At 69.4% G+C, this 56,290-nt stretch carries 56 protein-coding genes and 1 tRNA gene (2 of these 57 running past the window's edge); 23 read left to right on the plus strand and 34 right to left on the minus strand.

Annotated elements, in window-relative coordinates; all coding sequences use genetic code 11:
- Positions 1-174: the final stretch of a dienelactone hydrolase family protein gene (locus G406_RS0124540; RefSeq protein ID WP_245607209.1), read on the plus strand. Its footprint begins 645 nt before the window's first position; the window shows 174 of its 819 coding nt (coding positions 646-819); its start codon lies off the left edge, out of view; the stop codon is at positions 172-174.
- Between the two features lie 26 nt (positions 175-200).
- On the opposite strand, the gene G406_RS0124545 is transcribed toward G406_RS0124540, so the two are convergent.
- The gene (locus G406_RS0124545; protein ID WP_028935804.1) at positions 201-908 is read right to left on the minus strand and encodes a LysR family substrate-binding domain-containing protein; all 708 of its coding nucleotides are present in this window, start codon (positions 906-908) and stop codon (positions 201-203) included.
- A 44-nt stretch (positions 909-952) separates the two neighbouring features.
- Between G406_RS0124545 and G406_RS0124550 the strand changes: the two genes are divergently transcribed.
- The 3 genes from G406_RS0124550 (at position 953) to G406_RS0124560 (ending at position 4,284) form a co-directional block, all read left to right on the plus strand.
- Positions 953-1,351: a DUF5997 family protein gene (locus tag G406_RS0124550; protein ID WP_028935805.1), complete on the plus strand. Its 399-nt coding sequence runs from the start codon at positions 953-955 to the stop codon at positions 1,349-1,351.
- Positions 1,352-1,750: 399 nt separating this feature from the next.
- Positions 1,751-3,061, plus strand: a complete 1,311-nt coding sequence (locus G406_RS0124555) for a DUF1800 domain-containing protein (protein ID WP_245607249.1) — start codon at positions 1,751-1,753, stop codon at positions 3,059-3,061.
- Positions 3,061-4,284 carry a DUF1501 domain-containing protein gene (locus G406_RS0124560; RefSeq protein WP_028935807.1) on the plus strand — a complete coding sequence of 408 codons (1,224 nt, stop codon included), beginning with the start codon at positions 3,061-3,063 and terminating at the stop codon, positions 4,282-4,284. Before G406_RS0124555 ends, G406_RS0124560 begins: the two co-directional genes overlap by 1 nt.
- A 26-nt stretch (positions 4,285-4,310) precedes the next feature.
- Here the strand turns inward: G406_RS0124560 and G406_RS54520 are convergent, their stop codons facing one another.
- Positions 4,311-5,219 carry a helix-turn-helix domain-containing protein gene (locus tag G406_RS54520; protein WP_028935808.1) on the minus strand — a complete coding sequence of 303 codons (909 nt, stop codon included), beginning with the start codon at positions 5,217-5,219 and terminating at the stop codon, positions 4,311-4,313.
- 202 nt (positions 5,220-5,421) lie between these two features.
- Here G406_RS54520 and G406_RS0124570 point away from each other — a divergent pair, with 202 nt between their 5' ends.
- On the plus strand, positions 5,422-7,053 hold the full coding sequence (locus tag G406_RS0124570) for an amidohydrolase (protein ID WP_028935809.1): 1,632 nt from the start codon (positions 5,422-5,424) through the stop codon (positions 7,051-7,053).
- A gap of 257 nt (positions 7,054-7,310) precedes the next feature.
- Here the strand turns inward: G406_RS0124570 and G406_RS57305 are convergent, their stop codons facing one another.
- From G406_RS57305 to G406_RS0124585, 3 genes are all read right to left on the minus strand, one after another.
- Entirely contained in the window at positions 7,311-8,393 is a 1,083-nt protein-coding gene (locus tag G406_RS57305; RefSeq protein ID WP_156935138.1) for a hypothetical protein, read from the minus strand.
- Positions 8,394-8,900: 507 nt separating this feature from the next.
- Positions 8,901-9,431, minus strand: a complete 531-nt coding sequence (locus G406_RS0124580) for a DUF2165 domain-containing protein (RefSeq protein ID WP_028935811.1) — start codon at positions 9,429-9,431, stop codon at positions 8,901-8,903.
- 13 nt (positions 9,432-9,444) lie between these two features.
- Entirely contained in the window at positions 9,445-9,978 is a 534-nt protein-coding gene (locus tag G406_RS0124585) for a hypothetical protein (RefSeq protein WP_156935139.1), read from the minus strand.
- A gap of 255 nt (positions 9,979-10,233) precedes the next feature.
- Between G406_RS0124585 and G406_RS49600 the strand changes: the two genes are divergently transcribed.
- Together G406_RS49600 and G406_RS0124595 are read left to right on the plus strand one after the other, a co-directional pair.
- Positions 10,234-11,070: an enoyl-CoA hydratase/isomerase family protein gene (locus G406_RS49600; protein WP_084216365.1), complete on the plus strand. Its 837-nt coding sequence runs from the start codon at positions 10,234-10,236 to the stop codon at positions 11,068-11,070.
- A 46-nt stretch (positions 11,071-11,116) separates the two neighbouring features.
- Positions 11,117-12,298 carry an acetyl-CoA C-acyltransferase gene (locus G406_RS0124595; protein WP_028935813.1) on the plus strand — a complete coding sequence of 394 codons (1,182 nt, stop codon included), beginning with the start codon at positions 11,117-11,119 and terminating at the stop codon, positions 12,296-12,298.
- 55 nt (positions 12,299-12,353) lie between these two features.
- Here the strand turns inward: G406_RS0124595 and G406_RS49605 are convergent, their stop codons facing one another.
- From G406_RS49605 to G406_RS0124650, 11 genes are read right to left on the minus strand one after another with little or no spacing between them, the layout of a single operon-like run.
- A complete protein-coding gene (locus G406_RS49605; protein ID WP_051342621.1) occupies positions 12,354-13,358 on the minus strand; it encodes an ABC transporter ATP-binding protein in 1,005 nt (334 codons plus the stop codon).
- 34 nt (positions 13,359-13,392) lie between these two features.
- Positions 13,393-13,932 carry a hypothetical protein gene (locus G406_RS0124605; protein ID WP_028935814.1) on the minus strand — a complete coding sequence of 180 codons (540 nt, stop codon included), beginning with the start codon at positions 13,930-13,932 and terminating at the stop codon, positions 13,393-13,395.
- Between the two features lie 41 nt (positions 13,933-13,973).
- A complete protein-coding gene (locus tag G406_RS54525; RefSeq protein ID WP_156935140.1) occupies positions 13,974-14,519 on the minus strand; it encodes a hypothetical protein in 546 nt (181 codons plus the stop codon).
- A complete protein-coding gene (locus tag G406_RS0124615; RefSeq protein WP_028935816.1) occupies positions 14,483-15,838 on the minus strand; it encodes an MCE family protein in 1,356 nt (451 codons plus the stop codon). Before G406_RS0124615 ends, G406_RS54525 begins: the two co-directional genes overlap by 37 nt.
- 2 nt (positions 15,839-15,840) lie before the next feature.
- Complete coding sequence (locus tag G406_RS49615) at positions 15,841-17,079, minus strand: MCE family protein (RefSeq protein ID WP_051342622.1); 1,239 nt, start codon at positions 17,077-17,079, stop codon at positions 15,841-15,843.
- Complete coding sequence (locus G406_RS49620) at positions 17,079-18,371, minus strand: MCE family protein (RefSeq protein WP_051342623.1); 1,293 nt, start codon at positions 18,369-18,371, stop codon at positions 17,079-17,081. Before G406_RS49620 ends, G406_RS49615 begins: the two co-directional genes overlap by 1 nt.
- Positions 18,371-19,546, minus strand: coding sequence for an MCE family protein (locus tag G406_RS49625; RefSeq protein ID WP_051342624.1), 1,176 nt, complete (start codon positions 19,544-19,546; stop codon positions 18,371-18,373). Before G406_RS49625 ends, G406_RS49620 begins: the two co-directional genes overlap by 1 nt.
- A gap of 2 nt (positions 19,547-19,548) precedes the next feature.
- Positions 19,549-20,751, minus strand: coding sequence for an MCE family protein (locus G406_RS49630; protein ID WP_051342625.1), 1,203 nt, complete (start codon positions 20,749-20,751; stop codon positions 19,549-19,551).
- Positions 20,751-21,989 (minus strand): MCE family protein, encoded by a 1,239-nt coding sequence (locus tag G406_RS49635; protein ID WP_051342628.1) that lies wholly within the window; start codon positions 21,987-21,989, stop codon positions 20,751-20,753. Before G406_RS49635 ends, G406_RS49630 begins: the two co-directional genes overlap by 1 nt.
- Entirely contained in the window at positions 21,986-22,837 is an 852-nt protein-coding gene (locus G406_RS0124645) for an ABC transporter permease (RefSeq protein WP_037078338.1), read from the minus strand. The genes G406_RS49635 and G406_RS0124645 overlap by 4 nt, the downstream gene beginning before the upstream one ends.
- A gap of 47 nt (positions 22,838-22,884) precedes the next feature.
- Positions 22,885-23,712: an MlaE family ABC transporter permease gene (locus G406_RS0124650; RefSeq protein WP_084216443.1), complete on the minus strand. Its 828-nt coding sequence runs from the start codon at positions 23,710-23,712 to the stop codon at positions 22,885-22,887.
- A gap of 556 nt (positions 23,713-24,268) precedes the next feature.
- Between G406_RS0124650 and G406_RS58510 the strand changes: the two genes are divergently transcribed.
- Both G406_RS58510 and G406_RS0124665 read left to right on the plus strand, forming a co-directional pair.
- Positions 24,269-25,063, plus strand: coding sequence for a GNAT family N-acetyltransferase (locus tag G406_RS58510; RefSeq protein WP_156935142.1), 795 nt, complete (start codon positions 24,269-24,271; stop codon positions 25,061-25,063).
- A gap of 92 nt (positions 25,064-25,155) precedes the next feature.
- Complete coding sequence (locus G406_RS0124665; protein WP_028935819.1) at positions 25,156-25,602, plus strand: pyridoxamine 5'-phosphate oxidase family protein; 447 nt, start codon at positions 25,156-25,158, stop codon at positions 25,600-25,602.
- Between the two features lie 70 nt (positions 25,603-25,672).
- Here G406_RS0124665 and G406_RS49650 read toward each other — a convergent pair whose 3' ends face one another.
- From G406_RS49650 to G406_RS0124735, 14 genes are all read right to left on the minus strand, one after another.
- Complete coding sequence (locus G406_RS49650; RefSeq protein ID WP_051342632.1) at positions 25,673-26,269, minus strand: TetR/AcrR family transcriptional regulator; 597 nt, start codon at positions 26,267-26,269, stop codon at positions 25,673-25,675.
- 124 nt (positions 26,270-26,393) lie between these two features.
- Complete coding sequence (locus tag G406_RS0124675; protein ID WP_028935820.1) at positions 26,394-27,179, minus strand: crotonase/enoyl-CoA hydratase family protein; 786 nt, start codon at positions 27,177-27,179, stop codon at positions 26,394-26,396.
- Positions 27,176-27,943: an SDR family NAD(P)-dependent oxidoreductase gene (locus G406_RS0124680; protein ID WP_028935821.1), complete on the minus strand. Its 768-nt coding sequence runs from the start codon at positions 27,941-27,943 to the stop codon at positions 27,176-27,178. The genes G406_RS0124675 and G406_RS0124680 overlap by 4 nt, the downstream gene beginning before the upstream one ends.
- A gap of 37 nt (positions 27,944-27,980) precedes the next feature.
- On the minus strand, positions 27,981-29,600 hold the full coding sequence (locus G406_RS49655) for an AMP-binding protein (RefSeq protein WP_037078341.1): 1,620 nt from the start codon (positions 29,598-29,600) through the stop codon (positions 27,981-27,983).
- The gene (locus tag G406_RS49660) at positions 29,597-30,556 is read right to left on the minus strand and encodes an acyl-CoA dehydrogenase family protein (RefSeq protein WP_051342634.1); all 960 of its coding nucleotides are present in this window, start codon (positions 30,554-30,556) and stop codon (positions 29,597-29,599) included. The genes G406_RS49655 and G406_RS49660 overlap by 4 nt, the downstream gene beginning before the upstream one ends.
- On the minus strand, positions 30,553-31,716 hold the full coding sequence (locus G406_RS0124695; RefSeq protein ID WP_028935822.1) for an acyl-CoA dehydrogenase family protein: 1,164 nt from the start codon (positions 31,714-31,716) through the stop codon (positions 30,553-30,555). The genes G406_RS49660 and G406_RS0124695 overlap by 4 nt, the downstream gene beginning before the upstream one ends.
- Positions 31,716-32,939, minus strand: coding sequence for a cytochrome P450 (locus tag G406_RS49665; RefSeq protein WP_051342637.1), 1,224 nt, complete (start codon positions 32,937-32,939; stop codon positions 31,716-31,718). The genes G406_RS0124695 and G406_RS49665 overlap by 1 nt, the downstream gene beginning before the upstream one ends.
- 8 nt (positions 32,940-32,947) lie before the next feature.
- Positions 32,948-33,148 (minus strand): ferredoxin, encoded by a 201-nt coding sequence (locus G406_RS0124705; protein ID WP_028935823.1) that lies wholly within the window; start codon positions 33,146-33,148, stop codon positions 32,948-32,950.
- Positions 33,149-33,198: 50 nt separating this feature from the next.
- The gene (locus tag G406_RS0124710) at positions 33,199-33,975 is read right to left on the minus strand and encodes an enoyl-CoA hydratase-related protein (RefSeq protein WP_028935824.1); all 777 of its coding nucleotides are present in this window, start codon (positions 33,973-33,975) and stop codon (positions 33,199-33,201) included.
- Between the two features lie 23 nt (positions 33,976-33,998).
- Positions 33,999-35,201 (minus strand): acyl-CoA dehydrogenase family protein, encoded by a 1,203-nt coding sequence (locus tag G406_RS0124715; protein WP_028935825.1) that lies wholly within the window; start codon positions 35,199-35,201, stop codon positions 33,999-34,001.
- A gap of 18 nt (positions 35,202-35,219) precedes the next feature.
- Positions 35,220-36,911, minus strand: coding sequence for an AMP-binding protein (locus G406_RS49670; protein ID WP_064743018.1), 1,692 nt, complete (start codon positions 36,909-36,911; stop codon positions 35,220-35,222).
- Between the two features lie 10 nt (positions 36,912-36,921).
- A complete protein-coding gene (locus G406_RS0124725) occupies positions 36,922-38,040 on the minus strand; it encodes an NDMA-dependent alcohol dehydrogenase (RefSeq protein ID WP_028935826.1) in 1,119 nt (372 codons plus the stop codon).
- Positions 38,041-38,092: 52 nt separating this feature from the next.
- Entirely contained in the window at positions 38,093-39,187 is a 1,095-nt protein-coding gene (locus tag G406_RS49675; RefSeq protein WP_051342639.1) for a Rieske 2Fe-2S domain-containing protein, read from the minus strand.
- 157 nt (positions 39,188-39,344) lie between these two features.
- A complete protein-coding gene (locus G406_RS0124735) occupies positions 39,345-40,901 on the minus strand; it encodes an aldehyde dehydrogenase family protein (RefSeq protein WP_037078344.1) in 1,557 nt (518 codons plus the stop codon).
- A 200-nt stretch (positions 40,902-41,101) separates the two neighbouring features.
- Between G406_RS0124735 and G406_RS0124740 the strand changes: the two genes are divergently transcribed.
- Positions 41,102-41,752, plus strand: coding sequence for a hypothetical protein (locus G406_RS0124740; protein WP_156935143.1), 651 nt, complete (start codon positions 41,102-41,104; stop codon positions 41,750-41,752).
- Between the two features lie 111 nt (positions 41,753-41,863).
- Positions 41,864-42,895, plus strand: coding sequence for a TIGR03617 family F420-dependent LLM class oxidoreductase (locus G406_RS49680; protein WP_037078347.1), 1,032 nt, complete (start codon positions 41,864-41,866; stop codon positions 42,893-42,895).
- 189 nt (positions 42,896-43,084) lie between these two features.
- On the opposite strand, the gene G406_RS49685 is transcribed toward G406_RS49680, so the two are convergent.
- Complete coding sequence (locus G406_RS49685) at positions 43,085-43,834, minus strand: alpha/beta fold hydrolase (protein WP_051342641.1); 750 nt, start codon at positions 43,832-43,834, stop codon at positions 43,085-43,087.
- A gap of 147 nt (positions 43,835-43,981) precedes the next feature.
- Here G406_RS49685 and G406_RS49690 point away from each other — a divergent pair, with 147 nt between their 5' ends.
- Both G406_RS49690 and G406_RS0124760 read left to right on the plus strand, forming a co-directional pair.
- A complete protein-coding gene (locus G406_RS49690; protein WP_051342643.1) occupies positions 43,982-44,668 on the plus strand; it encodes a winged helix-turn-helix transcriptional regulator in 687 nt (228 codons plus the stop codon).
- A gap of 118 nt (positions 44,669-44,786) precedes the next feature.
- Positions 44,787-45,413 carry an MBL fold metallo-hydrolase gene (locus G406_RS0124760; RefSeq protein ID WP_169736778.1) on the plus strand — a complete coding sequence of 209 codons (627 nt, stop codon included), beginning with the start codon at positions 44,787-44,789 and terminating at the stop codon, positions 45,411-45,413.
- 75 nt (positions 45,414-45,488) lie between these two features.
- On the opposite strand, the gene G406_RS0124765 is transcribed toward G406_RS0124760, so the two are convergent.
- Complete coding sequence (locus G406_RS0124765; protein ID WP_028935830.1) at positions 45,489-46,079, minus strand: TetR/AcrR family transcriptional regulator; 591 nt, start codon at positions 46,077-46,079, stop codon at positions 45,489-45,491.
- A 104-nt stretch (positions 46,080-46,183) separates the two neighbouring features.
- Between G406_RS0124765 and G406_RS0124770 the strand changes: the two genes are divergently transcribed.
- From G406_RS0124770 to G406_RS0124780, 3 genes are all read left to right on the plus strand, one after another.
- A complete protein-coding gene (locus G406_RS0124770) occupies positions 46,184-47,107 on the plus strand; it encodes a ketopantoate reductase family protein (protein ID WP_028935831.1) in 924 nt (307 codons plus the stop codon).
- Positions 47,104-48,198, plus strand: a complete 1,095-nt coding sequence (locus tag G406_RS0124775; protein ID WP_028935832.1) for an enolase C-terminal domain-like protein — start codon at positions 47,104-47,106, stop codon at positions 48,196-48,198. Before G406_RS0124770 ends, G406_RS0124775 begins: the two co-directional genes overlap by 4 nt.
- Positions 48,199-48,570: 372 nt before the next feature.
- Complete coding sequence (locus G406_RS0124780; RefSeq protein WP_028935833.1) at positions 48,571-49,629, plus strand: MerR family transcriptional regulator; 1,059 nt, start codon at positions 48,571-48,573, stop codon at positions 49,627-49,629.
- 254 nt (positions 49,630-49,883) lie between these two features.
- Here the strand turns inward: G406_RS0124780 and G406_RS0124785 are convergent.
- Positions 49,884-49,969: transfer RNA gene (locus G406_RS0124785), tRNA-Leu, on the minus strand.
- Positions 49,970-50,038: 69 nt separating this feature from the next.
- On the opposite strand from G406_RS0124785, the gene G406_RS0124790 reads away from it, so the two are divergent.
- From G406_RS0124790 to G406_RS0124800, 3 genes are read left to right on the plus strand one after another with little or no spacing between them, the layout of a single operon-like run.
- The gene (locus G406_RS0124790; RefSeq protein ID WP_028935834.1) at positions 50,039-51,370 is read left to right on the plus strand and encodes a M20/M25/M40 family metallo-hydrolase; all 1,332 of its coding nucleotides are present in this window, start codon (positions 50,039-50,041) and stop codon (positions 51,368-51,370) included.
- A 44-nt stretch (positions 51,371-51,414) separates the two neighbouring features.
- Positions 51,415-52,182, plus strand: coding sequence for an SDR family oxidoreductase (locus G406_RS0124795; protein WP_028935835.1), 768 nt, complete (start codon positions 51,415-51,417; stop codon positions 52,180-52,182).
- Positions 52,183-53,163 carry an NADPH:quinone oxidoreductase family protein gene (locus G406_RS0124800; RefSeq protein WP_028935836.1) on the plus strand — a complete coding sequence of 327 codons (981 nt, stop codon included), beginning with the start codon at positions 52,183-52,185 and terminating at the stop codon, positions 53,161-53,163.
- 7 nt (positions 53,164-53,170) lie between these two features.
- On the opposite strand, the gene G406_RS0124805 is transcribed toward G406_RS0124800, so the two are convergent.
- Positions 53,171-53,407 (minus strand): DUF5703 family protein, encoded by a 237-nt coding sequence (locus G406_RS0124805; RefSeq protein WP_156935145.1) that lies wholly within the window; start codon positions 53,405-53,407, stop codon positions 53,171-53,173.
- A 250-nt stretch (positions 53,408-53,657) separates the two neighbouring features.
- On the opposite strand from G406_RS0124805, the gene G406_RS0124810 reads away from it, so the two are divergent.
- From G406_RS0124810 to G406_RS0124825, 4 genes are all read left to right on the plus strand, one after another.
- Positions 53,658-54,485: an undecaprenyl-diphosphate phosphatase gene (locus G406_RS0124810; protein WP_028935838.1), complete on the plus strand. Its 828-nt coding sequence runs from the start codon at positions 53,658-53,660 to the stop codon at positions 54,483-54,485.
- 28 nt (positions 54,486-54,513) lie between these two features.
- The gene (locus tag G406_RS0124815; RefSeq protein ID WP_028935839.1) at positions 54,514-55,224 is read left to right on the plus strand and encodes a histidine phosphatase family protein; all 711 of its coding nucleotides are present in this window, start codon (positions 54,514-54,516) and stop codon (positions 55,222-55,224) included.
- 109 nt (positions 55,225-55,333) lie between these two features.
- A complete protein-coding gene (locus G406_RS0124820; RefSeq protein WP_028935840.1) occupies positions 55,334-55,909 on the plus strand; it encodes a DUF3090 domain-containing protein in 576 nt (191 codons plus the stop codon).
- 12 nt (positions 55,910-55,921) lie between these two features.
- A protein-coding gene (locus G406_RS0124825; protein ID WP_028935841.1) for an SCO1664 family protein crosses the window boundary here: on the plus strand, positions 55,922-56,290 show its 5' end (the start). The gene runs 438 nt beyond the window's last position; the window shows 369 of its 807 coding nt (coding positions 1-369); it begins with the start codon at positions 55,922-55,924; the stop codon falls past the right edge of the window.

Here is a 56,290-nt window from a genome sequence, read left to right on the forward strand (position 1 = left end):
GTCCTGCCCGACAGCGCCGCCAATCCGGATGTGCCGGAGTTCTTCCGGGAAGTGGTGCGAACACCCCACAATGTCGTCACCGTGCACCTGATCGACGAGGAGGGGCAGCCGACGCTCCACGCGCGCGACGAGATCCTCGAGTTCTTCAGCCGCCGGCTCGCGTGCGATGGCTGACATCGAGGCTGGTCAGGTCGGTCGACTCAGCGGCGGTGCGCACCGCGCCGGGCCGGAGGGCGCCGGGCGACGCGCTTCTTCGTGGGGGCGGGTGTGCTCGATGCCGGGGCCTGGTCCCGACGAGGGGTGCGTGAGCTGTTGACCGTGCGCCCACGCACGATCCCGATGAACTCCTCCATCAGCTCGCTGTTCTCCGCGTCCGGCCAGGCCAGACCGACGCCCGACCTCGGCGCATCGGCGATCGGCCGGTAGGTGAGGTCCCGGCGGTGGTGGAGACGGGCCAGCGACTGCGGGACGACCAGCAGGCCGACGCCCGCCGCGACGAGCTCGATCCCCTCGGCCGTCGTCACTGGGACGTACGCCGCTGCCCGCCCCGGTCGATCACCGGGCCACGCGAGCGTGTCGTCGTGCGGGCGGAGCACGATCTCGTCGGCCAGATCCGCGACCGTGACCTCCTCGGTCGCGGTGACGATGTGTCCTTTCGGGACGACGGCCACGGTGGTCTCGGTGTAGAGCGGAATCGTGTGGAGCCCGGTCCGGTCGATCGGCAGCCGGACCACGGCGGCATCCACGGCGCCGCTCCGGATCAGCTCCACCGCCTCGTCCGTGGTCGCCGTGACCAGCTCCAGAGGGACGCGGGGACGGCGCTCGGCCCAGATCCGCGCCCACTTGCCCGGGGTGACGCCCGGGACGTAGCCGAGCCGGAAGGCTGCGGCGTCGTTCGGCTCGGTCACCGGCCTAGGCTATCGGCTGGTCCGGGGCCGGATACGCTGGGCGTATGACGCGGCAGAGGTCGATCCAGACGATGAAGCCCGCGACGGCGGCGAAGAAGCTCGGCGTGCACCTCGACGCGACGCCCGAGGAGTTCAGGGCGGGGGTGGTCTCGCGCGACGAACTCAACGCACTGCAGGCCGAACCACCCGAGTGGCTGCGTGATCTGCGGCGCAACGGCCCGCATCCCCGCCAGGTCGTCGCGGATCGTCTGGGCGTGTCGATCTCCGGGCTGGCCCGCGCCGAGATCACTGAGCCGCTGACCACGGCCCAGATCGCGGCGCTGAAGGAGGAACAGCCGGAGTGGCTGCGCCGCGAACGCCAGACCCGGGAGGAAACCCAGCGCGAGGAGGCCCGACTGCGGGCCCAGCGGTCCGAGAAGCGCGACGACCCGGTCGGGGAATGAGCGGGTGCCGCGGCGGTCGCTGAGTGGGCGCCCGCCGAACCAGGCCCCGACTTCTGCCTCGGCACGGCGCTCGTGGCGGTGAACAGCACGCGCGGGTCCGCCTCTGCTCTCTGCCGGCGCGCTGCGGGCCGGTGGCCGGACTGCCGATCGACAACCGCGTGTCCGTTCCCACCGACGTGACGGCGACGGTGACCAACTAGGCGACGCTCGGCGAGCGGTACATCGAGCTGGTTCCGCGTCGGGTGGGGGACCGTTGCCCGTCGAGGGCAGCGTCATCCCGGTGGATCTGGTCGAGCTGTCCACAGCTGGGGCGGGTCAGGGCTGGCCCTGTGGGTTTGCTGAAGAACGTGGCCGGAGTCTGGTTCGCTGGCCGGGTCGGGTCGCACCATCGGTGCCGTGATGATGTGTGACGAGCGCGCGGCGATCCGGCGGCTGCATGATCGGCTCGGGTTCGGCGCCCCCGCACCGGCGGACGGTCGCGGGTTCGAGCAGGTACTGGACGACATGCTCGACCCGGCCGCCGATCCCGGCGCCTCGACCACCCCGCTGCCCGCGTTGGAGCCGCTGCCGCCGAAGCCGAAGAATAACGGCCCGGCCGACCCCGCGGCGAAGAAGCAGGCCGGCCGGCAGCTGCGTGCCCAGCAGAACCGGCTGGTGCTGTGGTGGCTGGACCGGATGTCCTCGGTGCGCGTCCCGACCACCGAGCGGATGACCTGGTTCTGGCACGGTCACTTCGCCACGGGTGCGCAGAAGGTGCGCAGCCCGAAGGAGATGCTCGACCAGAACGAGACCCAGCGTCGGCTCGGCCTCGGCGGCTTCCACGACCTCGCCGAGGCGATGATCGTCGATCAGGCCATGCTGCGCTGGCTCGACGGTGGCAAGAACCGGGTGGGTGCGGCCAACGAGAACCTGGCGCGGGAGTTCATGGAGCTGTTCACCCTGGGCGTCGGGCACTACACCGAGGATGACGTGCGCGAGTCGGCGCGGGCACTCACCGGGTGGACCGTCCGGCCCGCGCTGGCCGACGCCCGGTTCGTCGTGCGCCGCCACGACACCGGCGAGAAGCGCATCCTGGGCAGCAGCGGCGACTTCGACGCACCAGATTTCGTCCAGCTGGTGCTGTCCCGGCCGGAGTCGGCGCCGTTCGTGGCCGGGCGTCTGTGGTTCCGGCTGGTGTCGCCCACCCCACCGAGCCAGGACGTGCTGGACCGGATGATCGCCGGGTACGGACCCGGGCGTGACGTTCGCGGTCTGCTGCGTGCGATGTTCGGTGATCCGGCGTTCCGCGACCCGGCGAACGGGTTGGTCAAGCAGCCGGTGGAGTGGCTGGTGGGGCTGTCGCGCGCGGTCGGCGTGCGTCCGGGACAGCTGCCGGCCGCGCAGGCGGAACAGGTGCTCAGCGGGCTGCGTGCGATGGGTCAGGTCCCGTTCGCGCCGCCGAGCGTCGGGGGTTGGTCGGCCGGCGGGGGATGGCTGACGACCTCCGCCGGGCTGGCCCGGCTGCACCTGGCCCAGACCGTCACCCGGAACGGCTCGTTCGGCGCGGTCACCTCGGCCAGCACTCGTGCCCGACCCGATGCCGTGCGCGAGCTGCTCGGCGTCGATGCCTGGTCGCCCCGGACCCAAGCCGCGCTGGCCGGCGTCGCGGACGACCCCGCGACCCTGACCGCGGTCGCGTCCTGTGCCCCCGAATACGTGGTGAGTGCCTGATGGAAGCCGTGACCCGCCGCCGGTTCCTCGCCTGGTCCGGGGTGACCGCGGCCGCCGCGTTGGCGTCCGGCGTCACCCAGGTCGACTGGTCCGACCTGCTGTACCGCGCCCAGCACGACCCGCTCGACCCGAAGGCCGGAGTGCTCGTCGTGGTCACCCTGTACGGCGGCAACGACGGGCTGAACACCCTGGTCCCGACCGCGGACCCGGCCTACCTGGCCGGTCGCCCGGAGCTCGCCTACCAGCCCTCCGAGGTGCTCGACCTGGGGGAGGGGCTCGGGCTCAACCCAGGGCTGACCGGCCTGAAGTCGCTGTGGGACGACCGGTCGCTTGCCGTGGTGCGAGGTGTCAGCTACCCGAAACCGGACCACAGCCACTTCCGGTCCATGGCGATCTGGCAGACCGCGTCCCCGTCCACCTCGGTCTCGACCGGCTGGCTCGGCCGCTGGCTGGACACCAGTGGCTCGGGCGGTAGCCCTGACCCGCTGCGTGCACTGTCGGTCGAGCCGGTGCTGCCGCCGCTGCTCGCCGGCGAACGCACGGCGGCCGCGTCATTGCCGGTCGGCGGGCTGGCGCTACCCGGCGGCCGGCTCGGCGCCGCGTTCCAGGCGCTCGGTGCGGCGCAGCCCGGCGAGCCGGAGTGGCAGGCCCGCGCGGCACGGTCGCTGAGCGACCTGCACACCGCGTCCCGGGTGCTGGGCGGGAACAACGTGGGGAAGGCCGGAGCGCACGACAAGGGCAGACCAGAGCTGGACGCCCAGCTGGACACCGTGGCCGGGCTGATCGAGAGCGGCGTCCCGACCAGGGTGTACTCGGTGTCGCTCGGCGGTTTCGACACCCATGCCGACGAACGCGCGACCCAGCAGCGGCTGCTCACCGAGCTGGACGCCGCACTCACCCCGTTCGTGCGCCGGCTCAACGGGACGGCGCGGGGACGGCAGGCGGTGGTGCTGGTCTACTCGGAGTTCGGCCGCCGGGTGCGCGCGAACGCCAGCCAGGGCACCGACCACGGCACCGCGGCGCCGGTATTCCTGGTCGGCTCCGGTGTGGTGCCCGGGTTCCACGGCGAGCAACCCAGCCTGACCGACCTCGACGACGGCGACCTGAAACCCACGGTCGACTTCCGGGACATCTACGCGGCGCTGCTGACTAAGGTCCTGGGCAGCGACCCGACTCCGGTCCTCGGCCCCACCCCCGACCGCCTGTCCGGCCTGCTCACCTGACCAGGCATGATCCGTGCCCCGGTACCTCACCGCCGCCACGCGCCGGGCGTGGTGCCGTGGGCGCGCCGGAATGCTCGGCCGAAGGTCGTCACATCACTGAAGCCCGACCGCAGGGCGACCTCGACCAGAGGTAGCCGACCGTCAGCCTCGAGCAGGGCCCTTGCGCGCTCGAGGCGCGCCGCGCGAAGGTAGGCGGAGGGAGAACCGCCGTGCCGGGCGAAGAGGTTTTCCAGATAGCGGCGAGACACCCGGTGCCGCCGGGCGATCTGCTCGACGGTGAGCCCGGAGTCGGTGCAGTGCCGATCGACGAAGTCGCGGATCAACAGGAAATGGGCGGAGGGGGCGAGCGGCTCTCCCGGCGGATGGAGCTGCCGATCGGCGTCGGTCATGACGAGCGAGAGCAGGCCGACCGTGGTCGAGGCGAGCTCGTCGACGTCGCCGATGCCGGTCGCACCGGCTTCCAGCACTCCGTGCAGGAAGTGACGCAGGACCGTGGCGGAACTCGTGGTCGAGGCCACGGTGCTGGCGAGGGCCCCGATCCGTCGAGGAGAGCGGCGGGGCAGCACCGACCGAGGGACCTGAAGCGTCATCACCGTGCCAGGCGCGGCGAAACCGAGGGTGTAGGGCCGATCGGCGTCGCAGAGGGCTGCCACGCCCGCTGGCAGCACGGCCTGCCCATCACCGGTCGACATCGTGCAGGTCCCCGCCTCCACGATGTTGACCAGAACGTCGTCGCTCGGCGCGCCGCGTATGGCACGGTCGCTGCGGGCGACCCGGCACGGGTCACAGACGACCCGGGACACGCCGAGCGAGGACAGTTTCACGTGCTCGATCCGCCCCTCGAAGGACGCGCCGGTCGCGGCCTCCAGCGGGACGAAGGTGTCGCTGCAGATACGACCCCAGTCGACGGAGTTCGTCGCTCGCAGCGTCTCCATCCCGGAAACTCTAGGCCCGGGTGGGAGCGGGTCGGTACCGCCTCCCGGCGGGGTGAGCCGTGCGAACCGATGCGCACATCGCCGGTCGGGCCGTGCGCATTTCGCCTCAGCGGTCGTTCGGCCGTGCCTTAGCTTCGAGATCAACACAGGGGCGGGTGCTCGGACCGAGTTCTGTCCGGGCCGGGCGAAGTCGGAGGACACCGTGGTGCAAGGTCGGGACGTCGCGATCGTGAACGGCAACGTGCGAACGATGGACCCGGGCGGCACGGTCGCGCGGGCGGTGCTGCTCAGCGGGGGCCGCATCGCCGCTGTGGGCAGCGAACAGCAGGTACGCGCGGTGGCGACCGGCGACGCGGCAGTGCTCGACGTCGGCGGTCGAACCGTGGTGCCCGGCTTCATCGACAACCACAACCACCTGAGCGTCACGGCGTTCGATCCACTCGGTGTCGACTGCTCCACTCCGCCTCTGCAGTCGATCGACGAGGTACTCGGTGCCATCGACATGCACTGCCGGAGCCTGCCGAGGGGACAGTGGGTGATGGGTAGCGGCTTCTTCCACACCCAGGTGCGCGAGCAGCGCAACCCGACGCGGCAGGAACTCGACGAGGTCGCCCCGCACAACCCGTTCTTCCTCCGGGACAGCAGCTGCCACGCCGGTTACGCCAATACCGAGGCGCTGACACTGGCTGGGATCACCGCCCATGCCCCGCAGCCGTGGGGTGGTGAGTTCGAGAAGGACAGAGGTGGTGAGCCGACGGGGATTCTCTGGGAAGCGGCCATCAACCGCGTGCACGAGGCGGCGTGGGGTGCGTGCATCGAGCGGGACTGGGACCAGTCGGTCGTCCTGCTCGACGCGAAGATGCGTGAGTACCTGTCCATGGGGATCACCGGGGTCGGCGACACCCTGGTGACGACGAGGGCAGCGGAGCTCTACCGTCGCGCGGCGGCGTCGGGCTCACTGCCGCTCACCGTTCAGCAGTATCACGGCGGTGACTACTTCTACAGTCCGCCCGACCTACGTCGTCCCGACATCCTCGACCGGGTGCTCGCGCAGGAGGGCACGATGCTTCGCGGCGGCGCGATCAAGCTCTTCGTCGACCGCTTCTTTCCCGACGGCCCGGCGATCGACGAGATCCACGACGGCTGTGTCAGACACGTCGGGACTCCGTTCCATTCGCACGAGGAGATACTCGACCTGGCGACGGACGCGGGGGAGCACGGGATCTCGACCGCGATCCACGCCATGGGCGGGTGCGCGGTCAGCGCCTGTCTGGACGCCTACGAGGAGGTGCGGCGACGCTCGCGGGCGGGCGCTGTCCTGAGGATGGAACACGCCTTCGTCGCGGAACCCCACCACGCGGCCCGCGTCGCGCGCCTCGACGTCGACTTCGTCGGCAACCCAGGCCTCGGCTGGCTGTGGGGAGAGGTGTTCAGCGGACTGCGGCAGGAGAAACAGGACCACCTTCGGGTGCTCCCGATGCGAAGCATGATCGACGCCGGAGCGCGTGTCTCACTCGCGTCCGATACCCCCTGCGGCCCGGTCCAGCCGGCTCTGATCATGCACGCCGCGGTGAACCGGACAACGGCCCTCGGCGCGGAGTTCGACCCCGAAGAGGCGATCACACCCTCGGAGGCTCTGCTCGGTTACACCCGCAACGCCGCGCACGCCGCGGGACGGGCGAGCGAGGAGGGCAGCATCACGGTGGGCACCCGGGCCAACGTGCTGGTGCTGGACCGCGACATCCTGAGCTGCCCGGCCCAGGAGATCAAGGACACCCGGGTCGACCGGACCTACGTCGACGGTCAGCTGGTGTACGAGCGCGCTGTGGAGTAGTCCGTCCCCTCGTGGCAGCGCAGCTCCTACTTACGCGCAACCCCGTGCCTGACTTGCCCCGTGCCCGACTTCAAGGCATCTCGGCTTCGCCGTCGAGTCGTGAGTGGCGAGTGGTCCTATAGCAACCCTCAGCACTCACGACGGAAAAGCTGTCGTGAGTGCTGAGGGTTGCTACGCCTTCGGCGCCCCTTCGGGGTAGAACCACTCGCCACTCACGGGGGTCACGGGGGTCAGGAAGGGAGGGACCTGGCTGCGGCTCATTCCGGCGACGCGGGTTCCTCCCGAGGCTGCGGTTCGACGGCCACGGTTGTCGAGGCGGGTTGCGCTGCTCGGACGGGGCGTGTGCGCGGGCTCGCCCGGCCCGGTACGTCCGTCGTCGCGCTGGCCGGGGGGCTTGTCGGGCGTGGGGTCGTTGTTCGTTTACCTCGCGCGGGGGGCTTCGCGGCTGCGCGTGCCGGTCGGGCTGGGCTCGGTGAAGGCGGCGGTGGCACGACAGTCCGTTGGTCGACCGGCCCAGGCGTGCCGACCGCGGCCGCGGTCTGGTCAGGTGGCTGAGCAACGTCGGGGTGGGCCGTACCGGCTACCGACTCGACCGGGTCTGCCTCGGCGGCGGGAGCCTTGTCCGGGGCAGTGCTGGGCTCCGCCGTCCTGCTCGATCGTGCCTCGTCTTGGCTCGCGGCGTCGTCCGTACCAGCTACTTTCGGGCCATCCTCGCCAGGAGCTGGTGACAGCTGCTGGGGTGGGTCCCGCCGCTGGGAGCCGACCGGCGGGAGTACCGCGTCTCGATCGGTACCCGGCTCAGGGCCGGAGTGGTCGTCCGCCGAACCGACCTGCTCCGGGGTGTGGTCGGGCGCGACTGGATGTCGGTCTCGGGGCTTGTCCTCGACGGTGTCGGGTCCGCGCTCGACAACGTCCGTCGTGGGCGGACCGGCCTGGCCGTGGCTGTGGTGCCGTACGCGGCGCAGGGCGACGGCCGCCGCCAACTCCAACGTGATCGCCAGCGCGATCGGCGGGAACAGGGCGACCGCGTAGGCCGATAACGATCCTCGATCCACGGCGGCCAGGTTGGCACCCACGATCATCAGCATCGCCAGTCCGCATGCGGCCCACGGACCGGCGCCCACAGGCTGATCACCTCGGCGGCGCAGCCACACCACCCCGAGCGAGGCAACCAGCAGGCCCACCATCGAAGCCGGCAGCCACGGCGCCATCGTCGGGTCGCCGACCCCGCGCACGACGTCGCTGGCGTGCCGGTACGAAGCCACGAGAGTGGGTACCGCGACGACGAGCAGCACCAGGAGCGCCAGCAGCGAGTAAGCGCGAGGAGTCGATAACCGCATCCGTCTACTCTGGCACCACCAGCTCCAAGCACCACAGGCCCCCGGTGTTACGGAACCGGAGCGCGGGCCGCAGCCGGGGCGGGCGGCGCTGCATTGCTCCTGGGGCCGTGTGACCGGTGAGCGCTGGGGGCTGCGCCGTGGGGCAGTCGCCCATGATTCGGTGCGTCGACCGGGAACGGAGTTACCCCGAGCCGCGGGAACGAGCTGAGGCACCTGCTGGCCGACAGTGGCAGCACCCCGTACAACGTATGTGTAGGTGGCTACCAGGACACGGAGAAGTACCTACCCAGCGGGCTGCCCGCCGACGGCCGTGGCCCGGCGGAGCGCCCGACCAGCCACCGAGCAACAACGCACGATGCGCCGCGCGCCGACCTATGCCGGAACGCCGAACGTCCGAGGCGCTCGGAAACGCCCAGCGCCCCGCTAGTTCCCGACATCGTGGGTGTCGGGCCATCCCGGCCCAACTGATCCTGAAGCGGCCCTTCAGCCGCGGATGACCGCGGTATGTCATGTGCTGGAGCCGGCCCTCGGTGGGCTGCTCTGTGGGGGTAGGTGAGTCAGGACGAGGCAGACGGAGGCGATGACGAAGTTCTGCAGGGCCGGGTTCAGTCCGTTCCAGTGGGTTGACTGCCACATGGCGAACCATTCGCCGCCGATGGCGATGAAGCCGCCGCCGAAAAGGATCAGCCACATCAGCCATCCCGTGCTCGAGAGCTGGCGTGCTGTGGCATGGCTGTGGTTTCCGGCTCGTCGCAGCCACATGACCGTCGCCGTGGCCAGCAGGATGGTGCTGACCAGCTCCCACCCGATGATCGCCAGGTAGGTGGCCGTGACCAGTGCGGGACTGGTGACGGCGCGCCACATCGTGGCTGGTGACCGGAACGTGGTGTCCATGGCGAGGACGTGGAGGACGAACTGGTGGTTGGTGTCGTAGTCGGTGATGTTGCCGAGAACGATCAGCCCGATGTGGACCGTGGTCGTCGCGGTGAGGACCGCGAGTACCGCGTCGACGCTTCCACACCGGCGGAGAATCAGCACGAGTTGCCCGCTTTCAGCGCCCGGTCGGTGTTGACGGACCCGGGACTGCCAGCGGTTCGATGTCGCCGAGGGTCTCGATGCTCGCGTGGTCGCCGGGCTCGTAATGCGGGCCGGGGGTGTCGTTTCCGTGGACTTGCAGCTCGCAGGTGATGGCCTCGACCGGGAAGTCGTGCTTGAGCTGTCGGCACATCTGGCTGTTGAGCGTCTCCCAGTAGGGGTTGTTCGAGACGTCGACGGTGGCCAGGTAGTCGAGGGCGGACTTGCGCATGCTCAGATAGTCCGGGATGGCGACCTCGGTGATGCCGCTGTTGTAGCGGTAGTGGAAGAACAGGTTGATCGTCTGCCCACCCTGGTTGCGTGTCTGCAGGTCGATCACCTGGAACATGAACTCACGGCTTCCGTGCTCCGGCGCCTCGGGTCGAGTGGCGCCCGCGCCGCGCGCGGCCACCGCCAGACCGGCGACGAATGCCGCTCCGGCGAGAACGACGACCGCTGCGACTACTGCGATGAGGCCGCGACGTGCCACCACCAACTGTCCTCCAGACATGCGGAACGGATGTCCTGGACGATCATGGTCCATGGTGTCGCCGTGGCGCATGTGATTTTGCTCGTACCGGGTCGCCGGGCGACGCGGCCACGCCGGTACGACTTCGTGGGATGACGCCGCTGCCGGCGGGCTCACGTGGCGAAGTGTCGACTTGCTCTCAACCGACCGGTTGGACAGCGTGGCAATATTCAGGTAGAAACTACCTTTGCAGTGCGAGAATAGATTCGGTCGATCGGTTGAGAATTAGGGAAAACGATGGCTGATGTGCTCACCGAGCGCCATGGGGCGACACTGCTGGTGACGTTGAACCGGCCCGAGAGCAAGAACTCGGTCGCGGGCAGGATGCTGGCGGAGATCCTGGAAGCATTCACCGAGGCGGCAGAGGACGACTCGATCCGCGTCGTCGTGACGACGGGGGCCGGTTCCACCTACTGCGTCGGCATGGATCTGCAGGAGGCGGACGGGCAGCTGGAACGGGCGCCGGTGGACGTGCTGAACGACGACCTCATCGGTGGAGACAAGGGCATCGGGTCGTTGAGTCGCAATCAGCGGCTTCTCGAACCGGCGGGGGGCATCGGTCGCTGGACGCGGCGGATCGCCGGCATGCCGAAGCCGACGGTCGCGGCGCTCAACGGGGTGACCGCCGGCGGTGGCCTCGCCTTCGCGGTGCTGCAGGACTTCCGTGTTGCGGCGGCGAACGCGCGGTTGACCCCCGGGTTCCTCGGCGTCGGAGTGGCTCCCGAGATGGGGATGACGTACTTCCTACCCCGGTTGCTGGGCTGGCGAGCCGCGAACCAGTTGTTGCTGCGCAACCCCGTGCTCGGCGCGGAGGAAGCCGCCGGGCTCGGGCTGGTCGACCAGGTCGCACCGGAAGGTCGTGCGCTGCCGGAGGCGATGGAGCTGGCCGAGCAGCTGGCCCGACTGCCGACGGTGGCGATGCAGGCCACCAAACAGCTGCTGTCCCGCTCGGCCGCCAGCGACCTCGACGGCCAGCTGGCGGCCGAGTACCAGGCCCAGCTCACCCTGTTCGGACTTCCGGAGACACGCACCGCGATCGCAGAGCTGCGCGCCCGACTGGGCAGGCGCGGCTGACCGGTCCCTCGAATCCCTCCCCGCAACATCAACGTCAGGAGAGCCTGTGCGAGAAGTCGTCGTCGTGGAAGCGGTCCGGACTCCCTTCGGGCGCCGCAACGGCACGTTGTCCACCCTGCACTCGGTCGATCTGCTGGGACTGGTCCAGCGAGCCGTGCTCGAACGGGCCGGTCTGCCCGCGACCGAGGTCGACCAGGTCATCGCGGGATGCGTCGGTCAGGTCGGGATGCAGGCGTTCAACATCGGCAGGGGAGCGTGGCTGGCCGCCGGGCTGCCGATCGAGGTACCCGCCACCACTGTCGATACCCAGTGCGGCTCCTCCCAGCAGGCACTCAACCTGGGCTGCTCGCTGATCGCCTCAGGTGCCGCGGACGCCGTGGTCGCCTGCGGAGTCGAGGTGATGAGCACCGTGAAGATGGGTTCCACGGTGCCGCGCGACGGAAGCCTCGGGCGCCCGGTGAACCGCAACTACTGGAAGCACCACGAGTACACCAGTCAGTTCGAAGGCGCAGAGCGCATCGCGGACAAGTGGGGCATCACCCGGGCCGACACGGACGGGTTCGGCAAGCTCTCCCAGGACCGGGCGGCGACCGCGCAGGCCGCGGGGGCATTCGACTCCCAGCTGCTGCCGGTCGAGGCGCCGGCCCTCGCCGAGGACGGGACGAGGGACGAGGGCGCGACGGTCACCGTCGAGCGCGACGAGGGCGTGCGGGAGACCACCCTGGAGACGCTGTCCACGCTGCGTCCGAGTGGTCGCGAGGACGGAGTGCACACCGCTGCCACCTCCTCCCAGATCTCCGACGGTGCGTCCGCCGTGCTGCTCATGTCGGCCGACGCGGCGGCGTCGAACGGTCTGCGGGCGCTCGCCGAGGTGACCGGCACCGCACTGCTGGGCAGCGACCCGGTGCTGATGCTCACCGGACCCATCGACGTGACCCGCGCACTGCTGGACCGACACCGGATGACCATGTCGGACATCGACGTTGTGGAGATCAACGAGGCCTTCGCCTCGGTGGTACTGGCCTGGGAACGGGAGCTGCGCCCGGACATGGCGACGGTCAACCCGAACGGCGGGGCCATCGCCCTCGGACATCCGCTCGGGGCCACCGGCACGGGTCTGGTCACCAAGGCGGTGCACGAGCTGCGGCGCGGCGGCGGCGAGCATGCGCTGGTCACCATGTGCTGCGGCGGCGGGATCGGCACCGGGACGTTGCTGCGCCGCGCGTGACAGCCGGTGCGTGCCGGGGCCAAGGCACCTGGTCCCGGCACGCACCGGCTCCACATCACGCGAGTCGAGCGTCGCCGATGACGTCGCGGTAGCGCACCCGGTCGCCCTCGTCGAGCGAGTCGACCACCGCGTGCCGGGCCCGAGGCGGCAGCTCGTGCACCATGTTCATCACCCGCTGCATCCGGCGCGCGACCGCCTTGCGCTCCAGGCCGCCGCTGGCGCGCAGCTGGGGCTTCATCGAGGGCACGGTGAACCGGGTCCGACCGTTCTCCGCTGCCTGCTCGTCGGCGTCCTTCTCCTCGGACATGCCGATCGGGCCTTCCCGCCGCCCGTTGAGGAACTGCGCGACCACCGGGTCCTCGCTGGTCAGCAGCAGCTCGCGGGGCCCGAACATGGCCAGGTGCTTGTGGTACATGATACCGATGTTGTCCGGCACGGTCTGCGCCGTGTTGATGTCGTGGGTGACGATCAGGAACGTCGCGTCGGTCTTCGCGTTCAGGTCGATGATCAGCTGGTTGAGGTAGGCCGTGCGTACCGGGTCCAGCCCGGAGTCGGGCTCGTCGAACAGCACGATCTCCGGCTCCAGCACCAGAGCCCTGGCCAGGCCCGCCCGCTTGCGCATCCCACCGGAGATCTCGCCGGGAAGCTTGTCCTCGTCCCCGGTCAGACCCACCATGTCGACCTTCTCCATGACGATGTCACGGATCTCCCGCTCGCCCTTGCGGGTGTGCTCGCGCAACGGGAACGCGATGTTGTCGAACAGGTTCATCGACCCGAAGAGTGCCCCGTCCTGGAACAGCACCCCGAACAGCTTGCGGATGTCGTACAGCTGCTCCGCCCGCGCACTGACCAGGTCGGTGTCGTGGATGAAGATCGACCCCGTCTCCGGTTTGAGCAATCCGATCAAGCACTTGAGGAACACCGACTTCCCCGTGCCGGACGGCCCGAGCAGCACACTCACCTCACCGGGAGGCATGGTGAACGTGACGTCGGACCACACGTTGGCCCGACCGAACCACTTCGAGAGACCGCTGACCTCGATCGTCACCCCGGTACCCATCAGACCGCCTTCCACATCGTGTCGCCGGCCATGCTCAGACCGGTCGCAGCTGGGAGACCCGCCAGCCGTCCGGGGTGCGCAGCATGGTCACCCGTACCTGCTGGGGGCTGAACCCGGGCTTCGGCGTGAACCGGGTCCGCGACTGCTGGTCGAGGAACACCAACAGCTCGACCTCGTCCTCGCCGCCGGACACCACCGCCGTGTCCAGGACCGAGGTCGACATGGACAGCTGCTGGTCCTTGGCGCCGGGCGCGACCGTGTCATGGACCAGGCGCGCGTAGTCGTCGGCGAAGCCGCCGGTGACCGCGCCACGGGTGTTCCCGACCTGCTGGTCGATCGACCGGTAGTCGTAGGACAGCAGGTCGGTGACCGCGTTGACGGCTGTCGAGGTGGCCTGCGCGCGGGCCGCGTCCAGCCGGTCCTGGTGCGCGGACCGCCACCAGCACAGCGCGCCGACCAGGGCCAGCGCACACACCACGACACCCAGGAGCCGCACCGCCCGCTCGGGCCGCCGCGACACCGTCACGGTGAGTGCGCGCACCGCACGACCGGTTCGGGCGGGGGCCTCCGCCACGCGCCTGTACCACGTTCGGCCGCGGTCGCCGGTTGGCCCGGTCATGACACGAACTCCACGGCCGACGTCAGCCAGCGCCCGTCCTGGTGGACCAGCGACAGCTTCAGCCGGTAGTCCCGCGCTTGCGGGGTGGGGGCCTTCGCGGTGGTCACCTCGGCGCGCACGGCCGCCAGCACCGTCGCGGTGGAGCCGTCGTAGCTCTGCACCCCCGAGGACCGCACCGTCCCGGCCATCGCGATCTTCTCCTCACCGAGGGTGGCGAGGAACGCGGCGCGGTCGCCGGCGAAGCCCTTGGCGAACTCGGCGGTGGTGAGTGCCTCCAACCGTCGCACGTCGGACTCGGCCGAGTCGTGGTCGAACGTGGTCAGGTACACGGCCATCTGGCCACCCGCCGCCAGCGCACTCGTTCTGCCGTGCTCGGTCAACAGTCCGCGCACGGCGGCGGTGCCGAACATCCCGCACACCACCAGCACCGCGAGCGCCAGCACACCGAGCAGCACCGGGGCCGGGTGGAACCGACGCGCGCCTGCCGGTCGCGCCGGTGTCTCGGTCACGGGTTCAGCGGCCCGGTCAGCAAGGACTGCCACGGGGTCTCCTTTCCTGGGGCGCCGGTGCCGCCCAGCGCCGCGAGCGGGTCGTCCCGGTTCGAGCCGGAGACGGCGGGCGGGCTGAGCGGGCCGCTCTGCGGCAATCGGCCGGTGGCCAGCGGGTTCTCCGGCGCGAACGGGGTGCCGTCACCGGTGGTCTCGTCCGGTGCGCGGCCGAGGCATTCCTGCGCGGTTGCCGCGCGCACGCCCACCTTGCCCTCCAGACAGGGGATGTTGCGCGCACCGCGCACCACGCGCGGGTCGTTGTGCGGAACCTTGCAGTAGGTGTTGGGCACCGGGTCCTTGTCGGTCAGGTCGTTGCCGTTTCGCTCCGCCGTCGACTGGAACCCCTGGGTGCAACCGGGGTACACGTTGAGCTGCAGGCCGGCGTGCCCGCCCCGGTTCGGTCCGTCGGTGATGATCTGTTCCCAGGCCAGCGCGATCGGGTAGTCGGTGAACACCTGCTCCAGCGCGGGCCGGTACACACCGAGCAGCCCGCCTACCGTGCGCAGGTTCCCGGCCAGTACCGAGGTGCCCTGGTAGTTGTCGTTCAGGAAGCCGGCCACCGACCCGGCCGCGTCGCGCAGCGCGGGCACTCCGTGGCGCAGGTGTCCGTCCTGGTCGGCGAGCACACCCGTGAAGTGGGCCAGCCGGGAGAACGAGGCTCGCACGCTGTCACCCGCCACGTTCTGCGTGTCCAACAGCGGGCCGACCGTGGTGATCAGCTGCGCGGTCTGTGGGTAGTTGCGGTCCGCCTCGTCCACCAGGTCCACTCCGCCGCGGGTCAGGGTTCGCAGGTCCGGACCGAGGTTCTGGAAGGCCAGGTACCCCTCGTCGAGGAAGGTCTGGACGCCGTTGTCCGGCACCGAGGCGAGCAGGTCGGTCACCTTGTCCAGCACCGGCGCGATCTGCACCGGCACGCTGGTCCGGTCCATCGGGATGACCGTGCCCGGCCGCAGGTAGGGGCCGCCGGGGTGCTCGGACACCAGGTCGACGTACTGCTCGCCGACCGCGGACTGGCTGTGCAGCTCGGCACGGGCATCGAGGGCGACCTTCACGCCCTGTTCGACCGACATGGTCACCGCGACCCCGGCGGGGGTCATCGACACTGATTTGATCTTGCCGATCTGGGCTCCACGTGCGGTCACGTTGCCGTTGGGATAGACCCCGGCTCCGTCCGCGAACAGCGCGGTCACCTGCATCTGCCCGTAGCCGAGCACGGTGGGCAGGTGCGCGTAGCCGAACACGATGATCAGCACCGCACTGAGCGCGAGCAGGGCGAACACCGCGAGCTGGCGGCGGATGTATGCACTGATCATGATCAGCCTCCGGTTCCGTGCAGACCCGGCAGCAGGCCACCGGAGCCGTCGAGCGGCGAACCCGGGCCCGCGCGATCCGGTGGGGAGCCGGTGGGCGCCGCGCCGGGCAGCGCGGGCAGCGTGGGGCCCTTCCCGGTGAGCGCGGGCGCCGGTGAGTCGTGCCCGGGCAGCAGGCGGGGGCTTTCGTCGCGCAGCTGCCTGGTGGCGTTGCCCAGCGAGCCACCCAGCGGGGTCCCGTTGAGGAACGCGGCGTCCAGCGACTCGTTGGTCAGGTCGAGGTTGACGTCGAGGTTCACCGAGTCGCCCCGCACCAGGAACGGCACCGCGTCGATCGGGAACACCACACCGGGCAGCAGCCGCAGGGCACGCGGGATGGTGCCGCGCTGCACGTCGGCGGTACGCCGCAGCGCTGGTTCGAGCTCGCTGAGTACGCCGCGCAGTTGCTTGGAACCCGTGTCCGCGAACGGGGCGAGCGACTCCGTGGCGTTGCCGAACCGGTCGAGGACGTCGCGGATCCTCGGCTCCTCGTCGGTCACCGTGCGCAGGCCGCCCGGCAGGTCGCGCAGCGCCGTGTTGATCTCGTTCATCCGGGGCGCGAGGATCCCGGTGAGACGGTCCAGCCCCCGCATCGCCGCGATGATGTCGCCCTTCTGCTGGTCGAGGCCTCCGGTGAACGAGTCCAACCGGGTCAGCAGGCTCCGCGCGTCCTCGGCGCGGCCACCACCGAGGGCCTGGTTCAGCTCGGTCGTGATCGTCTGGAAGCTCTGCAGACCACCCCCGTTGAGCAGCAGCGACACACCAGCCAGTAGGTCCTCGGTCTCGGGGTTGGCGCGAGTACGGTCGGTGCCGATCACCGCGCCGGGACCGAGGCGGCCGATGGCCGGTTCGTCCTTCGGCGCGGCGAGCTGGATGTGCTTCGAGCCGAGAAGACTGGTCTGCCCGAGGGACGCGGTGGCGTTCGCGGGCAGCCGCACATCCTTACCGAGCCGCACGGTGAGCATCGGCGTCCATCCGTCCAGCGAGATGCCGGTGACCGTGCCGACCGGGATGTCGTCGATCAGCACCGGGGTGTTCGGCACCATGTTGTCCGCGTTCGCCATGCGCAGGGTCACCTGGTAGCTGCCGTCGCCGGTACCGGTGGTGCCGGGCAGCGGCAGTGAGTTGATGCCCTTGTAGGAGGAGCAGCCGCTCGCGCACAGCAGGACGCCGGCCGAGGCCAACGCCAGCACGACCCCACGCATCAGCGACCGCCCTTCTGGCCGAGCTCACCGAGCGACTCCGGACCGGGATAGGTGCGGTCGTCGCCGTTGGCGGTCGACGAGCGCGGCAGGTCGGAGTTGCTGCCGTTCGGTGAGTAGTTGGTGTCCGGCTGGCCGTCCTCGACGTTGCCGTAGCTGGGCAGGCTGCCCCGGGGCACGGCCACCGGACTGAGCCCTACCGGAGGGGACTGCATGGCCAGGTGTCGGAACACGGGGCCGAGGTACTGCACGCACATGTCCTGGCCCTTCTTCACGTCCGCGGCTGCCGCCGAGGTGATGGCCGCGCAGATCGCGTCGCCGGGACCGCCGAAACCGGCCACGTTGTTGGCCGACAGGCTCGGGTCGATGGTGCCGGTGCGCGGGTTGAAGATGTTCACGAAGTTGGTCAGCGCGTTGGGGCCGACGTGCAGCACGTTGGCGATGTTCATGCGTTGCTGCGCGAGGTTCCTGGACACCGACCCCGCGAGGTCGACGGTCCGATGGAGCTGGTCGCCGTGCCGTCCGAGGAAGTCGTCGACCTGGGTCGCCGCATCGTCGATCTTGGGTAGCAGGCTGCGTAGCTCGTCGCTGTTGTCGTCCAGGGTCGCGGAGACGTCCGCGAGGCGGTGGTCGAACTCGACGATCCGATCGTCGTAGCGGCTGAGTTGCGCGGAGAAGCCGGCCAGGTTGCGCACGGTGCCGAACAGATCGCCCCGCCCGTCCGACAGCGTCTTCGCGGCCTTCGACAGCGAGGTCAGCATGTCGTGGAAGTTCTGCCCCTCGCCGCGACCGTTGGCGTCGATCGTGGTCAGCGCCCGGTTCAGCGCCCCCTGCTCGTTGGCCCCGTTCGGGCCCAGCGCGTCGGACAGCTGGGACAGCTGCGCCTTGAGCTCGTCGAACTCGACCGGTGATGCGGTGCGTTCCACCGGGATCACGCCGCCCTCGGGCAGCGTCGGGCCCTCGGTGTACGGCGGGTCCAGCTGGATGAACCGGGTGGCGACCAAGGTGGGGGACAGGATCGCCGCGTTCACGTGCGCGGGCAGCGAGTACTCCCGGTCGTAGTGGAAGTCCACCCGCACCCGGTCCCCGTCCGGCGTGATCTTGTCGATGGCTCCGACCTGCATGCCGAGGACGCGGATCGCGTCGCCCGGGTACACACCCTTGGTCTCGGCGAAGTAGGCGGTGCCGTGTTTGCCGTTCCCGCCGCCGACGAGGTGGACCACCGCGGCGACGACGGCCAGCGCACCCAGCAGCGCCCAGGCGAGGCGCGGGACTCCGCGGAGCAGAGCGGACATCAGTTGCCTCCCATCAAAGGCAGCAGCGCACTGCCGGGCTCCGAGCCGTACTGGTTTCCGGGTGGGGCGTCCTTGCGCTGCGGCAGCGGCTCGTCCGCACCGGACCCACTGGGCGGCGCGGCCAGCGGAGCCGGCACGTTCCCCAAGCCGCCGGGCAGGCCCGGCCCGCTGGGGACCCGGGGCGCCTGCGGGTTGTTCACCTGGCGCAGCAGGTCGGTGTAGTTGACGATGTCGCCGCCGGTGTGCAGCCCGACCTCGACGACGAACGACGGGCCGCTGGAGATGCCCTCACCGAGCCCGCCGACGAAGGAGGACACGCGCTTGAGCGCCAGCGAGATGTTGGCGTTGTTGCGCTGCACGATGCCCAGCACGTCGTTCAGCTCGTCGAGAACCCCGCCGATCTGCTCGTTGTTCTCCTTGGCGAAACCGCGAGCCTGCTCGGCGACGTAGTTGAGGTTGCGGAACAGCTCATTGAGCACCCGTTGACGCTGCTGGAGCTCGCCGAGCAGGCTGTTGCCGTCCACCAGCAGGGACTGGAACTGCGCGGTGCGGTCGTCGAGCTCCCCGCTGACCGCGTTGGCGTGGCTCAGCAGCTCGAGCACCGCCTGATCCCGGGAGCTGATCGTGTCGGAAAGGGCACGGACGTTCACCAAGGTCTTGTGCACATCGTCCGGGGTGTCGGCGAAGGCGTCGCTGAACGCGTTGAGTGCGGCCTCGATCTTCGGCTTGTCGAAGTCCTGAGTCTGTCGGGTCAGGCGCTCCAGGCTCGCTGTGACGTTGTACGGCGTGCTCGTACGGGCGAGCGGGATGGTGTCCCCGGAGCGCATCGGCGGGCCGTCGCCCGGGGTCAGCCCGAGGTAGCGTTTACCCAGCAGGGTGCCGGTCTTGATCGCCGCTGTGCTGGTGGCGCCCAGCCTGACCTGCTTGGCGGTGAACGTCACCTCCACCTTGTCGCCCTTGAGCGTCATGTCGGTGACCTTCCCGACCGGCGTGCCGGCGACCCAGACCTGGTCGGTGACCGTCATACCTCCGGCGTCGGAGAACTCGGCGCGGTACGAAGGGCCCGCCACCAGCGGCAGGCTCGGCACGATGAACGCCAGCAGCAGCGCGCCCGCGACGGCGGCGAGGCCGGCGGTCGCCGTGCTGAGCGGGTTGAACTCCCGGAATCTGGGCATTCTCACTTGTCGTGCACCCCCGGCTGCGGGTTCGTGTCGTGCGGCTGCACGTAACCGATGTGCGGCGCGGAGGACGCGACCGCCTGACCGTCGTAGCGCTCCGGCGGCAGCTCAGGGCCGTGCACGTTCGTCGGCTCCTCGCCCTGCAGCGGCGCCACGTTGTCCCGGCTGCACCGGGGGCTGTTGTCGCTGGGGCCGAACCACGGTGAGTAGTAGGGCTTGCCGTCCGGCCCGCTCAGTCGCAGTCGCAGCTGGCAGACGTTCACGTTGTACGCGGCGCCGCCGCTGGTCAGCCTGCCCAGGCGCAGGTACATGCCGGGCAGCAGACCGAGCACCCGGTCCAGCTCGCCGCCGTAGTCGTTGACGGCCTGGGACGCGCGGCCGAGCTGGGTCAGGGTGTCGTGCCCGGAGCGCAGCGCGGCGGCGACGTCACCGACCTGGTCCGCGAGATGCGCGGTCCTGTCCAGCCCGGTCACCAGCTCCTGGCGGTGGTCGTTGAGCTTGCTGACCAGCTGTTGCGCCGCGAGGAGCGTGTCCGACAGCTGGGCCGAGTGCGCGTCCAGGTTCCCCACGACGGTGTTCAGGTTGCCGATCACGCTGCCGATCAGCTTGTCCTGCGCGGCCAGCGAGCCGGTGAAGGACGCGGCGTGGGCGAAGACCGACTCGATGGTGCCGCCCTGGCCCTGCAGGACGCTCACCAGCTCACCGGACAGCTGGTTGACCTGCGCGGGTTGCAGGCCCTGGAACAGCGGGTCGAACCCGTTGAGCAGCTGGTCGATGTCCAGCGCGGGCCTGGTCCGGTTCACCGGGATGGTCGCGTCGTCGGGCAGTGGCGGCGCGCCCGGTGCGCCGGGGCTCAGGTCCAGGTACTGGTCACCGGTCAGGTTCTTCCAGCGCACCCGCGCCAGCGTCGTGGTGGTCAGCGGCACGGTGGCGTCGATGGTGAAATGCACCCGCGCCTGGCTGTTGTCGTACAGCTCCACATCGTCGATCCGGCCGACCGCGACACCGTTGGCGGTCACGGTGGATGCCGGGCGGATGCCCGAGGCGCTCTGCAGGATCGCCGAGTAGCTCTTCTGCCGGTCGAACCGGATCTGGCCGAACTGCACCCACAGCACCGCCAGGATCAGGGTGCCGAGCACCGCGAAGGCGACGGTCTTGATCAGCGGCGCGGTCACCGCCAGTGCGTTGTCCCTTCTGGCCATCAGCGGCTACCCCCGCTCGGGGACTTCGACATGGACGCCAACGGTGGCAGCGCGTCCGGACCGAACATGGTGACCACGGCGGGCTGACGCGGGATTCGGGGCGAGTTGTCCGGTCTCGGCTGACGCAGGCTGGCCGGGCCCGAGGTGTAGTCGATCTTGCGGGCCTCGTCCGGCCGCACCGAGGGCAGACCACGGCAATTGGGTCCGCGCTGTGGACCGGGCCCTACGGTGGGCAGGTCGTCCGGATACCGGTAGGGGCTGGTGCCGGGTACCGGCTTGGCCTCGAAGCCCGCGCCGCTCTCGGTGAACACGTGCGTGTTCAGGCCGTCGTAGCTGCGCGCCGCGCCGTCAAGGAAACAGGTGAGCGCGGGCGAGTACTCCTGGAGAAGGCTGGTGGTCGGGCGCAGCGAGCTGAGCATGTCGGTGAGCGGGTCGCCGTTGTGCCCGAAGAAGGAGTCGAGCTGTGAGCCGACGCGCTGACCGGCCCGCAGCAGCCCAGGCAGGTCCGTTCGGGGATCGACGAGGGTGGCCGACGTGGTTCCGGCGTTGCGCAGCAGCGTGACGATGTCCGGGGCGGCGTCCGCGTAGACGTCGGCGAACCCGGCGGTGACCGCGAAGTCGCGGCGCAGCGCGGGCAGGTCATGGTTGAGCTTGCCCAGGTAGCCGTCGGCGGTGGTGATGGTCGCGCCGAGCGAGTCGCCGTTGCCGCGCAGCGCCTCGGCGAACGCACCGAGGGTGGCGTTCAGCTTCGCCGGCCGCACCTCGGTCAGCACTCTCATCAGCTCCTGGAAGGTGTCGTTGACCTCGCCCGATACGTGCCGGGCGACAAGCACCGCGCCTGGTCGCAGGCGGTCGGTGACCGGGTTCGCCGGGTACTGCAGCTGCACCGTCTTGTTGCCGAACACGGTGAGCTGGTCGAGGTCGGTGGTGACGTTCGCCGGTAGCTGCTTCGCCAGGGTCGGGTCCAGTGCCAATCCCAACGTGACACCCCGGCCGTCCGGGTTCAGCGCAACGGTCTCGACCCGTCCCAGGTCGACGCCGCGAATCTTCACCCGGTTGCCCGGGTGCATCTGCAGGCCGGCCCTGCCGGCCTGCAGCGTCACCGGGATCGAGGAGGTGAAGGCCTTGTCGTACGCGGCGACGGCCACGGTCGCGGCCACCAGGACGAGCCCGATGAGAGCGACGCCGTACACCTGGTACCGGGTCCGTGACCAGCTGCTCTCCTGGTCGGCGTTCATCCCGAGATCCGCAGCGTGTCCGAGGCGCCGTACAGCGCGGTGGCGATGAGCAGGCACACGGTCATCACGGCGACGAACGAGGCGCGTACCGCCTTGCCGACCGCTTCGCCGACCCCGACCGGGCCACCGCTGGCGGTGTAGCCGTAGTAGGTGTGGATCAGGATGACGACCACGGCGATACCGACCGCCTGGGCCACCGCGTACAGGATGTCCGCCGGCTGGAGGAACGTGTCGAAGTAGTGCTCGTAGACCCCGCTGGACAGCCCGAAGAACTGCACCAATGACAGCTTCCAGGAGACCCAGCCACCGACCAGCGCCATCGCGTAGATCGGCACGATGGTGATCATCCCGGCGGCGACGCGGGTGCTGACCAGATAGGGCAGCGACCGGACGCTCATCACCTCGAGCGCGTCGATCTCCTCGCTGATCCGCATCGCGCCCAGCTGGGCGGTGAAGCCGGTTCCGACCGTCGCGGCCAGCGCGGTGCCCGCCACGATCGGGGTGAGCAGTCGGGGCACGATGATCGCTCCACTGAACCCCGCGAGTGCCTCCAGGTTGAGGTCCGCGAGGCCGTAGTAGACCTGCACCCCACCGTTGAGTCCGGCGAAGAACGTGATGAACAGGGTGATCACCGACGAGCCGCCGATGACGGCGAGCGAGCCCTCGCTCATGCCGACCTCGGCGACCAGCCGAACCTGTTCGCGCTTGTAGTTCTTGACCGACTTCGGGATCCAGGCGATGGCCTCGCTGTAGAAGGCGGCGTGCTTGCCCAGGTCGCCCAGAGCGCGCCACGGGCCGCCGAGCGCGCGTAATGCGCTCGGGCGCGGGGAGCCCACTCCTGGTGGCATGGAGCTGTCCTTTCGAGGGAAATCGGTGATGGCCGGGCCGTGACCGGCTAGTGGCTGACCAGGCCCAGCGAGTACTGGAGCTGGGTGAACAGCGTGTTGACCGGGAACAACGCGATGAAGACGTAGACGACGGTCTCGTTCACCGCCTGGCCGACGCCCTTGGCGCCGCCGCTGGCCCGAAGGCCCCGGTAGGCGCCGATCATGGCGCCGAGCGCGCCGTAGATGGCGGCGCGCACCGTCGCGGACACGATGTTGTCGTTACCGGTGAGGGTGTTCATGGTGTCGATGAAGACACCGGGGCTGGCGCCCTGCAGGAACACCGAGTAGAAGAAGCCGCCGCCGATCCCGATCAGGATGAGCAGCGCGTTCAGGAAGATTGCCATCGTTGCGGCGGCCAGCACCCGGGGGACCACGAGGCGTTGCACGGGGTCGATGCCCAGCACCTCCATCGCATCGAGCTCCTCGCGGATACGCCGGGCGCCGAGGTCCGCGCAGATGGACGTGGCCACCGCTCCGGCGATGATGAACGTGGTGGCCACCGGACCGATCTGGCTGACCGTGGCGAACGCCGAGCCCGCGCCGGCGAGATCGATCGCGCCGAGTTCGGTGAGCACCTGGTTGAACTGGAAGGTCACCAGTGCCACGAACGGGATACCGAGCAGGATGGTCGGCCCGATCGCCACGCTGGCGACGAACCAGCACTGCTGGATGTACTCCCGCCACTGGAAGGGTGGCCGGAACATCGCGACGACGGTGTCCGCCGCGGTGGCGAGGAACCCGCCGACGGGCGCCGCGGCTCGTTCCAGGGTCGTCGGGACGTGACCCGGGAACGGCGTCGCTTCGGCGGGTGTCTCGGTGCGTGTCTCGGGGACCATCCGAACCTCCATCACAGCTTTGTGAACCATTCGGCCCCGCGCGTTCGGGGATCATTCGTCGCTCACTCGGAATTTGGCGACGAATTCATCGGCGGACCATGGGGTGAACCTGGACGGTCGACGTCGAAACGGCGACCGCCGTGTGGAGCCGATCTGTGATGCGTAACGCACTTGCCCGGAGTAAGTTACGGGTCGGATCGTTTCCGACTCAACGATACTCGAATGGGCTAAGAGCGGATTACTGGAGATCAGTTGTCACTGTCGGTGGCAACCGGCTCTGTCGAAGATCGGTACGGTGTCGCGCCAAGATCGTTTCTGCGTGACTGCCGCGCGCGGTGCCTGGGCGCGCGGAACGATGAGCAGTCTCTCAACCGTAGGGTTGAATATCAGCGTCAGATATTGTAGAAATGTCTGTGACCTGCAGAGTTGACGTCCACCTACCGTATGGGTAACGTACTGCTCGGCGACGCGGTCCACTCGTCGTGGTCGCCGCGCCGGCGAGCTGGGGCAGGTGAGGTTCTGCTGAGTCCTTCGGTACCCGGCAAAGGTCGATAAAATGGCACTGAGTAGGGAGACAAAGTGGTCGCGGGTCACTGGCGCAGCCCGCGAAGAGCTAGCGGAAAGTTTGTGCGCTCGCTACGAAGCCGGTGCGAGCATAAGAGTCCTAGCTAAAGCGAGCGGCCGCTCCTATGGTTTCGTTCGACAGATTCTTTCTGATTCCGGAGTAGCTTTTCGGCCGCGCGGTGGGAAATCGACACCGGCTCGGGCCGCGAATTCTACCGACCGAATCTCCACGTCGGGTTCGGTCAGGTCCGGGCTGCCAGTTCTGCGCTCCGGGCGTTGCATTCTGCGCGGGTGGACGTACGAGGACGTGCCCACCGTCGTCGAGGCGGGACGGGATCCGACCATTCCGATGCTGACCACGCTGCCCCGTTCGTCGGGTGAACGGGATGCGAGGGAGTTCGTCGCGCGGCAACGGTGGTACGCCAGGGCGAAGCTGGCCTATCCGTTCGCGATCTGTCTTCCGCACCCGGGCAACCCGGTCTCCGTCGGCGCTGCCTGCCTGTGGCCGGTGCCCTTCGACCCCGCTCGTGCACTGTTGGGCCTCTGGGTGTTGGACCGCTGGCGGCGGAACGGGATCGGGACCGCCGCATTGGTTGCGCTGGCCGGCTGGGCCGTGTCGTCCCTGGGCATCGAACGGCTGGAGCTACAGGTGGATCCGAGTGACCCCGCCGGGCGCAAGGCCGCGGAACATGCGGGGTTCGGCGCCGTGGGAATGGTCCGGCGCGTCGGCCGATCCGACGAAGCACGACCGGAGCGGCTGCTGTTCGCCCTGGTCCGGTCGGCGTGATCGGTGAGCGGACACGCGACTCAGCAGTACCCGGGTACCGGGTTCGCCCGGTTCGACCGCATCGCCAGGACACCGACGACCCCGGAGGTCAGATGAGCAGCCGAACCGCCGTCACCATGTCCGAGGACGAGGTGCGTGCCTTCCTCGAGGAACCGCGCACCATGGCACTCGCCAGCCACACCGCCGACGGCGACATCCACCAGGTGGGCATGTGGTTCGGCCTCCAGGGCGACGCGTTGGTGATGACGGCGTTCCACCGCAGCCAGAAGGTCGTCAACCTGCGCCGCGACCCGCGCTTCTCCGGCCTGATCGAGGACGGTTCCGGCTACGCCGATCTGCGGGGCGTCAACCTGCGCGGACACGCCGAGGTACTCACCGAGTCCGACCGGGTGCTCGACATCGTGCGCATGGTCACCGTGCGCTACGGAGGGCAGATGCCGGCGTCGGCGACCCGGGCCGCGGCCGGTCGGGTGGCGATCATCCTGCGCCCGCATCACGTGACGTCCTGGGACCATCGCAAGCTCGCCGGCGGATACTGACCCCACGCACGCGGGCTGAAGGGTGACCACTCCGACCCCGCTCCGCTGAGCCGGTTCGGCCCGGGCGGTCTCACCGTCCGGTCAGTATTCCTTCGTACAGGTAGCCGATGATCGTGTCCGCGACCAGCTCCGCGGAGACCTGGTCCTCGGCCAGGTGCCAGCGGTGCAGCGAGGAGATCATCGACAACAGCTGGATCGAGAGCAGTCGTTCGTTGACCCTGCGGAACACACCGGCCCGCATCCCTGCCCGGATGACCTCGGTGATCTGTTCGGTGAACTCCGACTCCTTTGCCCGGATGGCCGCGGACTGCTCCGGGGTCAGTGAGGACTCCAGCCACGGGTGTTCCTGGAAGTAGACCGCGATGAAGTCGGGCGCCGAGGAGATCGTGCGCAAGATGGCCTTCACCCAGCCGACCAGCTGCTCGTCGGCCGGCACCTCGGTGTCCACCTGTGCGATGTTCGCGTCGAGCAGGGCGAACGCTTCGAGGTAGATCGCGTGCAGAATGTGCGACTTGGACGGGAAGTAGTAGTACAGGGTGCCCTTGTTGAGCTGCATCACCTCGGCGATGTCGCTCATCGAGGTGGCGTGGAAGCTGACACGGCGGAACAGCGCGGCTGCCTCACGCATCAGGGTCGCCCGCTTGTCCGCGTTGGCGGTCGTCTGCACACGTACCTCCCGGTAAGGCCAGCCGATAGGTTGATAAAGGGCCGGTGCCGTCAGTATATGCCCTGTTCAGTGCCGCTGTCCCGGCCCCATCGATCGGTTGAGTCGACGGGCCGGGACGTGCGGTTCAGGCGCCCGACCAGCGCGGGGCCCGCTTCTGCGCGAACGCGGCGGGTCCCTCCTTGGCGTCGTCGGACGTGAACACCCGACGGACCAGCGGCGCCTGCAGCTCCCAGAACTCCGCGTCGCCGCGCCCGTGCACAGCGCGCACCAGCTCGCGTGAGGCCCGCACGCTCAGCGGAGCGCACCGCACGATCGAAGCGGCCAATTCGATGGCGGCCTCCAACGCCTCGCCTTCGTCGGTGGCTCGGGACACCAGGCCGACCTGGAACGCCCGCTCTCCGTCGATGGGCCTGCCGGTGATGGCCATCTCCAGGGCGACCTGGGACGGGATTCGTTGCGGTAGCCGCAGCAGCCCGCCGCCGGCCGCGAACAGCCCGACCTTGGCCTCCGGGATACCCAGTCGCGCGCCGCGGGCGGCGACGATCAGATCGCAGGCCAGCGCTAGCTCCAGGCCGCCGGCCAACGCGTAGCCCTCGACGGCCGCGATCAGCGGCTTGTCCGCGCTACCGGTACGCAGCAGCTCGCCGAGGCCGTCCGGCAGACCGGACGAGGCGAACGCCTTGAGGTCCATCCCGGAGCAGAACACCCCGCCCGCACCGGTGAGCACTCCGGCGTGCAGGTCCGGCCGGGAGTTCAGCAACGCGACCGCGCGCACCAGCTCCGCGCTCAGCGCTGCATCCAGCGCGTTGCGCGCCGACGGCCGGTTGAGCGTGATGATCAGTACACCGTCGCGTTCCTCGGTGAGGAGAACCTCGGTCCGCCGCTCACCGGTCGCGGTGTCGGCGCTCATCGCGGAGGCAACCGGATCGCGCCGTCCAGCCGGACGACCTCGCCGTTCATGTAGCTGTTGGTGATCAGCTCCATGGCGAGCGTCGCGTACTCCTCGGCGTAGCCGAGCCGTTGGGGGAACACCACGCTGGCGCCCAGCTTCGCCTTGAACGCGTCGGCCTTGTCCCCGGTGCCGTAGATCGGGGTGTCGACCAACCCGGGAGCGATGGTGTTCACGCGGATGCCGTGGATGGCCAGGTCACGTGCCATCGGCAGGGTCATGCCCACCACGCCGCCCTTGGCCGCCGCGTACGGGGTCTGCCCGATCTGGCCGTCGAACGCGGCGACCGAGGCAGTGTGCAGAACCACGCCCTTCTCCCCGTCGGCTCCGGGCTCGGAGCGGGTCATCGCGGCGGCGGCCAGCCTGGCGCAGTTGTAGCTGCCGACCAGGTTGACCCGAACGGCGAACTCGAACTTCTTCAGCGGGATCGGGGTGCCGTCCCGCTCCACGATCCGTTGCGCGGGGCCGAGCCCGGCGCAGTTGACGAGCACGCGCAGCGGAGCGGCGGCCACGGCGGTGTCCACCGCCGACTGCACCTGCTCCTCGTCGCTGACGTCGGCGAGTGCGAAGGTGCCGCCGATCTCGGCGGCGACCTTGCGGCCGTTCTCCTCCTGGCGGTCGAGGACCACCACGTGTGCGCCTCGAGCGGCGAGTGCCCGTGCGGTGGCCGCGCCGAGACCGGAGGCACCTCCGGTGACCACGGCTGACGAGCTGGTTACGTCCATGTGCTGTTCATGTCCTTCTGTCCGATCGGTTCGGGGATCAACGTCTGCGGTCTCGTGCGATGACCAGTCCCAGGGAGTCGAAGTCCCATGCGTCGGTGTTGTCCTGCTCGCGGAGGCGGAACTTCTGCACCCGGCCCAGTGCGTTGACCGGGAGCGCCGGGGTGAACTGCACGTATCGGGGCACCGCGAAGTAGGGCAGCTCGGCGGCAAGGAACTCGTGCAGCTCGGGCGCGGTGAACCGGGCGCCCTCCGCCGTGACGATCCAGGCCTTCAGGTCGTCCTCGCCGAGCGGGGAGGGCACGGCGTGGGTGGCCACGGCGGCGATCTTGGGATGGCGCACGATCGTGGCCTCCACCTCCGCGCAGGAGATGTTCTCCCCTCGGCGGCGGATGGAGTCCTTCTTGCGGTCGAAGAACACCAGGTAGCCGTCCTCGTCGCGGCGCGCGGTGTCACCGGTGTGATGCCACAGTCCCCGGCTGACGGCGACCGTCGCGGCCGGGTTGTTCCAGTAGCCGTCGAACATCACCATCGGTTCGCGTGGCCGGATCACCACCTCGCCCGGCTCGCCGTCCGGAACCGGCTCCTCCTTCTCGTCCACCAGGCGCACATCCAGCCAGGGCACGGGCCTGCCCAGCGAGCCGGTGCGCGCGCTCTGCTGGTCCACCGGGCTCTGGGTGATCGGGTTGCACTCGGTCTGGCCGTAGGCCTCGCTCACCACCGGCACCCCGAAGCGCTGCTCGAAACGCTGCCGTTGCGGCGCCGGCATCGGCGGAAAGATCGAGATCCGCAGCCGGTGGTCCCGGTCGGTTCCGGCCTCCGGTGTCGCCAGGACGGCCATCCCCATCGGGCCCACACCGAACGCCGCGGTCGCGCCGGACTCCCGACACTCGTCGAGGAAGCCGCTCGCGCTGAACGAGGGAAGGAAGGTCACCGGCAGCCCGGCCAGCAGCGAGGCCATCAGAGTCATGCCCTGCCCCGCGATGTGGAACATCGGCATCGCGGTGAGCAGCCGGTCCTCCGGCAGGTACCAGCCGTTCGCGAACCAGCCCCGGGGCAGGAACATGTAGTACCCGTGGCTGAGCACGCAGCCCTTCGGCAGGCCGGTGGTGCCGGAGGTGTACATGACGGCCATCGTGTCCGTGGCGACCACCTGGTTGTCCGGGCAGGGCAGGTCGCCTCGGGTCAGCTCGTCGAACGCGACCGCGTCGAGGGGCACCGGTTCGTCCACCGCGACGAGCATCGCGAGATCGGGCAGGGCCTCCCGCAGTCGTGCGGTCTCGGCCAGGCCCGCCGCGTCGCTGATCATGACGGTGGCACCAGAGTCGGCGAGCTGGTAGCGCAGGAACTCACCCTTGAGATACGGGTTGAGTGGTACCTGGATCGCCCCGAGCTTGGCCAGCGCCAGTACCGACAGCACGCCGTCCCGGTGGTTGGGCAGCATCAGCGCCACCCGGTCGCCCTTGGCTACGCCCCGTGCGGCGAGGGCGCCGGCTACGGCGTCGGTCAGGCGGTCCACCTCGCCGAAGCTGAGCCAGTCGCCGCCGCAGCGGAAGAACGGCCGATCGGGCTCGGTGCGTGCCCAGTGCCGCAACCGGTCGGGAACCGCCCGCCAGCGGTCCAGCTCCTCCAGCTCGACGGGCTTCCAGTCCCTGCTCACGATGCGCTCCTCGATCCGTTGAGCGACAGGCCTCGGCCCGCCAGACGCACGCCCAGTGTCGACTCCACGCCGAACTCCTCGGCGATCAGGAGCGCTCTCTTGTAGTAGCGGTGCGGCGTCGACTCCCAGGTGAAGCCCATCCCGCCGTGTACCTGGATCGCGGTCTCACTCGCGGTCAGCGCCGCCCGGAGTGCGACCAGCGCGGCCGCGTCGGCCTGGTCGGCGGCCCGTTCGTCGCCCTCGGCCCAACACACCGAGGCCAGCAGCGTCTGGCTGAACGCCAGCTCGACATCGGTGTGGGCGTCCGCGAGCAGGTGCTTGACCGCCTGGAACCCGCCGATCGGACGGCCGAACTGGTGGCGGTCCAACGCGTGGGCGACGGCGGTGGACACCGCGGCCCGCCCCAGCCCGCTCAGGTGCGCCGCCGCCAGCAGCCGGGCCTGCCAGCGCCAGTCGCGCACCGCGTCGGCGTCCGCAACGCGTTCCCCCTCGGGTTCGGCATCCACGATGCGTGCCCGGGGCACCGCCGGGTCGACGGAGTCCAGCGGTTGCCAGGTCAGCGTGTCCGACCGCACCGCGAGCGCGCCGTCGGCGTCGGTGACCAGCACCAGGTCGGTCGCGCCGCCGAAGCTCACCACCCGCTCGGCGGAGAGCGTGCCGGTCACCGTCAGTTGCCCGCTCAGCCCCCCTGGCACGGCGGGACCGGCCAGGTCGGCCCAGACCAGCAGTGGTGTGGGTGCCAGCGCCGCGCCGCACTCGCGTGCGACCAGGACCGCCTCCACCGGGCCCAGCCCGCTGCCCTCCGGCTCCGGGTGGCGGACACCGAGCACACCGACCTGGCCGAGCTTGGTCAGGTCGGGTGTCGACGAGGCACGCCACAGCTCGGTCTGCTCCGCGCACACCTCGGCGGTGGTCCGGACGAGGTCGAGCTGGTCGCGGTCGATCTCCAGGTTCATCGCCCACTCCTCGGCAGCGCGAGCAGCCGCTCCGCGATGATGTCCCGCTGAATCTGCGACGTACCTCCGGCGATCTCGGTTGCGAAGAACCACAGCCGCTTGTCCAGCGTCTCCGCCGCCCACTCCGGCTCCGGTCCGCCGAGCCCGGCCACCGCGACCGGCGCGGCCAGCGCGCCCAGCCGGTTGGCCAGCCGGGAGAACCCGAGCTTGAAGGTCGATACGCTGAACCGGGGTGCCTGCCCGTACGCCGAGGCCGAGACGTTTCGGCGCAGCAGCGCCCACGCCGAGGCCAGCTGCGCCTTGACCAGACCGATCTCCTCCTCGGCCCGTCGGTCACCGGCCAGCCGGTGCGCGAGCTGATCGGCGAGGCGGGTGGCGTCGATCAGGTCACCGGTGAACGCGAGCAGCCGCTCCTGGGTCAGGGTGGCCATGGCGACGCGCCAGCCGTCGCCCTCCGCGCCGACGCGGTGGGCGGCCGGGCAGCGGACCTCGTCGAGGAACACCTCGCAGAAGTCCGCGCCGCCGTCGATCGTGCGGATCGGCCGGACCTCGATACCCGGTGAGTCCATCGGCACCGCCAGCCAGCTCAACCCGGCGTGACCGGTCGAACCGTGTTCGGTGCGCACCACCATCTCGCACCAGTCGGCCACGTGCGCGTTGGTGCTCCAGACCTTCTGCCCGGTGATCAGGTAGTCCGCGTCCTCCCCGGACCCGTCACGCACCGCCCTGGTCTGCAACGCGGCCAGGTCGGAGCCCGCGCCCGGCTCGCTGAACCCCTGGCACCACACCTGCTCGCCGCGCAGGATCGGCGGGACGAGCCGGGAGCGCAGCTGACCGGACGCCATGGCGACCAGCGTCGGCCCGGCATGCATCATGCCGACCAGGTTCACCCCGATCCCCGGTGCGCCGGCCGCCGCGGTCTCCTCCAGGAAGATCAGCTGCTCGGCGGCGGTGCCACCCTGTCCGCCGACCTCGACCGGCCAGTCGATACCCGCGAAGCCCGCCTCGAACAGGCTGTGCTGCCAGCCGAGGTCGTAGGCTCGCCGCGCGCGGGCATCCCCTCGGGGCGGGCGCGACGGCAGTGCCGGCACCGCGTCCGCCAACCAGGACCGTAACCGCGACCGCAGCCGTGCCTGGGGCTCGTCGTCGTACAGGTGCATCACGCTCTCGCACCGCCGACCCGGGCGCCCGGGGTGAAGCTGACCAGCAGGTTGTTGATACCCCTCGTGGCGCTGCTGTACCGGGTCGGGGGTTGCTCGATCCGGTAGTCACCCAGCCTCGGCAGGGTCTCCTCCAGCAGCACCTTCAACTCCATGCGGGCCAGCGCGGCACCGAGGCATCGGTGCGCGCCCATGCCGAAGGACAGGTGCCGGTTGGGCTTGCGGTCCAGCCGCACCTCGTCCGGTTCCGGGAACTCGGCCGGGTCGTGGTTGGCCGCCATCCAGCACAGCTGGACCCGGTCACCCTCCAGGATGGTCTGCCCGTGCAGGGTGGTGTCCCTGGTCGTGGTCCGGAACAGGGAGGGCAGCGGGGTGATGTGGCGAAGCAGCTCCTCGATGGCGGTCGGGATGCGCTCCGGGTGCTCTACCAGCATCCGGCGCTGCTCCGGGTGACGGCCCAGGTGGTAGAGCATGTGCGCGCCGCTGTTGGTGGTCGTGTCGAGCCCACCGGACATCAACATGATCATGGCGAGCACGAACTGCTGGCGGCTGATCGGCTCGCCGTCGATCTCGATGCCCAGCAGCAGCGACGGGATGTCGTCGAGCGGCTCCCGGGTGCGTACCTGGTGGAGCTGGTCGAAGTACGCCATGCAGGACTGGATCGCCGCCACGTCCTGGCCGCCGGAGGACATCAGCGTCACCACCCACTGCTGGAACCGCTCCCTGTCGTCCACCGGGATGCCCAGGATCGGGGTGTTCACGATGGCGGGCAGCGGCACGGTCAGCTGCTGGGCGAGGTCGCCGTGCCCGGTCTCGATGAACTCGTCGACGAGACCGTTGACGACGTCGCGGGCGTGCGGCTCGTGGCGGGCGATCGCGGACGGCGAGAAGCGGGAGATCAGCGGGCCCCGGAACAGCGTGTGCACCGGCGGGTCGTACTCGATCGGCGGCAGCGCGGGCATCCCGTGCGCGGGCACCGACACCCCGGAGGCGGAGGAGAACGAGGCGCTGTCCCGCGCCGCGTTCCACACGTCCTCGTAGCGGGTCAGCACCCAGGAGCCGCCGTGGGTCTCGCTGCGGCCCACCGGGCAGCGCTCGCGCATCTCGTGCAGCCGGGGGACCGGGTCCTCGTCGAGACACAGGCTGGTGAAGTGGTCGAAGTCGAGGAACGGGTCGTCCGTCCCGGTTTCGTGACGCTCGTCGTGCTGGCTGGTGGACGTCATCGTCGCCCCTACCTTTCGTCGACGTGGACGGTGATCGCTCGTTCCGGGCAGGCTTGCGCCCCGAACCGGGCCTCCTCGGCAAGCCCGGCAGGCAGCTCCGCGTCAGGCGTGACCGCGAACCCCCGGTCGTCCAGCGCGAACACCTCTGGTGCGTTCGCCTCGCACTGGCCGTGCCCGGTGCACAGGCCGGTGTCGATCTGCACTCTCATTGCGGTCCTCCTTCACCCGGCGCCCGAGCCGGTCGACCTGCTCCGCGCGCTCAGTGCCAGCCCCATCGGGGCGGACGCTTCTCCAGATAGGCCGCTCGAGCCTCGGCGCTGTCGGCGTAGGTGAGCAGCCGGTTGGTGTAGTCCTGCTCGGTGCGGTACGCCTCCTTGAGCGGCAGGAACTCCACCCGGTTCATCGACTCCTTCGCCAGGCGCAGCGCGATGGGGCTCTTCGTGGCGAGCGCCGCCGCCAGCTCACCGGCGGTCGCGGTCAGCAGCTCGGCGGGCACCACGGCGCGCACCGCGCCGAGCCGGTGCAGCTCGGCGGCACTCACCTTCTCGCCGAGGAAGTACATCTCCCTGGCCTTGTGCCGCCCGACCAGCAGGGACAGCTGCGCGCTCGCGCCCAGCAGCCCGACGTTGATCTCCAGGGCACCGAACGTGGCGTGCTCGGCGGCGACGATCATGTCGCAGCAGGCGGCGAAGGCCAGCCCGGCGCCGATGGCCGGCCCGTTGACCGCCGCGACGACCGGCACGGCACAGTCGGTGACCGCCCACAGCGCCTCGCGGGCCACCGTGCCGGGGTCGGTGACCTCCGGCGCCGGCTGCCCGTCGAGGCCGCCGTCGAACCCGTCCAGGTCCGCTCCGCCCATGAACGCCCGGGTGCCGGCGGAGGTGAAGACGGCCGCCCGCACGTCGCGACGGCCGTTCAGCGAGGTGAATGCATCGCGGATCGCCAGCAGCGCCGTCCGGTCCACCGCGTTGACCGGCGGCCGGTCCAGGGTGACCGTCGCGACGAGGTCGGCGACCTCGACCGTCACGGCGCTCACCGTCCGGTCCTCGTGGTGGACACTCACGAGACCGCCGCCAGCAGGTCCTTCGCGATGGCCCGCACCTGGATCTCGTCGGTGCCGCCGAAGATCTGCAGGACCTTGGCGTCCCGGCACAGCTGCTCGACGTGGTTCTCCGCCATGTAGCCGTTGCCGCCGAACACCTGCACCGCCTCCAGCGCGACGTCCATCGCGGCCTGCGCCGAGTACAGCTTGATCGCCGAGGCCTGGGCGAGCGTGGGTTTGGCGCCCTCGTCGGCCATCGCGATGTACTGCAGCACCAGGTTCTCGGTGTTGAGCCGGGCGACCTCCATCTTGGCCAGCTTCAGCTGGATCAGCTGGTAGTCGCCGATCGGGTGGCCGAACTGCACCCTGGACTTCGAGTACGCGAGTGACAGCTCCAGGCAGCGCTCGATGATGCCCAGCGCGGTGGCCGCGACGCTGGCGCGCTCCATCGCGAACGTGGCCTTGGCGCCTCCGCCACGTGACTCACCGGCCGCCTTCGCCGCGCGCGACGGGCCGCGCAGCAGCCGGTCCTCGGCGACGAACACGTTGTCCAGGTACAGCTCGCCGGTCGGGGAGGAATGCAGCCCCATCTTGCGCAGCGGCTTGCTCTGCGTGAGGCCCTCCATGCCGCTGTCCAGCACGAACGTGAGGATCGGCCGCTCACGGGGCGGCTTGCCGTCGTCCAGCTTGCAGATGAACACCAGTGTGTCGGCGAACGGGCCGTTGCTGATGAAGGTCTTCGTGCCGTTCAGCCGCCAGCCCCCGTCCACCACCCGGGCCGAAGCGCGCATCGAGCCGAATGCGTCGGACCCGGAGTCCGGCTCGGTGATCGCCCAGGCGCCGATCTTGTCCAGGGTGAGCAGATCCGGGACCCAGCGGCGTCGTTGCTCGTCGGAACCGGAGCGCAGGATGGCCCCGGCGGTGAGGTCGATGCTCGCGCCCAGTGCGGTGACCAGGCCGGGGGAGTGCCGGGCGAACTCGATCAGCGGGATGATCTTCTCGGCCGCGCTGCGCGGAGGCTTCGGCCCGCCGGACAGGGTAGCCTCGAACCGCTCGATGGCGGACTCGCCGACTCCGAACTCCTTGTAGAAGCGGCGCAGGACCTCGTAGGGCGGCCTGCCCTGGTGCTCCAGCGCCTCGCGCTCCGGGACGATCACCGTCTCGACGAAACGGCGTACCGCGTCGCGGTACATCAGCTGTTCTTCCGACCAGCGCAGCACGTGTGTGGTCCTTCCTGCTCAGCGGTCGCCGGAACCGGTGTGGACCGGTTCCGGACCGCGATTGCCGGTGTGGGTGAGCTGGGCGGCTGCCCAGCGATAGTCGGGTTTTCCCGAGGGCCCGCGTTCGATCCGCTCGGTGAACAGCAGCGCTTTCGGCACCTTGTAGCTCGACAGCCGGGTGCGGCAGAACTCGGTCAGCCGCGCGCTCAGCTCCGCGGCGGCCGGTTGCTCCGCCGCGACCACGAGTGCGGCGACCTCGGCGCCCCACCGCTCGCTCGGTCGTCCGCAGACCAGTGCGTCCGCGACGCCCGGGTGGTCCTTGAGCACCGCCTCGACCTCTTCGGTGTAGACCTTCTCGCCACCGGTGTTGATCGTCATCGAGTCGCGCCCGAGCAGCTGGATCCGTCCCGAGGGCAACAGCCGCGCGCGGTCGCCGGGGATGCTCACCCGCACCCCGGCGACCACCGGGAAGGTGCGTGCCGTCTTGTCCGGGTCGCCGAGGTAGCCGAGCGGGATGCGGCCCAGGGTCGCCAGCCAGCCGGCTCCCTCGTGTCCCGGTTCCAGGAAGCGGGTCAGGTCGGCGGAGGCCACCACGGTGGAGCCGCCCGGTTCGAACTCCGCCGGTCCTGTCGCGTTCGGTTGTTCGCTGTGCTGGCTGCCCTGGATGCCGGACTCCGAGGAACCGATGTTCTCCAGCACCCGAAGCCCCGGCACCAGCTCCATCAGCCGCCGCTTGTTACCCGGGTGCAGCGCCGCGCCACCGGACACGACCACCCGCAGGGACGACACGTCGTGCTCGCCGCGCTCGACGGCCTCGATGAGCGGTCGCGCGAACGCGTCGCCCACGAGGGTCGTCGCGTGCACCCGGTGCCGGGCCACCGCGGTCAGCACCCGGTCCGCGTCGAAGCCGTCGGCCTGCTCGGGGAACACCACGGTGCCGCCGTCGCACAGGGTCTGCAGCGCGGCCCACTGCGCGGCGCCGTGCATCAGTGGTGCGCACGGCAGCACACGGCGCGGCTTCGGCGGCAGCTCGGCGAGCAGCTGCTCCAGCGACTCCCACTCCCGTCCGGTGCGACGGTTGCGGATACCGAGGGTGGACACCGCGACGTCGGCCTGGCGCCACAGCACACCCTTGGGCATCCCGGTGGTGCCGCCGGTGTAGATCATGTAGAGGTCATCAGGCGAGGGCTCGGTGGCGGGCGGTCGTGGTGCCTCGGCGAGCAGCTGCTCGTAGTCGAACGAGCCGGGCAGCGGCTCCGCGCCGGAGCCGTCCTCCACCCGCACCAGCAACGGCCGGTGCGCGAGCTCGTCGACGACCGGACCGAGGGTGGCGGCGAACCGTGCGTGGTACTGGACCACCGAGGGTTCCGCATCACCGAGCAGATGGCCCAGCTCGGCGTGCCGATACCGGTAGTTGACGTTGAACGGCGCCACCCTGGCCAGGTAGGAGCCGAGCATGCCCTCCAGGTACTCCGGTCCGTTGTGGAGGTACTGGGCCAGCCTGTGCTGACCGGCCTGGTGACCGGCCAGCGCGACCCGTTCGGCGGTGACGCGGAGACCGTGCGCGCCCAGGAAGCCGGCGAAGCGGGTCGCGCGGTCGACGAGCGAGCGGTAGGTCAGGACCTTCTCGCCCTGCGCCACGGCCGACCGGTCCGGCAGCCGGGCCGCGACGGCCGCGACGGTGGTGCCCAGGTTGAGCTCGACTGGCATGCCGGCCGCCTCAGTCCAGCACGATGACGCCGCGGACCAGCTTGCCCGCGTGCATGTCCTCGTAGCCCTGCGCGACCTCGTCGAGTGTGTAGGTGCGAGTGATCAGCTCGTCCAGCTTCAGCCGGCCCGCCTGGTAGAGCTCGAGCTGGCGGGGGATGTCCTTGGAGGGGGAGCAGGCTCCGAACAGCGAGCCCTGCAGCCGCTTCTGCGACAGGGTGAGATCCATCAGTGAGATCGGCGGCGCCATCTCGGTGGAGCTGCCGATGCCGGTGACCACCACGGTGCCGGCCTTGCGGATCGCGGTGAACGCCTGGCCGACGTGCTCGCCGGTGGTGACCCCGACGGCCACGACGGCCGAGTCGGCGCCCTGCCCGTTGGTCAGCTGACGGGCGACCTCGGCGGCCTCCTCGATCCCGGAGAACGAGTGGGTGGCCCCGAGCTGCTCGGCCAGCTCCCGCTTGAACCCCACGGGGTCGACGGCCAGCACGTGTGCCGCACCGGCGTGTGCCGCGCCCTGCACGGCGTTGATGCCCACCCCGCCGACACCCATGACGATCACCGTGTCGCCGACCTGGACCCCGGCTGAGTTCACGGCGGAGCCCCAGCCGGTGCCCACCCCACAGCCGAGCAGGCACGCCTTGTCCAGTGGTACGTCCCGGGGGATCCGCACCGCGCTGTTGACGTCCACGGTCGTGTACTCGGAGAACGTGGCGAGCCCGGCCATCTGCCCGACCGGGACACCGTCGAGGTGCATCCGGAAGCTGCTCGGGTCGTGGAACCGGGAGCCGAGCAGAAGGGTGGCGCCGAGGTCGCACAGGTTCTGCATGCCGGAGGCGCACCACCGGCACCGCCCGCAGCCGGGTAGGAACGAGAACACCACGTGGTCGCCCTCGGCGAACCCTCGGGTGTTCGGCCCGACTCCGACGACCACACCGGCACCCTCGTGGCCACCCGCGAACGGGTACACCGCGACCGGCAGGTCCCCGGTGGCGATGTGGTCGTCGGAGTGGCACAGACCGGCGGCCACCATCCTGACCTGGATCTCCCCGGGCTCGGGGTCGGCGAGGTCGACGGCGACGACCTCGTACTTGCCGGGGGCCTGCCGGACGACCGCGGTGCGCGTCTTCATCGTTGAAACGTCCTTCCGGGGTGGGGGACCTGTGGTGGAGGGCGGTCCGTGCTCAGTCCTGACCGGTGTAGACCGGGTTCGGGTAGAACTGGTCGAAGTGCCGCCGGATGAACGCGTAGCGGGTCTGCTCGGCGCGTCCGGTGAAGATGGGTCTGACCCGGTAGGTCATGTTCTGCCAGATGTGGAAGTCGTTGCGGATCTGCCAGTGCTGGGCGGTCATCATCCGGCCGCTGCGTCCCTGAGGTACGTCACCGGTGTCCCCGGGTTCCTTGGTGCCGGTCACGGTGGAGAAGAAGATGCAGTGCTCGTCGTCGACCGGGGTGAGGGTCGGCATGTGGATGCAGACCAGGTCGTCGATGCGGAACCGGGCTATCCCGAGAGAGGCACCCCAGAAGAAGTTGTCGACGTAGCCCTTGACCGGGCCGTTCGGGGTGAGCCAGGACTCCTCGCGGCCGGCGCCGAACACCAGGCGCATGGTGTTGGTGATGAACGGCCCGTCCACCGTGTAGTCGTCGAACTCCGCGTCCAGTCCGGAGCCGTGCACGTACTGGAAGTGGTGCGGGTCGGCGCTGTTCTCGAAGGGGAACTGCGGCTTGGCCAGGTGCGGGCCGTCCACCGTGGTGTCGATCGGGTAGTAGTCCTCGCGGTCGCCGTAGTAGGGCAGGCCCGGCCACTCGTAGGTCGGCGGCCCCCCCGAGTGGTCGAACCACATCAGGATGATCCCGTCCGACTCGCGGACGTGCTTGCGCTCGATGCGGGCGCGCACCGGCTGGGCCGGGCGGTACGGGATGTCGGTGTTCTCACCCTCGGTGTTCCACAGCCAGCCGTGGAACGGGCACATCAGGTTCTCCCCGCACACGCCGCCGCCGAACTCGTTGGGGCTCGGCTTGCCGAGGTGCGCTCCCATGTGCGGGCAGTAGGCGTCGAGCACGGCCAGCTGACCCGATTCGGTGCGGAACACCACCAGGTCCTGGTTGAACCACTTGGCCGGCTTGACCTCACCCGGCTTGATCTCCGACGAGTAGCCGATCACGTACCAGCCGGTGGCGAAGTCGGTGTAGGGCCAGCCCTTCATCCGTTGCGGCCCGACCTCAAGGCCCATCTCGATGCCGCTGCGGCTCTCGTGCCGCAGGTCGAAGGACGTCATCGTGCTTCCTCCAGTGGGACGGGTGACACCGTCGCTCGGCTCTGTACGCCGTCGGCTTCGATGTCGAGATTAGAATCATCAGACGAGCTAGTCAACCGCTCGGTTGAAAATAATATGGCAGTTCTAGGAGTTGATGAGCGTTACTAGCTCGCATCTTTCAACTGACTGGAGGAGAGCTTGGTCCGGCGCTGGACAGTCGGCGGCGCCAGTCGTGCATTCCGAGCAGTCGAACGATCCGGGCGATCAGCCGTGCCCTGCCGGGCCGGTAGGGGTACCAGTGCGGCTCCTTGGTCGGCGTCAGGCGCTCGACCACTCGAGCCTGGGTGCGGCAGTACTTGCGCACGGAGTGGGCTCCACCCAGGCGCGACCCGAGTCCGGACTGCTTCCAGCCCCCGAACGGCAGCGACGCCTGGAAGACCGTGGCCAGCACGTTGTTGACCGAGACGCCGCCGGTCTCCAGCTGCCGGGCGACCCGCTCGGCCCGGTCGGCGTTCCCGCTCCACACGCTGCCGGCGAGGCCGTACGGCGAGTCGTTGGTCAGCTCCACGGCCTCCTGCTCGGATCGCACACGCATCACCGGGAGCGTCGGACCGAACGACTCGTCACGCATGCAGTCCATGCTGTGGTCCACGTCCACCAGTACGGTCGGCGCGAAGTAGTTCCCGGGGCCCGGGCCGCGACTGCCGCCGGTGAGCACTCTCGCGCCCTTGGCCAGCGCATCGCGGACGTGCCCTTCCACGATGTCGACCTGTGCGGATGTGGCCAGTGCTCCGATGTCGGCGCTGAAGCTGTGATCGTCGTCCGTGCCCTGCCGGATCGCCGCGACCTGGGACGCCAGTTTGTCGACGAACTCGTCGTAGACCCGCTCGTGCACATACACCCGCTCCACCGAGATGCATGCCTGTCCCGCGTTGAACAGCCCACCCCACACCGCGCCCGCCACCGCGCGGTCCACCGGCGCGTCGTCCAGGACGATCATCGCGTCCTTGCCGCCCAACTCCAGACTGCACGGGATCAGTCGCTCCGCGGCGCGTACCGCGATCGCTCTGCCGGTGCGTGTGGACCCGGTGAACTGCACCATGTCGACGACATCGATCACCGCGGCTCCGGTCGCCCCGCGTCCGGTGACGCAGTCGAGGACCGCTGGTGCGCCGATCTCCTCCCGCCAGCCGCGCACCGCCTCCCGCCAGGCGAGCGGGGTCACCTCGGACGGCTTGCTCAGCACCGCGGCGCCCGCGCCGAGGGCGAACGGCACGTCGAGCATCGGCATGCCGAACGGCACGTTCCACGGGGTGATCACCCCGACCAGCGGATACGGCCGGGCGCTGACCTGTAGCCGTTTGGTCTTGTTGGCCAGCCCGACGGTGCGTGGGTGCTGATCGGTGAGCCACGCCTCGGCATTGCGGGTGACGTAGTTGATCATGTCGACCGCGATGGTGGTCTCGAAGACCGTGTCGCCCCAGGACTTCCCGCTCTCCGCCTGGATCAGCTCCTGCAGGCGTCGTTCGTTGTCCATGATCCAGTCCAGCCAGGCGAGCAGATGGCGGGAACGCCCGCGTGGACCCAGCTGCTCCCAAGCGGGCTGGGCGGCACGCAGCGCGGTGGCGGCCGCGTGTACCTCGTCCTCGGTCCCGTCCGGCAGCGTGTCGAGCAGTCGCCCGTCGGATGGGCTGCGCACCTCGAAGGTCTGTCCCGTGTGCACCGATGCCGTCATGTCGCCTCCCCCTCTCGTCACCTAACTAATCAACCGCTAGGTTGATAGACTTGGCCAAGTCGAGCACGAGGTCAAGAGTCGAATGAGTCGCAATGCCTGAGTGCGCTGGTAGTAGCGCTCAATTTCAAGCGAAAGCGCTCGCTGCAACGATCGGTTGACAAAATCTGATGTGCCGTAACGTCGAGTGGGAGGTGCGGACAGTGAGCAAGGCGAAGCACACGCTGCGTCCGAGACCGCCGATGACCGGGGAGGGGTCGGAGACGCTCGACCTGGTTGCCTCCGCGTATCTGACTCACGCGGGCGAACCCAGCGCATACAACCGGGTGCACGCATTCACCGTCGGTCTGTCGTTCAACTACGAGCTCGAGGTCACCAAGACGAGGGTGGTGGCCACGGTCCGGGCGATGTTGCGCGACCTGATCGATACCCTGCCCGGCACCTCGCCCGGGGCGCTGGTCGACGCGGCGGCCCGGGCGGTGGTGCGGCGCACCGTGAACACGCTCGGGTGCGTGATCCTTCTGGGTCCGAACGACGAACCGCGTCGTAGCCCGGCGTTGCCGCCGATGACTGAGACCCAGGTGCGGGTGGGGCGGTTGTACCTGCGGTGCCGCGACCAGGATCCCCGCGCCTGGACGGCGTGGCTGACGGTGCTCCACCGCCACATCGAGGAGGGCCACGAGCTGCGCATGCACCTGCAACTACTCGAGATCGTGGCGGAGATCGTGGCGCGAATGCGGCGCGAGCTAGACACCGGGACGGCGGCGGACGCGACCGCCGGTGAGGTGCGGGCACTCGACCACGTGCTCTCGGCGCTGCACCACAAGCTGCGGGATGCCGTTGTCGGCCGGTGACGCCGTGCCGTCGCCGAGCGCAGGTCTCGGCCGGGTGACGTGGGAAGGGCCCGTCGGCGAGGTTCTGTGCAGGCGCCGACGGCCGTGCAGTCAATCGGATCAGGAGGACGGGTGAAGGTCGACGCGACACTTCGCGGGGACGCCGGGGACTGGGACAGGGCGCGCCGCGCGGAGGAACGAGGTTACGACGCCGTCTGGCTCAGCGAGGTCAAGCACGACCCGTTCCCGAGTCTCGCCGTCGTGGCGACCCGGACCGAACGCGTCGGGCTCGGGACCGCCATCGCGTTGGCGTTCGCGCGCAACCCCATGTCCACCGCCATCCTGGCGAACGACCTGCAGCTCTACTCGCGGGGTCGCTTCATGCTCGGGCTGGGCTCCCAGGTGAGGCCGCACATCACGAAGCGGTTCTCCATGCCCTGGTCGGCGCCGGCCGAGCGGATGCGGGAATACATACTCGCGGTGCGGGCCATCTGGGAAAGCTGGTCGGCCGGTGTGCCCGTGGACTTCAGGGGAACGCACTACTCGCACACGCTGATGACACCGATGTTCGATCCGGGGCCGAACCCGTACGGTGCTCCGCCGATCATTCTCGCTGGCGTCGGCCCGAAGATGACCGAGGTGGCAGGCGAGGTCGCCGACGGCTTCTTCGTGCACGGGTTCACCACCGAGCGATACCTGCGGGAGACGACGGTCCCCGCGCTACTCGAAGGGCGCCGAGCGGGTGGGAGCACGGACCTGGCGGGGTTCCAGGTCAGCGGACTGCCCTTCGTGGTGACGGGGGAGGGGACCTCGGAGATCGAGGTGGCCGCCGCGGCCGTACGTAGACAGATCGCCTTCTACGGTTCCACTCCGTCGTACTGGCCGGTGCTGGAGGCGCACGGGTGGGGCGACATCGGACGCGAGCTCAACGTCATGTCGAAACGCGGACAGTGGAACCAGATGGGCGACCGGATCGATGACCAGATGTTGGACGCGTTCGCGGTGGTCGCCCCGCCGGCTGACGTGGCGGGACAGGTTCGTCAACGCTACGGCGACCTCTTCACCCGGTGCGGCTTGTATGCCCCTTATCCACTGCGTCCCGAGTCACTCGAGCTGATCGTGCGGGGCATCCAGGCAGGGAGATCGCCCGAGCGGAGCGTGTGACCGACCGGGGTGCGGACCTGGGGGGATCCGCTGATCCAGAGTCGGCTCCCGGGTCTGTCGGGCATTGCCGGGGACTGTCTGGCTAAGCCGTTCCTACAGGTCAAGCCCAGTCGTGGAGGTCGATGACCGCCATCCGCTGATCGAGAATTTGGACGCTTGCGTGCGCCGAGGTCGAATCAAGCCGATTACTCAATTGCGTGCGTCGGTGGCGGCGATCGTGGTGGCCAGTAGCTGGTCGGCGACGGTCGTTGGATGCGTCAGATGGGACGCGTGGCAGCCCTCGAATCGTACGGGCTGTACGCCGGCACGGTCTGAGTACTTCGGTGTCCACCACTCGTCGCCGAATTCCAGCGACAGGTCGTTCGTCCCGGCGAGGTATGCGATGGGTAGGTCGGCCGGGATCGTGGCCTGTTCCGCTGGCAGGGGGTCGGCCAGGTAGGCGATGGGCTGCGGCCGTAGAAGGCTGTAGGTCAGTTCTTGCACGCGTGGTGGAGCGGTCTGGACGAATCTGTTCCGCCATCGCTCGAAGGGCAGGAGCACACTGGCGCCGTCGGTGGCCTCCGACCTCTCCAGCAGCATCGCCTTGTCCGCTGCTGGCATCGCGTCGAGCATCGACTCGCCGGCGGCTGGAACGAACGCACTCCAGTAGGTCAGCTGGGCGACACGGTCGCGGACCTGATGTGTCGCGGCGGTGGCCGGGTATCCGCTCCAGTCGTGGGCCACCAGCACGGCATCGGTGACGTCGTGGCGGTCGAGCTGGGCCGCCAGCGCGGAAACGGCGTCGGACAGTGATACCGCGCGTGGGTCATCGCCAAAGGACATGCCCGGTATCTCGGGCACGACGACGCGGTGCCCCCGCGCGGTGAGTTCGCGGGCTACCGGATGCCAGGCCCAACCTCCGACCCAGCATCCGGGCACCAGGACGAATGTGTGCGGCACGGTTGCTCCGTTCGTCGACTCGGACCTCGCGAGCCCATGCAACCGGGAGACCACGTCCCCGGTAGGTACAGATTCTGTACCTACCGGGAAGGTGTCAGCGCCTACGATTCGGCCATGGCGAGCACGCCGGAATACTGTCCTGTTGCCGTGGGCGCGACCTTGGTGACCGAGCGCTGGAACCTGTTGATCGTGCGCGAGCTCCTGAGCGGCCCGCGAGGCTTCAACGACATCCACCGGGGTCTGCCCGGGTTGTCCCGGACGCTGCTCAGTCAGCGTCTCCGCACACTGCGTCAAGCCGGGCTCGTCGCTACCAGCACGGCGGGGGATGGCCAGGCCCCGGGTTATCGGCTCACTGCCATGGGTGCCGGATTACGGGCGGTGCTGTTCGAGCTGGGTAGCTGGAGCGTGCGGTGGTGCTTTTCGCCCCCCACCGACGACCAGCTGGACCCGCATCTGCTGCTGTGGCGTATGCGGACCGGTTTGGTGCTGGACAACCTTCCCGATCATCGGATCACGATCGAGATCACGTTCGGCGACCACGGCGATCCACAGCCGATCCGGGGCTGGCTGGTGCTGGCCGGCGCCGATTCCTCGCTCTGTACCCGCCACCCCCTGTTCGACGTCGATGTCTACGCTCGCGCCACCTCGCGGGTCTGGCACGAGCTCTGGTACGGCCACCGGGGCTGGGGCGAGGCCCTGGACCAGGGGATACTGCGGCTCAGCGGTGAGGCTCGGCTGCTGAAACAGATGCCGCACTGGTTCCACCGTAGCGCTTTCGCCACCCAGGTCGACGGGCGTCGAACTGTGCGGGGTGACAGTCAGGCCGAGGCCTGAGGACTCTGGGTACAGAAGTTGTACCGCCAAGACCAGCTCCGGCATGTGAGCGTCTACTGCCATGGCGCCCACGCTCGCTCAGGTTGCCGACGGTGTTCATGTCGGCGCTCTGTCACCGATGAACATCTTCAACACCGTCGTGCTCGAGGGCCCGGACGGTGACGTCGTCGTCGACTCCGGCCCGCCCTGGTCACATGGTCGACTCACCCGGTTCTTGCGGGGTCGTGAGGTCACCGAGCACGTTGTCACGCACGCGCACGGCGATCACGTCGGTTCGACAGCGTGGTTGTGCAACCACACCGGCGCCCCACTGGCGATGAGCGCCATCGAGGCCGACGACTTCGAGCACGGAAGCATCGACTATCACGCCGGCGCGCTCGGCCGGCTGCTCATCGCGCCGCTCGGGCGCACCCGCCGCACCGTCGACCGTCGTCTCACCGAGGGCGACATCGTCGCTGGCTTCACCGTGCTCAGCCAGCCAGGTCACAGCCCAGGACTGCTGGCGTTCTGGCGCGAAACAGACCGCGTCCTCATCGTCGGAGACGGCCCCATCAACCTGTCCAAGGACTTCAGCTCTCCACGATGGCTGCGCATGCCGACAAAACTTCACCACAACCCCAGCAAAGCCGTCGCCTCCCGGTGGCGACTCACCGAGCTGCGACCCGAACTGATCATCTCGACACACGGCTACCCCGTGCGTGGACTCGACCAGTGGATTCAAGGCGTCCGTGCCGTGGCCCACTGAATCTGGTCTCGAGGAGTCACCCGGCAATCTGGACCAGCGGTGGCGGACACTCGGGCCGATCAGCGGGACTGACCATCAGCCGTGCGGTGCGGTCAGGCCCGCCAGCGTGCTGTCGACGATCGCCTGTAGTGCCGGACGCCCGGGCTTGGTTTTGGCTAGCACGTTCATTCCCTGCACCACGGCAACCAGTAGGTGAGCGGACTCGGGGCCGGCACCGGCTCTCAGCTCACCTGCCGCGCGTGCTCGGGTGAGGGCGCCCGCGAAGCTGGTGCGGAGGTTGGCCAGGTGTAGCTCGAACATGGCGGCCAGTTCGGGATCGCGTTCGGTGAGTTCGATGAGTGAGTTGGTCACGAGGCAGCCCCATCGGCGACGGCCGTCGACCATGGCGTCGATGAGGTGTTCGAAGTAGTCGCGCAGTCCTTGAGTTCCGCTGGGCGCGGTGTTGATCCGTTCAACCGCGTCGGCCGACACGGTCTCGGTGTAGGTGCGCAGCGCGGCCACGAACAGATCTCGCTTGTTGCCGAACGTCGCGTACACGCTGCCTGGCTGGACGCCCATGGCCTGGCAGAGCGCTTGGATCGAGGTGGCGTCGAAACCGTGCTGCCAGAAGGCTTCCAGCGCTACGCCGAGTGCTTCGCTGACGTCGAAGGTCCGTGTCCGTCCCACGCGTCAATACTAGGACAGTGATTCAAGAAAACCGGCAAACCTGCGGCAAGCATGGTAGAAATCGAGCCAGGTTTCTTGGAGGATCCCTCAAATAAGGTGGATGCATGCGCATCGCGGTGATGGGAACCGGCGGCGTGGGAGGTTACTTCGGTGCCCGGCTGGCCCAGAGCGGTCACGACGTGAGTTTCATCGCCAGGGGTCGTCACCTGGAGGCGATCCGGACCAACGAGCTTCGGGTGGAGAGCGCATCCGGTGACATTCACCTTCCCGAGGTCGACGCGACGGATGATCCTGCCTCGGTCGGGCCTGTCGACCTGGTGCTGTTCGGTGTGAAGCTGTGGGATACCGAGGCGTCGGCCGAGCTGATCAAACCGATGCTCGGTGAGCAGACCGGCGTGGTCTCGTTCCAGAACGGCGTGGTGAAGGACGACATCCTGCGTCGCGTTCTCGGTGCCGAGCACGTGATCGGCGGCGTGTGTTACATCGCCGCCACCATTGCCGGGCCGGGGGTCATCCGGCACACCGGCACACTGCAGAAGCTGGTGTTCGGCGAGTACGACGGTGCCACATCGAAACGCGTGCAGGCGTTCCACGACGCGTGCGCCGACAGCGGGATCGATGTGGAGATCAGCAACCGGATCGAGCAGACGATCTGGGAGAAGTTCGTGTTCCTGGTCGGGCTGTCCGGCACCACCAGCACCGCACGAGTTGCGATCGGTCCGATTCGTACCGATCCGCGCTCACGGGAGTTCCTTCACGACGTGATGGCCGAGGTGGTGGAGGTCGCGCGCGCCCAGGGGGTGCCGTTGCCCGAGGACTACGCCGACGACCGGCTCATCTTCACCGATGGGGTCCCGGCCGCCATGACCTCGTCGATGCACCAGGACCTCGAACGCGGCAACCGACTCGAGGTCAGGTGGCTCAGCGGCGACGTGGTCGAGCGAGGCAAAGCCCTGGGTGTAGCGACGCCGTGCAACCGGGCCATCACCGACATCTTGTCCGTGCACAGTGAGGGCCACCAGACATGACGCGTCCAGCGCTGACAGTTCGTTCGGTTGAGGCCGTTTTGGTACTGGTTCCCATGCGTCGACCGCTCGGGACCAGCGTCACCCGCATCACCGACGCCCCGCTGCTACTACTCGACCTTCAGACCGAAGAAGGGGTTACCGGGCGGGCCTACCTGTTCTGCTACCTCGAATCGGCCGGGCACGCGGCGCTCGCCCTTGTCCGGGATGTGAACCAGGTGCTGGCGGGCACCTCGGCCACCCCGGCGAGCGTGCGGTCGGTGCTCGAAGGGCGGTTCAGGCTGCTGGGCGTGCGTGGGCTGGTCGCGGCGGTGCTCGCGGGCGTCGACGCCGCGTGCTGGGACGCACTGGCCATCGCCGCTGGGCTGCCGCTTGCCCGGCTGCTCGGTGCCGACCCTCGGCCGGTTCCCGCGTACAACAGCAACGGTCTCGGGCTCATCGATGCGCGAGCCGCCGCCGACGAGGCGCAGGAACTCGTGGCCGAGGGTTTCCGGGCGGTGAAGATGAGGCTAGGCCGCGCCGATCCGAGCGAGGACCTGGCGACCGTCCGCGCCGTCCGCGCGGCGATCGGCCCGGACGTCGAGCTCATGGCTGACTACAACCAGGCCTTGGGACTGGCCGAAGCACGCGACCGCTGCCGTGCACTCGACGACGAAGGCCTGTCCTGGATCGAAGAACCGCTCCGCCACGACGACTACGCCGCGAACGCAGCCTTGACCGCCGAACTGCGCACACCGGTGCAGCTCGGAGAGAACTTCGCGGGTCCCCGCGCGATGGCTCTCGCCCTCGCGCACGGTGCCAGCGACCTGGTCATGCCCGATCTCGAGCGCATCGGCGGAGTGAGCGGCTGGATCGACGCGGCGGCGCAGGCCGACACCGCCGGACTCCCCCTGTCCTCACACCTGTTCCCGGAGGTCAGTGCGCACCTGCTCGCCGCATCGCCCACGGCACATTGGCTCGAGTACGTCGACTGGGCCAACCCGATTCTGGACGAACCTCTGCTGATCACCAACGGTTACGCGACCGCAGCGGAACGGCCCGGCTCCGGCATCCTCTGGGACCCCGTGGCCGTGGCGCGACACCGGATCGGCTGAGCGCGAGCAAGGCCATCTAGCTGGCAGAGTCTCTGAGACTTCCGCTGTGTGAGACCGCTCGTTCGGGGAACGGTGCATGTGCGGGGTGTCACCGGCATCTGTGCTGGTTGCTCACCGACAACTATCTCCGCGCCGAACTTTTCGGTGATCTCGGTGCCGAGCGAGTGCTGGAGCGGCGACCACGCATCTGTCGATTGTCGCCCAGCGAACCGGCTCCCCGCGGGGAACGGCGGCGCCTGAGGCTGATGGCGTCGGCCACGCGGATCATCCTGAAGGAACCACGAGCCGATCAGCTCAGTGGGCTTGACCTGGCCCTCGGGGCAACCTTGATCGTTGTCTGTGTCGGTCGCCGACCGGCGGGAGGAGGCACGGGTGGAATTGCTCACGACCGGTGTGTTCGCTCGTGAATCGGGGCTGTCGCGCAAGGCGTTGCGCGTGTACGAACACCACGGCGTGCTGCTCCCGGTGGCCATCGACGCCGACACCGGCTACCGCTACTACGCCCACGAGCAGCTGTCCACGGCTCGGCTCGTGGCCCGGCTGCGACGGATTGACATGCCGCTCAGGCGCGTCCGCGAGGTGTGCTCGATGACCTCGACAGCGGCAGCCGCGGCCGTCGTCGCATTCCGGGGCGAGATCGAGACCAGCGCCGCCGATCGTGTGCACGAAGCGGACCTCCTCATCACCGACCTCACACAAGGAACGATCATGACAAGCGATCGCATCACCCCGACCCTGCACACCGCGGCCCGACACCACATCGGCTCGGTGCGCACCACGAACGAGGACCTCGCCTACGGCGACGGCAGGCTCGCCGCGGTCTGCGACGGGCTGGGCGGGCACGCCCGAGGTGAAGATGCGAGCGCCGCGGCCATGGAGGTGCTGGTACGCGCATCGGCCACCGAACCTGGCCTCGAAGCACTCGACACCCTGGTCCGGGACGCCGGCGCGGCGGTGACCGCGTTGGCCTCGGGCGACGAGCGCCCGATGAGCACCCTCACGGCGCTGTTGCTCACAGCGGGCCGTCTCGCCCTTCTGCATATCGGGGACGGACGCGCGTACCTGCTGCGCGGCGGCGAGCTGTCACGCCTGACCCAGGACCACACGCACGTGCAGAACCTCGTCGATGCCGGGCGAGTCAGCCCGAGCAGCGTCCGAGATCACCCCGACCGCCCACTGCTCGTGCGCGCGCTCGGCGCCGGAGCGGGCCGCAACGAACCCGACATCGCGCTACGCACCCCGCTCACCGGCGACCGCTACCTGCTCTGCACGGACGGGCTGTGGGCCCCGGTACCTCCCTCGGAGATCGCGGACGCCCTACCCGGCGGCACCGCCGACGAGGCCGCCGACCGCCTACTCGAGCTAGCCCTGCGGCACGGCGCACCCGACAACGTCGCGATCGTGGTCGCTGACGTCGTCACCGTGACCTGATCACCGGCCTCGGGATCGTGATAAGCCTCGCCGCCGCAGCCCTGCACGCTCGCCCGCGGATTGTTGGTTCGAGCGACGCGTGGAGCTGGGAGCGATCATCGAGTGATCGATCACGTCGAGCGCCCCCACTGCAAGGGTTGAGACGCACGACGAGCAGCGACGGAGCCACAACCGCACCATCGCTGCCGCGGGCTGATGCTTGAAGGGGCCGCAAACACGGCTACCGGAAACGTGGCATGTGTGCCACCAGAGAGTGTCCGAGGGGGGACTTGAACCCCCACGCCCGTTAATAGGGCACTAGCACCTCAAGCTAGCGCGTCTGCCATTCCGCCACTCGGACCGTGGTGAGGAAAGGATAGCGGATGCCTTCCATGCCCCGTGCGCCCACCTCCGGTGGTAGGAAGATCAGGTGACGAGCAGCATCGCAGCCGAGGACGAGGTCGTCGAGCTAGCCGCAGATTTGATCCGGATCGACACCACGAACACGGGTGATCCGGCGACGGTCGTGGGCGAGCGGGAGGCCGCCGAGTATGTGGCGGGGAAGCTGACCGAGGTCGGCTACGAGATCGAGATGGTGGAGTCGGGGGCCGCGCGGCGGGACAACGTGTTCGCCCGGCTCAAGGGGGCGGATCCGTCCCGGGGCGCACTGTTGGTGCACGGGCATCTGGACGTGGTCCCTGCGGACCCGTCCGAGTGGTCCGTGCACCCGTTCTCCGGGGCCGTGCAGGACGGGTATCTGTGGGGCCGGGGCGCGGTCGACATGAAGGACATGGTCGGCATGACGCTGGCCGTGGCGCGCCGGTTCAAGCGGGACGGCATAGTGCCTCCCCGGGACATCGTGTTCGCGTTCCTCGCGGACGAGGAGGCGGGTGGGAAGTTCGGGTCGCAGTGGCTCGCCGACAACCGGCCCGACCTGTTCGAGGGGTGCACCGAGGCCGTCGGTGAGGTGGGCGGGTTCTCATTGACGCTGCCGGACCGGCAGGGCGACCCCACCACGCTGTACCTGATCGAGACGGCCGAGAAGGGCATGGCTTGGATGCGGCTGCGCGCGAAGGGCCGCGCGGGGCACGGGTCGTTCCTGCACGAGGACAACGCGGTGACGACTCTCGCCGAGGCTGTCGCGAGGCTCGGCAACCATCGTTTCCCGGTCGTGCTGACCGACACGGTGCGCGAGTTCCTGGACACGATCTCCGAGGTCACCGGGATGGAGTTCGCCCCGGACGACCTGGAGGGCGCGCTGGCCAAGATCGGGCCGTTGTCCCGGATCATCGGCGCGACCGTCCGGGACACCGCCAACCCGACGATGCTCAACGCCGGGTACAAGGCCAACGTCATCCCGTCCACCGCCGAGGCCGTGGTGGACTGCCGGGTGCTCCCGGGGCGCCAGGAGGCGTTCGAGCGGGAGGTCGACGAGCTGATCGGACCGGACGTCACCCGCGAGTGGGTCACGCACCTGCCCGCACTGCAGACCAGCTTCGACGGGGACCTGGTCGAGGCGATGGGTGCCGCGCTGCGCGCCGAGGACCCGGCTGCCCGGACGGTGCCGTACATGCTGTCCGGCGGCACCGACGCGAAGGCGTTCGAGGAGAAGCTGGGCATGCGCTGCTTCGGCTTCGCACCGCTTCGGTTGCCTCCGGAGCTGGACTTCGCCGCGCTGTTCCACGGTGTCGACGAACGTGTACCGCTCGATTCCCTGCGTTTCGGGGCGCGCGTGCTCGACCGCTTCCTGCGAACCTGCTGAGCAGAAGATCAGACAGAGCCTGCGTACCTGCTGAGGAGAACCGGATGGATCTGAAGGGTAGGGGAGCGCTCGTCACCGGCGGGGCCTCCGGAATCGGCGCGGCGGTGGTGCGGCGATTGTCCTCGGCGGGCGCCCACGTGGCGATCGTCGACCGCGATGAGGACGCCGCGCGCCGGATCGCGGACGAGGTCGCGGGGCTCGCGCTGCCCGGTGACGTGTCCGATCCGGACATCATGCCGATGATGACCTCGATCGCCGAGGACCGTTTCGGGCGCCTCGACGTCGTGTTCCTCAACGCGGGGACCACCGGTGGTCAGACCGGCACCAGTGACCTGGACGTCGAGCACTACCGCCGGGTGGTCGGCGTGAACATGGATCATGTGGTGTTCGGCACGTCGGCGGCCGTGCCGGCGCTTCGTCGGGCCGGCGGCGGCACGGTGATCGCCACGGCGTCGCTCGCCGGGCTCATGCCGTTGGCGCCCGACCCTCTCTACACGATGACCAAGCACGCGGTGGTCGGCTACGTGCGCGCGGCGGGTGCGGCGCTCGCCGACGAGGGCATCCGGGTGTGCGCCGTCTGCCCGGGCTTCGCCGACACACCGCTCATCGCCGCGCAGAAGGGCCAGTTCGGTGACTTCCCGCTGCTGACTCCCGACGACGTCGCCGACGCCGTGAGCGGCATCCTGGAGCGCGGCAAGGGGGGCGAGGCCTGGTTCGTCCAGCCCGGGCGTGAACCCGCGCCCTACGGATTCCGAGGAGTACCCGGACCGGTCGGGGGAACCCGCCCGCCTGCTGTGAAGTGGAGCCACTGAATGCGCGCCTGGCAAGTCACCGAGCTCGGTGAGCCCGCCGACGTACTGACCTTCGGCGAGATTCCGGACCCGGAACCGGGGCCCGGCCAGGCTCTGGTTCGGATCGCCGCCGTGGCCTGCAATTTCCCTGACATCTTGATCTGCCAGGGCAAATACCAGGAGAAGCCGCCGCTGCCGTACACGCCCGGCCTGGAGATCGCCGGCGAGGTGGTCGCGGTGGGCGAGGGTGCGACCGTCGCGGTGGGCGATCGGGTCCTCGGCCAGACCGGCGCTCGTGGCGGCGGCTACGCCGAGCTCGCGGTCGTCGACTCGGCCAACCTGTGGCCGTGGCCCGAGGGCATGACCGCCGCGCAGGCGGCCGGCATGTTCGTGACCTACCAGACCGGCTACTGCGCGCTGCACCGTCGCGCCCGCATCCAGGAGGGCGAGACCCTGCTGGTGCACGCGGCGGCCGGTGGTGTCGGCAGCGCCGCGGTCCAGCTCGGCAAGGCGGCGGGGGCGACCGTGATCGCCACCGCCGGCGGCGCCGACAAGTGTGACGTCGCACGCAAGCTCGGCGCCGACGAGGTGATCGACTACTCGTCCGAGGACATGATCGCCAGGGTCAAGGAGATCACCGGGGGGCGCGGCGCCGATGTGATCTACGACCCGGTCGGGGGTGACATCTTCGATGCCTCCCGCAAGGTCGTGGCGTTCGAGGGGCGCATCCTGGTGATCGGGTTCGTCGCGGGCCGCTTCGCGGATGCGCCGACCAACCACATCCTGGTCAAGAACTACGAGGTCGTGGGCGTGCACTGGGGCTTCTACCAGCGGATGGACCCGAAACGCATCCCCGAGTGGCAGAACGCGCTCACCGAGCTGTGGGACCAACGCAAGATCGATCCGTTGATCGGGCTCGAACTGCCGCTGATCGAAGCGCCGGAGGCACTGCGCCGGCTCGGTTCGCGCGGCACCGTCGGGAAGGTGGCTCTCGTTCCCTAGGAACGGGTCATTCGGTCAGGTTGGGGAGCATGTGCCGGGTGCGCCTGCGTCGGAGCCAGACCTTGCGTTCACCGCCGGGGTAGAGCCGCACCCGGGACAGCTCCCAGCCGCCGAACTCCGCCTGGATCGCCAGCCGCACCGATGCCGTGACCCGAGACACATCGGGTGGTAGCCGAAGCGGCCGGTACTCCCAATCCCCGTCGACGGTGTCTCCCTCGATCGTGCCAGTGCTGGAACGATCCACCGGCCACCTCCACCCCATGGTCCGCGCGAGTCGCCACCTCTGTCGTGGCGTGGCCCTCCACCATAGGGGGCCACCCACCGGGTGGGTAGGCGTCAACTCGCCGACCAGCGCCGTTCATGTTGGCAGGGGCACGATTTCCCGAGGTCGGAGCGCACGAGCCGGGGGTGCCGGAGCCTCTCAGGTGGGGCCGATAGCGTGACCGCCGACGCGCGGGGCGTGCCGCGCCAACGAGATCGACGGGTGGGTGTAGGTGAACCTGTTCCAAGCGGTGGTACTCGGCATCGTGGAAGGCCTGACCGAGTTCTTGCCGGTGTCCTCGACAGGTCACCTGACCATCGCGGAGAAGCTGCTCGGCCTGCAACCCGACGACCAGGCGGTCACCGCGTTCACCGCGGTGATCCAGGTGGGCGCGATCATCGCGGTGCTGGTGTACTTCGCGAAGGACCTGGCCCGGATCATCACCGGCTGGGTGCGAGGCCTGCTGAGCGCCGAGGCCCGTCAGGCCGAGGAGTACCGCTTCGGCTGGCTGATCATCCTGGGTTCGATCCCGATCGGCATCGTCGGTCTCGCCGCCAAACCGCTCATCGAAGGACCGCTGCGCAGCCTCTGGGTGGTGGCGGTCTCGCTCGTCGCGTGGAGCGCGGTCATGTGGTGGGCCGAGCGCAGCCCGTCGCAGAAGAAGGGCGAGGCGGACGTCACCGCCGTCGACGTGATCGTCATCGGCTTGATGCAGTGCCTGGCGCTGTTCCCGGGAGTGTCTCGCTCCGGCGCGACGATCAGCGGTGGTCTGCTGCGCGGCGTCGAACGGGTCACCGCCACCAAGCTGTCGTTCTACCTGGGCATTCCCGCGCTGCTGGGTGCGGGTGTGCTCGAGACGCCGAAGGCGCTGGGGCAGGGTGTCGGCTGGCTGCCGACCGCGGTGGGCACCGTGGTCAGCTTCGTGGTCGCCTACGCCTCCGTCGCGTGGCTGCTGAAGTTCGTCTCGCACAACCGGATCACCGCGTTCGTGCCGTACCGGGTGGTGCTCGGCGCCGCGATCATGGTCGCGCTCGGCGCGGGCTGGCTCGCGTCCACATGATCCTGACGAACACGTAACGTGGTTGACCGTGACCACCCTCATCCTGTTGCGGCACGGACGTTCCACCGCGAACACCACCGGAGTCCTCGCCGGCCGTACGCCCGGTGTCCAGCTCGACGACACCGGCAAGGGGCAGGCGTGGGCACTGGCACAACGCCTGAAGCCCGTCCCGCTCTCCGCCGTGGTCAGCTCCCCGATGGAACGGTGCCAGCAGACCGTCGCGCCGCTGCTCGGCGGGCGGGAGCTGTCCGTCCAGGTCGACGAGCAGCTCGCCGAGGTCGACTACGGCGACTGGACCGGACGTGAGATCAAGACGCTGCTGAAGGAGCCGCTGTGGCGGGTCGTGCAGCAGCACCCCTCCGCCGCGGTCTTCCCCGGCGGCGAAGGACTGGCGACGATGTCGGCCCGCGCGGTCGCCGCGATCCGGGCGCACGACGCACGGATCGCCGAGGAGCACGGACCGCACGCGGTCTGGCTGGCCTGCAGCCACGGTGACGTGATCAAGGCGGTCATCGCCGACGCGCTGGGCGTGCACCTCGACGGGTTCCAGCGCATCGTGGTGGATCCCTGCTCGATCAGTGTCGTGCACTACACCGAGACCAGGCCGTTCGTCGGACGGGTGAACGACAACGGCGGCGACATCTCCAACCTGTTGCCCCCGCCACCCAAGCCGGGACGGCGGAAACGCCAGGCTAAGCCCTCGTCGGACGCGGTGATCGGCGGTTCCACCGGCGCATAGCCTGGGGAGCGACGCACCTCGATGGGAGCGAGACCACCCGGATCCGCGATACCGGCGCCGTAAGGCGGATGTGCCTGTGCGCGGTAAGTAGCCTAATGTCGGGGTTGTCATGCCACGTGTCATTCATGTATTCCGCGAACCCGACCGGTTCATCGCCGGTACGGTCGGGGAGCCCGGCGACCGCGCGTTCTACCTCCAGGCAGTGGAGGAGGCGAGGACGGTGAGTGTGCTGCTCGAAAAGCAGCAGGTCACGGTCCTTGCCGAGCGAATCGACGCACTTCTGCTGGAGATTTCCCGCCGGTTCGGAGCCGAGGTCACCGACGAGGTCCCCGAGGAGCAGCTCGACATCGAGCCGCTGGTGGTGCCGCTCGAGGAGGAGTTCCGGGTCGGCACGATGGGGCTGGGCTGGGACGCCGACTCTCGCTCGATAGTGGTCGAGTTACTGGCGTTCACCGAGGAGGAGGTCGACGAGTCGGTCGTGCTCGACGACACCGACGAAGGTCCGGATGCGCTGCGCGTGTTCCTCTCCCCGGTACAGGCCAAGGCGTTCGCCACCCGCGCGGAGCGAGTCATCTCCGCGGGCCGGCCCCCCTGCCCGCTGTGCGCGGAGCCGCTCGACTCGGGCGGTCACATCTGTCCGAGGCAGAACGGCTACCACCGCCGTGCGGTGGCCGAGGAATCCTGAGCACAGCAGCACATGGACCCTCTCGACCCGGCGGTGCCGGGCCTACTTCATGCCGGGCGCCTCGAGGTCACCGGCCGCATCGTCACCGCGTCGAACGCCACGTTGTACTGCGACATCGAGCTCGACGGGGTCAAGGCCAACTGCGTCTACAAGCCGGAGCGTGGTGAACGGCCGCTGTGGGACTTCCCGGACGGGACCCTCGCCGACCGCGAGTACGCCAGCTACCTGATCGCCGAGGCGCTCAGCATGGACGGCACCGCGCCGATCATCCCGCCGACGGTCCTGCGCGAGGGCCCGTTCGGCCCGGGCATGGTGCAGCTGTGGATCGACACGAGCGACGAGCACGACATGGTCGACGTGTGCGCGCCGAACGAGGTCCCG

Origin of the sequence: Actinospineispora spinosispora DSM 44797, from assembly GCF_000429025.1 — a bacterium.
In the GTDB taxonomy this organism is placed as follows: Bacteria; Actinomycetota; Actinomycetes; order Mycobacteriales; family Pseudonocardiaceae; genus Pseudonocardia; species Pseudonocardia spinosispora.

What these genes read in the sequence shown, in the direction of transcription:
- G406_RS0124550 (WP_028935805.1), top strand. Translation starts at nt 953, where the DNA reads ATGACGCGGCAGAGGTCGATCCAGACGATGAAGCCCGCGACGGCGGCG.
- G406_RS0124555 (WP_245607249.1), top strand. Translation starts at nt 1,751, where the DNA reads ATGATGTGTGACGAGCGCGCGGCGATCCGGCGGCTGCATGATCGGCTC.
- G406_RS0124560 (WP_028935807.1), top strand. Translation starts at nt 3,061, where the DNA reads ATGGAAGCCGTGACCCGCCGCCGGTTCCTCGCCTGGTCCGGGGTGACC.
- G406_RS54520 (WP_028935808.1), bottom strand. Translation starts at nt 5,219, where the DNA reads ATGGAGACGCTGCGAGCGACGAACTCCGTCGACTGGGGTCGTATCTGC.
- G406_RS57305 (WP_156935138.1), bottom strand. Translation starts at nt 8,393, where the DNA reads ATGCGGTTATCGACTCCTCGCGCTTACTCGCTGCTGGCGCTCCTGGTG.
- G406_RS0124585 (WP_156935139.1), bottom strand. Translation starts at nt 9,978, where the DNA reads ATGTCTGGAGGACAGTTGGTGGTGGCACGTCGCGGCCTCATCGCAGTA.
- G406_RS49600 (WP_084216365.1), top strand. Translation starts at nt 10,234, where the DNA reads ATGGCTGATGTGCTCACCGAGCGCCATGGGGCGACACTGCTGGTGACG.
- G406_RS49605 (WP_051342621.1), bottom strand. Translation starts at nt 13,358, where the DNA reads ATGGGTACCGGGGTGACGATCGAGGTCAGCGGTCTCTCGAAGTGGTTC.
- G406_RS0124615 (WP_028935816.1), bottom strand. Translation starts at nt 15,838, where the DNA reads ATGATCAGTGCATACATCCGCCGCCAGCTCGCGGTGTTCGCCCTGCTC.
- G406_RS49615 (WP_051342622.1), bottom strand. Translation starts at nt 17,079, where the DNA reads ATGCGTGGGGTCGTGCTGGCGTTGGCCTCGGCCGGCGTCCTGCTGTGC.
- G406_RS49620 (WP_051342623.1), bottom strand. Translation starts at nt 18,371, where the DNA reads ATGTCCGCTCTGCTCCGCGGAGTCCCGCGCCTCGCCTGGGCGCTGCTG.
- G406_RS49625 (WP_051342624.1), bottom strand. Translation starts at nt 19,546, where the DNA reads ATGCCCAGATTCCGGGAGTTCAACCCGCTCAGCACGGCGACCGCCGGC.
- G406_RS49630 (WP_051342625.1), bottom strand. Translation starts at nt 20,751, where the DNA reads ATGGCCAGAAGGGACAACGCACTGGCGGTGACCGCGCCGCTGATCAAG.
- G406_RS49635 (WP_051342628.1), bottom strand. Translation starts at nt 21,989, where the DNA reads ATGAACGCCGACCAGGAGAGCAGCTGGTCACGGACCCGGTACCAGGTG.
- G406_RS0124645 (WP_037078338.1), bottom strand. Translation starts at nt 22,837, where the DNA reads ATGCCACCAGGAGTGGGCTCCCCGCGCCCGAGCGCATTACGCGCGCTC.
- G406_RS0124650 (WP_084216443.1), bottom strand. Translation starts at nt 23,712, where the DNA reads ATGGTCCCCGAGACACGCACCGAGACACCCGCCGAAGCGACGCCGTTC.
- G406_RS58510 (WP_156935142.1), top strand. Translation starts at nt 24,269, where the DNA reads ATGGCACTGAGTAGGGAGACAAAGTGGTCGCGGGTCACTGGCGCAGCC.
- G406_RS0124665 (WP_028935819.1), top strand. Translation starts at nt 25,156, where the DNA reads ATGAGCAGCCGAACCGCCGTCACCATGTCCGAGGACGAGGTGCGTGCC.
- G406_RS0124675 (WP_028935820.1), bottom strand. Translation starts at nt 27,179, where the DNA reads ATGAGCGCCGACACCGCGACCGGTGAGCGGCGGACCGAGGTTCTCCTC.
- G406_RS0124680 (WP_028935821.1), bottom strand. Translation starts at nt 27,943, where the DNA reads ATGGACGTAACCAGCTCGTCAGCCGTGGTCACCGGAGGTGCCTCCGGT.
- G406_RS49660 (WP_051342634.1), bottom strand. Translation starts at nt 30,556, where the DNA reads ATGAACCTGGAGATCGACCGCGACCAGCTCGACCTCGTCCGGACCACC.
- G406_RS0124695 (WP_028935822.1), bottom strand. Translation starts at nt 31,716, where the DNA reads ATGCACCTGTACGACGACGAGCCCCAGGCACGGCTGCGGTCGCGGTTA.
- G406_RS49665 (WP_051342637.1), bottom strand. Translation starts at nt 32,939, where the DNA reads ATGACGTCCACCAGCCAGCACGACGAGCGTCACGAAACCGGGACGGAC.
- G406_RS0124705 (WP_028935823.1), bottom strand. Translation starts at nt 33,148, where the DNA reads ATGAGAGTGCAGATCGACACCGGCCTGTGCACCGGGCACGGCCAGTGC.
- G406_RS49670 (WP_064743018.1), bottom strand. Translation starts at nt 36,911, where the DNA reads ATGCCAGTCGAGCTCAACCTGGGCACCACCGTCGCGGCCGTCGCGGCC.
- G406_RS0124725 (WP_028935826.1), bottom strand. Translation starts at nt 38,040, where the DNA reads ATGAAGACGCGCACCGCGGTCGTCCGGCAGGCCCCCGGCAAGTACGAG.
- G406_RS49675 (WP_051342639.1), bottom strand. Translation starts at nt 39,187, where the DNA reads ATGACGTCCTTCGACCTGCGGCACGAGAGCCGCAGCGGCATCGAGATG.
- G406_RS0124735 (WP_037078344.1), bottom strand. Translation starts at nt 40,901, where the DNA reads ATGACGGCATCGGTGCACACGGGACAGACCTTCGAGGTGCGCAGCCCA.
- G406_RS0124760 (WP_169736778.1), top strand. Translation starts at nt 44,787, where the DNA reads ATGAACATCTTCAACACCGTCGTGCTCGAGGGCCCGGACGGTGACGTC.
- G406_RS0124770 (WP_028935831.1), top strand. Translation starts at nt 46,184, where the DNA reads ATGCGCATCGCGGTGATGGGAACCGGCGGCGTGGGAGGTTACTTCGGT.
- G406_RS0124775 (WP_028935832.1), top strand. Translation starts at nt 47,104, where the DNA reads ATGACGCGTCCAGCGCTGACAGTTCGTTCGGTTGAGGCCGTTTTGGTA.
- G406_RS0124795 (WP_028935835.1), top strand. Translation starts at nt 51,415, where the DNA reads ATGGATCTGAAGGGTAGGGGAGCGCTCGTCACCGGCGGGGCCTCCGGA.
- G406_RS0124800 (WP_028935836.1), top strand. Translation starts at nt 52,183, where the DNA reads ATGCGCGCCTGGCAAGTCACCGAGCTCGGTGAGCCCGCCGACGTACTG.
- G406_RS0124820 (WP_028935840.1), top strand. Translation starts at nt 55,334, where the DNA reads ATGCCACGTGTCATTCATGTATTCCGCGAACCCGACCGGTTCATCGCC.